The organism is Aquitalea aquatica, from assembly GCF_013911085.1.
In the GTDB taxonomy this organism is placed as follows: Bacteria; Pseudomonadota; Gammaproteobacteria; order Burkholderiales; family Chromobacteriaceae; genus Aquitalea; species Aquitalea aquatica.
In genome coordinates this window covers 57,672-115,214 of sequence record NZ_JACERN010000017.1, presented here as the reverse complement: position 1 = coordinate 115,214, position 57,543 = coordinate 57,672, and the positions used below count along the sequence as shown (strand labels likewise).

Genomic DNA, 57,543 nt, shown 5'->3' with positions numbered 1-57,543 from the left:
GGACGTATTTGTTCAGTAGCCAGTCCAGCTCACGCTCACCCAAGGGTTCGCCGCGCTGGTGACGGTCGCGCAGGGTGCAGAAGTAGCGGTAACGGGCATCCGGGGTATCCGGTAGGCTCAGCACGTTGCTGGGCACGGGGGCCGGCTCGACATCGATTACCCGCAGACTCGGTGTTTCAGCTACCTGTGGCTGGCGTTTAGCACGGGCAAGTGCTGCAGCCTCTGCCAGTTGCTCACGGGTTCCGCTGATCAGTCCGGGGATAACGATTTCCTGTGTGGCCTCAATGGCCAGTTGGCCACGACGCTCGGCCTGGACTTCTTCCATATGCACTTGCAGACGGTTTACACGGCCTGCAGCACGACGGTCCCTAGCCTGTTCAATCACGGAAACTGGGAAGTAACTGCGTACATTGGCATTCCATTCGGCTGTGCAAATTAGCCTGCCATCGTCCGCATAAACCCAGATCTGGCTGGCGTCGTTAACGTCGTAGCCAATGCGTAGGCGCTCTCCGTGAAACTCCTCCAGCTCACGGCTGAAGTAGCGATTACCAAAAACCGAGATTTCACAGCGGCTGATCGTGCGCTCTACCTGTGGGCGGAACAGGTAAGCCTCTTCACCTGGCTGCAGGCAGGTCGGCTCCCAGCCCATGGCTACAAACTCAGCCAGTTTCATGTCTGGGCTGATGCCGTTCAGACTGCTATGTGGCCGGGCGTTGTAGTCGGCAATGCGTTGGTTGATGAATTCGATGAATTGCGGCCAGCTGATCAGGTTCACGCTGCCACCATCCTTGATCGCCTTACGGGTCAGCTTGAACTGGCTCAGTTTGGCCTCTCGGTCCATGTCGGTTCCGACATAGCTCTGCAGTTCACGTGCAGCACGCACAAACACTGACTTGTGCAGCCGCTCAACAGCCCCCTTGGCCTGCGAGTTGTAAGGGCGGGCGAATTTCATTTCAGCACCCAGCCGCCCCATAATCCCGGTCGACTCATTGCGTAGCATGTCGTTTTTGTAGCCGGAGCCATTGTCGACATAGAAGATCGCCATCACGCCCTCACGGGTAACCGCATGGGTAATGGCATCCAGTACGGCAAGACCCGACTCGGCCAGGCCGACACTCCAGCCAATGATGCGGCGGGTAGCAACGTCGATGATGGCGGTGATTTCCGGGCGGAATGGTCTGCCATGCATCGGGTGCTGCACCTCAGCGTCGAAGGTGTGACCATCAGCGGTCCATACGTCATTCGGCTGCAGCTGGGAAATATCGCGACGGACAAAGGGCTTGATGTTCTTCATCTCACGCGGCCCCATACGGCCGACTTCCCGCGATACCGCACCGAGTTTTCCGATGAAGCGGCGTACCTGGTGAATCGATGGCAGCATTTCCGGGCTATTAGTCCAATCCCGTGCAAACTGCTCATAGGCATGGGACACGCTTGGCTTAGATGGCAGCTGCCAGTAAGTCAGGAAGGACTTAGCCCAGGCAGGGATTTCCAACACGGTGCTGACCGCAGTTTTCGGAGCAAGCTGCCCTTGTTTTTCCAGGGCGCGCCAGCCCTTGATGCTGCGCACCGAGGGATACGGGCTATCACCCTTACGGCCACGGCCATCATGGGCGGCGCGTAGCATCCGTTCCAGGTGCGGGTCCAGTGTCCCGGCCTTGGCCTGGGTCAGCATGGTATGAATGGCAGCTTCACGGCTGACACCGCAACCAGCCATCAGGCGATCAATGGCAACCAGAACACCCTTGCGGGCACCTTCAACCGTCTGTTGACGGCTAGTCAAAGCCAGTTCGAGCTGTGCGGCCTTCATTGGCAAGGTAGGCACAGATACCGCAGGCGCTGAAATCATTGATGTGACAAGGCGATCCTTGATAGCGCGGGCAGCTATCTCGGGCAGGCTAGAAAGTGCGTATTCATAGCCACCGCCACGGCCCTGGCGCTTTTTTGACTCCCATTGCTCAGCCTTGGCCCGGATACCAATCCCTTGGATTGTTCCTGGCATGCTGGGCAGTTTCATTTCTGCCAGCTCTGCAGCACTGTAGTGAGTTTTGAGTTCGGCTTGGGCCATGCTTAGTCCCCAAACAATTCAAGTTCCGGCTGGCCTGTTTTGATGACGTTCTCGCGGTGGTATGCCACCTGCGAGAGAACTTCATTCAATACGCCAAGGGTTTCCGACAGTTCAGACTTCCCCCGGTAAAACTGCTCCAGAAGCATCACGGCCTTACCGAAATTGGCTTGCATTTCTCCCAGGTCGCCAGCTTTGGCCTTTTTCCCGCTTGGAATGCTGACGACCAGCTTTCCGCAGGCAATGGCGAGGTACTCAATGACATTGGCGGAGCCGCAGAGCACAGCAAACTGGAGCAGGCGACCTGCAGGCATCTCACAGTCGGATACCCAGCGGGCATAGGTAGAGCGGTTTGTTCCCATTAGCTCTTCCATCTGCTTACGCGGACGTCGATGCGCTTTGAGCGCATTTGCCTCATCAAGATCGAAAGCCTCGGCAAGGCTGGTTGGTCTGCGGGATTTCCCGCTGTGGTTTCTCATGGCGTGACTCCTTGCTCAGAGAATCTGTGTTGTGGCCATTTGGTCAGCTCACCCCTACCATTCACTCAACAACAACAGCCGAGCGGGATGCCGCTTGGGTATTTGCAGATGAAGGGGGAACGGATGGGAAAACTGGCTTAAAATGGCGCTTAGCGTAGCGGCTTGGCCAGATGGTCTCCGGCGTAACGCCAATAGCAGCAGCGATGATTCCTTCTGCTTTTGGCCACGATCTATCCAAGGCATTATTCAATGCACTAGGGCTCAAACCAGCCCCGATAGACAACTTGCGAAGAGACCATCCAGCCTTACGAACGGCCGCCACAATATCCGCCCGGTGCCAATCCTCGGCGGGTTTTTTTTGGGTTGCGGATGTGCTCATTTCTTAATCTCTTGCGGTGATTAGGTGAGCACATGATACCTGAAAATGAATACTTAACAACCGTTTTCAACTTGTTTTCAGGTTTAAGTGTGTGTGAAATCAAACACTGACCAAGAAAGCTATTAATTTTCAGGCGCTTGCAATGAACTCTAAAACAGGTACTGATGGTCAGATGTTGCTTTCAGGTTCACTAGATCAACCTGAAAGTAACCGGTCCGCTCTTGGGAGCCGAATTAGAGAGGCTAGAGAGGCTATGGGAGTGCCCAGGATTGAGGCTGCCAATGTCGTTGGTGTCTCACTATCAACATTCCAGGCATGGGAGGCAGGCGAGAGAGAGCCCGATGCGACAAAGATCTCGATCTATGCCAAAAAATATGGTCTTGCGGCTGATTGGTTGCTGTTTGGTGAAGGAGAAATGCGCAAAGGGTCTACTGATAAGGTGGCATCTTCATCAGACTCTCAATGCCAATGCTGCGATACGTTGGGAAATCCCGTGGATCTGGACGAATTTGTCTTCATCCCTCGCTACAATCTCAAGGCTGCAGCAGGGCATGGCGCGGCGGTAGCTGGTGAAAAGCCCATCTTCTCCATGTCTTTCCGGCGCTACTGGATAGATAACTTCCTGCGAATTGACCCCAAGGACCTATCAGTCCTATCGGTAAAGGGTGATTCAATGGAGGGTGTTCTGAATGACAGGGATGTCATCCTGGTGAATCACGCAGACACATCGCCAACAACTGGGCTGTATGTGCTGCGCATTGAGGGGGACTTGCTTGTTAAGCGGGTGCAGAAGCTACCAGGTGGGAAGCTGGAGATCATGAGTGCCAACGAGGCATACAGGCCCTTTGAGATTGATCCTGCGAATCCTGGCGGCGATTTTGCAGTTGTTGGCCGCGTAGTCTGGTTTGGCCGTCAACTCTGACGCCTGACGTCAGTGCAAATAACTTGCTAAAAGTGCCATTTCTGGCCTTGCGCGTGTAACTCTTTCGCAAAATTTAAACAGCGGGTGCCTTGGGGCGGTTGATTGGCTGAAACGCTTGCCTGGCGCGGCTGATCCCGCTTCATCCCATCTGGTCCCGCTGGTTCCTCCCTGTGCAATTAACCTCAGCACACCACACTATTTCTGGTGGGAATCAGGCAACTATGGCCTGGGGTCTGCCCCTGAGATACCGCTGACTTGGATCGTCCTGCGCATGAACAACAAGAGCACTGGTCCATCAAAGGGTCAGTGCTCTTGTTGTTTATGACATTAAAAGTTGGCCACGTCCGAGTTTCGGCCATTACTGACATTCGACCTCACACAAGGCAATGACTGCTTAAAGCGGTCTGAAAAGGGTTAATCATTTTCGGAGCAAGCCTTGCTAAAGCGATCGCCCAGGTCGGCACGGATGGTGTGGGTGTCGTAGATGATGACCAGCTTTTCAATCAGGCCGTCAACAGTGAAGTCAAACACGTCCACGCAATCAAAGCTGACGGTGCTGTGGTCTTTCAGCACCCAGTCATACCGAAAATAGGCGGTGGCACGGCGGCTGCCCTGGCTGCTGTGGAAGATGTCCAGCAGGGTGATCTTGCTATTGCCCGAGGCATCGGCCAGCTTGCGATAAAACGACGCAGGACTGACCCAGCCCAACAGGGGCGAATAAATGGTGGCCTGTGGCGCAAACAGCGCGACCACCTCATCCACATTGCTCTGTTCAAGTGCGTGCAGGTAGTCTGTCAGACTGGCTGCGAACTGCGCCGTATCGATACCGGACATTGCTGTATTCCTTGTTTGGTGTGAGCCACCACCCTTAGCCATTTGCCCATGAGCCGAATATCGACAAATTCTGAAGCCGGATATGCAGCGGATGCATACTCGCTTGGCGATCTGACCAAACGCCTGCCATCCATCATGGGATTGCAGGCGTTTATCGCCGTCGCCCAGTTGGGCAGCCTGTCGCGCGCAGCCACCCAGCTGCACCGTACCCAAGGCGCGGTCAGCCGCTAGATCCAGCAACTGGAACAGTACTATCTGCTTGCCTTGTTTCGGCGCAGCGCCACCAGCATGTACTTGAGTCCGGAAGGCGAACCGCTCCAACAGGTTGCCCGGTGCGTATTGGCCGAGCTGTCCGCTTTTTCACGCTTGGCCAGCCCGCAGCAGCAAGTGATTCGCCTGCGCCTGCCATCCACGCTGGCACTGCGCTGGTTCCTGCCTCGGCTGGACAGCCTGCAACAGTTGCTGCCCGGCATTCGCATCGACATCAGCACCTCCATCAGCGATACCCCCGATTTCACCGGCGCAGAGCTGGACGCCATGCTGGTGCGTGGCGATGGCCAATGGCATGGCCTGCATGCAGAACGGCTGTTTGCCGAGCACCTTACCCCGATGTGTCGCCCGGATATGGCGCTGGAGTTGCACACCCCGGCTGATATGCAGCACCACTGCCTGATTCATGCCGATACCAGCCAGCAGGCGTGGCAAGGCTGGTGGCAGCAATATGGCAGCGGAGAAATGACCGCGCGCCATGTGGTGTTTGATTCGCTGGAGTCAGCTACTGGTGCGGCGGTGCTGGGCTACGGCATTGCGCTGGGAGACCCGCGCCTGGCGCACGATCGGCTGGCCAGCGGCGAGTTGGTGATGCCGTTTAGAGATTTGACCACCTGCGCGCTTGCCTACTTTCTGGTGATGCCCGAGCCCAGCCGCAACAGCCCCAAACTGCGCGAGCTGACTGCGGCCTTGCTTACCCTGGCATAGGGTGCGGCTACCGCAGCTTATCCACCGCTGCTATTCGCCAGCGGGAGTGGCCGGTCCTGAATCACATTCTTCATGACCAGGGTTGAGGTCAGCCGCTGCACACTGGGCAGGGACGATAGCTGCTGATCATAAAGCTGCTGGAAGGCTGGCAGGTCTCGCGTAATGACGTGTAGCAGGTAGTCAGGATCGCCAAACAGGCGTTGCGCCTGAGTCACCTGTGGCAGGTCCAGCAGGGAAGCCTCGAACGCAGCAACCGCCCGCTGATTACCTTCCTTGAGCGTGACAAATACCAGGGCCGAAAAATGCAGGCCCAGCATGTCCGGGTCAAGGTGCGCATGATAGCCCTTGATCGCGCCGGACTCTTCCAGTGCTCTTACCCGACGGTGGCAGGGGGACACGCTCAGGCCAACGCGCTCTGCCAGTTCTGTGACAGATAAACTGCCATCAGCCTGTAGCTCTGCAAGAATCTTGCGGTCTATCTTGTCCATGAGGAAAAATTTTCCAAAAATTCCGGTTTTTACACAAAAACCAGGGAGCACATTCTAACCTCGACCACCTAGTATTTCTATCTCCAAGACAAGGCCGGTTTTTGCCTGCATTCGTTGCCAGTCAAGACCGCTACTGCATCAAGAGGAGTGTGAAATGCCAATGCTGTTTCCCGCATATCCGCAGCAGGACCTGCCCTGTATAGGCGGTGCTTATTCTTTCCGGGAGGAATGGTCATGAGTTTTGCCATGTTGGCGGCCTTCTGGGGCGTATCCATCCTGTTTGTCATTACGCCGGGAGCCGACTGGGCTTATGCCATTTCTGCTGGCATGCGCGGTAAGGTTGTCGTGCCGGCGGTCAGCGGGCTGATTGTGGGCCATCTGATCGCTACGCTGCTGGTGGCTGCTGGTGTCGCCGCGCTGCTTGCCCGGCAGCCATTTGCGCTTACTCTGCTCACGGTGCTGGGTGCCGCTTATCTGTTATGGCTGGGTATCGGCATGCTGCGTCATCCTGCAAGTGCGCATGCGGGGGAGGCTATGCTATCTCGCTCTGCGTTGCATTGGACGCTGAAAGGCATTTGCGTCAGCGGCCTCAATCCAAAGGTATTCTTGCTGTTTCTGGCCCTACTGCCGCAGTTCACCAACCCTGCCGCATCTTGGTCTGTTCCGGTGCAGATCATTATGCTCGGGCTGGTACACATATTCAGTTGTAGCGTGGTTTATCTGCTGGTCGGTTTCAGTGCCCAGAAGGTGCTGCGGACGCAGGCCGGTGCAGCCAGGGTGGTGAGTCGCCTATCCGGCATCGCCATGATGGTGATTGCCGCGCTATTGCTCTACGAACAAATCTTGCGTTGAAACTTTCCTGCGTCGGGACCCGCTCACCGTCCATTGCCTGTCTGCCCGTAAGGCTGCCAGCAGGCGGGTATGCGAGCTGAATCAACCCCCGGCAACCTGACACATCCTCCACCTTTTCAAGATCGCACACATGTCACCTACCGACACACACACGGCAACACCACCTTACGGTGCAGGGGCTATCGGCCTGCTACCAGGCCGCAAGCCCATCACGACCCTGCGCCTGTCCCAGATGCGTGAGCAGGGAGAAAAAATCGCCATCCTGACCGCTTATGACGCTACTTTTGCAGCAGTTGCCGATGCTGCCGGCGTGGACTGTCTGATGGTGGGCGACTCGCTGGGTATGGTGTGCCAGGGGAGAAGCTCCACGGTTGGCGTATCCCTTGAGAGCATGCTGTATCACACCCAGTGTGTTACTCAAGGCCTGCTGCGTACCGAGGGACGGGCACTGATCATTGCCGACCTTCCCTTTGGCACTTATCAGCAGTCAAAAGATCGGGCGATTGAATCGGCCATTCAGCTGATGCAAGCCGGCGCCCAGATGGTGAAGCTGGAGGGCGGTGGCTGGACAACGGAAATCGTGGCTTTTCTGGTAGAGCGGGGGATTCCGGTTTGCGCCCACCTTGGGCTGACACCGCAAACCGTTTCGGCGCTGGGGGGCTATCGGGTACAGGGCCGGCAGGCCGCTGCGGCGGACAAAATGCGCGCGGAAGCCAGCGCACTGGACGATGCTGGTGCCAGTATGATGGTGCTGGAAATGGTGCCGGCCGAACTGGCCAGCCGCATTACCCAGGCGATGCACGCCTGCGCCACCATCGGTATCGGTGCTGGCAGCGGTACGGCCGGGCAGGTGCTGGTGATGCATGACATGTTGGGACTGAATCTGGGCCGCATGGCCAGATTTGTCCGCAACTTCATGCACGATGCCGGTGATGTACAGGGAGCTTTTGCGGCCTATGTCCGTGCGGTCAAGGACGGGGTGTTTCCCGATAAAACGCTGCACGCCTGGTAATGGTCAGTCCGCTTGCTGTGCGATTGCGCGGCCAAGTGCCGGGCATTAGCGATGCCAAGCCGATTTGAAGTCAAACCAGCCCAGCGCGTTGAGTTTCAAATCCTGCATGCCATCGCTGACTTGCAGACGCAGCCAGTTGTGGAACAGTGGCAGCAACGTGTGGCGGCTGAGAATGTGCGCGCTGAGCGTGCGTGCATCCAGCTGGCCGCTGCGCCATGCCCGATGCAAATCTGCGGTGGCGGGGTGGTGGTCGGCAAAGGCGGCATTGCGTAACAGTGGCGTACCTAACAGCCATGCTGGAATCGCGTAATCGATATCACTGGTGAAGTTGACCGAGCCCAGGTAAATATCGAAGCCGCCACTGCCTTGTTGCCAGTCGGCAAAGGGAATGCTGTGGCAGGAAAGGTGGATTTGCACCGCCGCCAGGCAGTTTTGAATCGCCTGGGCAATAGCCGGATAGTCAGGTTGTTCTGCCGGGTAGCCCAGACGGAGCGATAGCGTGTCAGGCGCAGGCGTACCCGCTGGCTCACGCTGCTGGAGCAGGTGAAACCATTGTGGCAGCAGGCTGCTGGCCACCGTCCAGTATTGCCGCACCGCGAGTGGAATGTGCTGGATCAACAACAGCGGGGAGAGCAGCTGGAATAGCTGCTGGCGCAAGATGGTGCTGCGCATGGACGCCGCGCGCGCATCCAGCAGGACAAAATAGCAGCCTTGCTCGGCTTCCATGGCATGGGCTTGCTCGGCACTTGCCATGGGGGAAACCTGCACCTCAAGCCCGGCTGAGGCTTGCTGGGCTGACTGTGGCTTCTCACCCAGCTCGGGCAACATCCAGATATCAATTTCATCCAGCAAGGCGCGGTAACCAAAGTAGTCATCAAAAGCCTGCAGGCTCAGGTGAAGGGTGTCGTTGGCCAGCACTTTGTAGGGGCCGCAGCCTACCGGGTGCGAGGCAAAATCGGGATCATGCGCATGGCCGGATGGCAAGAGCAATGCCGCACTGTCTGCCAGCAAGGCAGGAAGCCGCTCATCCGGCTCACTCAGCCTGATGCTGATGCAGCGTGGGGTAAGTGCCTGCACGGTGTGAATATGCGCAAACAAGGGCTGCTGTTGAAGTCGCAGCAGGCTGTGAATGACATCTTCGACGCTTAACAGGCGGCCATCGTGCCAGCGCACGCCGGGCCGCAGATGAAAGTGCCATTCCAGTGGGCTGTGCTGATACCAATGGTGTGCCACATCCGGTTCGACTTCCCCTTTTTCCTCATTCATGGCGGTCAGCCCGCTATAAATCTGCCGTACCAGATGGCGCTCGGAGCGGCGCAGTGCCGTGCCGGGATACAGGCTGGGCAATGCGCGGTAATAGGGGATGCTCAGCACCTGACGGTTGTTTCGCCAATGTTGGCCGAGCTGCCGCAGCAGGATGGTAGCCAGTGCCTGCCGGTCATGGCCCAGCACATCCAGTGCCTGCGCCACTTTTCCCTGTTCCAGCAACAAGACCGCGCTGTCTTTTTGCAGACTCTCGGGCTTGCAGCAAAAGCGCAGCCGCGAGCGCCCGCCGCGCCCAACCTGGGCCTGCCACTCCAGCCAGCCTTGCTGTTGCATGCTGTTCAGCACATTGCGCATATGCCTGCGGGTGCAGCAGGCAATATCAGCCAATTGCTGTAGCCGGGTATCCACCTCTTGCCCGGAAAAGTGCTGATAAAGCCTGTGGTACTGCTGGGTAAGCCGTTTTGGGTGCATAAAAGGGGAAGTTTTCAGATGAATTTCAGCAATTTAATCATGCCTGTTTTTGCGCAAAGATACAGCATCTTCACGCCGCGGAAGCGCTCCCATGAAAACAGCAGACATACTGGCTTATTACGCAGCTTACTTATCCCGGACAATGCCCGATAACCGAGGCAAGGTCCGCTGGGCCTTGCAGCAGCTGGAGGAGTTCCTGCCACCGGTGTCCGCGCAGCAGGACACCGCGACCACTGACAAAGCTAAGCGCGATTAGTCCGCGCCAGACTTGTCCTGCATCAGAGAGTGCGGCCTGCGCTGCAATGCCACCTCCTGTTGGGTATGCGGTGCTGGCTGGTCGGTAAATGCCTTGCGGTACTGCAGCGGCGTCATGTGCTTGAGGCTGCGGAACTGGCGATTGAAATTGGCGATATTCGGATAGCCAGATTGCAGGGCAATGCTGGCAATGGGTAGGCGGGTATCCACCAGCAACTGACAGGCATGGGCAATGCGGCTACGCATCAGATAGCGGCTGACGCTTTCCCCCAGATGCTGCAGGAAATAGCGATGCAATGAGCGCGGCGACAAACTACCTGCCTCGGCCAGCTGCGCGATGCTTAATGACTGGGCAAATTGCGCATCGATCATGGCCAGTATGCGGTTGATGCGCTCTGGCTGATGCCCAGACGGCCTGCCCATGGTTTGAAAAGCGGTGGGTGAAGCCAGCGGCGTACTTGCTTCGTCGGCTAACAAACACAGAATATCCAGCGCTGCCATCAGCCTGCTTCTTGCTTGTGCAGACAGTAATCCATCCAGTCGCTGCTGCATTAGCGCTGCTGTAGCAGGACCAAACGACAGACCACAACCGGCATGCCGCATCAGCCGCAGTAGCGGGGCGTATTCTGGGCAACAACTGGCCAACCTTCTGGCCCAGTCACCATCAAACCACAGCACCACGGCGACCTGATCCTGATCGGGCGCAATCGAGGTATTGGACGACCAGCTATGTGGCAGGTCCGGCGGCAGTAACACCAGGTCGTTGTCGCCATAGTCAGTGATTGAATCGCCGATATAGCGCTTGCCGGTGCTGTTCATGGTCAGCGTCAACTCGTACTCCGGGTGGTGATGCCACTCGAAGGGGATATGTTGCAGACGACGGTGATAAACCCGGAGTGAACACCCTTCGTCCAGGGTGACATGCTCGAATGTAGCTTTCATGGCAGATCAGGAAAATAACTTGGCTGAATCGTATCACAAATGAAAAACAGCCTGTTTTATGCTGGCCTCTCCACCCAAAGGAGACAACAAGATGCATACCTTGCACATCGAGGACTTACCCGGTGCCATCCGTGCGGCCAAGCAGCAGTTGCGCGCAGCCCTGCCGACTTACCGTGAAGTATTCCGGGAAGTAGAAGCAGACATCCGGCGTCAGGTCGCCATCTTGCAGGAAGAGAAGAAGCGCGGGCTGTCGGTCATTCCGGAAATCAACTACGCCGACATCGCAGCGGACAAGGTCGATCCAGGTCTTATCCGTGCCATCAAGACGCGTGGTGCCTGTGTAATACGAGGAGTATTTGCTGCAGAAGAAGCAGAAGAGTGGGATAGGCAAATCGGCCATTACCTGGCAGAAAACCATCTGGATGAGCGGCTGAAATACCGTGCAGAAGACAAGTACTTTGGTGAGCTGGTATCCAGCAAACCACAGATTTATGGTGTTTATTGGTCGAAGCCACAGCTTGAGGCCAGACAATCCGCAGCACTGACCCGGGCCCGCGTGTTCCTGAACCGCCTGTGGCTGAATGAAAGCGAGGGCCAGCGTCACTTCGACCCGGAGCACGTCCCCAGCTATGCCGACCGCTTGCGGCGACGTCCGCCAGGTTCGGCCTCGCTGGGCCTGTCTGCGCATTGTGATGGCGGCTCGGTGGAGCGCTGGCTGGATGAGAATTTCCGCAAAGTGTATCGCCATGTATTTAGTGGCAATTGGCAGGACTACGACCCCTTTGATGGCGCTTATCGTACCGCGGTGCGTGAGATCCCCTCACCGGCGGTCTGCTCGATGTTTCGCACATTTCAGGGCTGGACTGCGCTGACGCCGCAAGGCCCCGGTGATGGCACCTTGCAACTGATGCCGATTGCCAATGTGATGGCCTATATCCTGTTGCGCGCTTTGCAGGATGATGTGCCAGAGGATGATTTGTGCGGAGCCTTGCCCGGCCGCGCACTTTCCATCAAACCGGAGTGGCATCAGGCGCTGGAGGGTGCGCTGTCATCCATTCCGGCCATGCAGCCGGGCGACACTGTGTTCTGGCATAGCGACGTTATTCATGCGGTGGAAGACGAACACCATGGCAGTCACTGGAGCAACGTCATGTATATTGCCGCCATTCCCGCATGTGCCAAGAACGATGCTTATCTGGCGCGGCAACTGCCCGCATTTCTCGAGGGGCGCAGCCCGCCGGATTTCCCGGCGGATCATTTTGAGGTGGATTTCATCGACAGAGGCAGTGCAGCCTGCCTGACTGAATTGGGAGAGCGCCAGCTGGGCATTCTGTAGCAATGACTTTTGTCTCCTTGTACAAGCCGCCTTATGGCGGCTTTTTTTTGATCTTCGGGCAATTCTTCCCCTCCTGGTTTTGGAGGCTCAGCACCAGTACGGCAGATGCAGCAGGTATCGCGGGCCCGACGCAATAACGGCTGCTCCCGCATGGGAAGCAGCCGGAAACTATCAGGTCTGCAACAAGAAAACCCGTGCTGCCGGGTAGTATGGCTGATGGCTAGAATGCAGTGCCAAGGCCGATACCTAGCACGCGCACGCTAGAGCCATCGGCCAGTACAACGGTGTCGCTGGCATTGGTACTGGTGACGACTGGGCTGAAGCCAAGGTTGACGTTTTGGGCCGCGCCATTGTGAATGACTGTGTAGTAACTGAAGAGGCTGGTTTTTCTGGACAGGGCATAGCTGGCACCCACCATCCATTGATGCGCCTTGAAGTCATCTGCCTGATCCAGCGTGGTGTGATGCAAGGCACCCAGCTCGTTCCATGAGGCCTTGAGTGCGAATCGCTCGCTGACTGCCTGACTGATGGCAATAGTCCAGGCTGTTTGTCGCATGGTACTGCTGTCACTGGCTGCGTCATATTTGCCCTGTTCAATACCCCCGCCCAGCAGCGTACCCGTACTGAACTGCCAGGCCGCAATCAACTTGTAGTAGTCAATCGATTTTCCCGGGGCGGTGCTGGGCGAGCCATAGGCCCCACCGGCATAGCCGGCCACATCGTTTTGATGATCCCAGCCCAACCCCAGTTTGAATGGCCCGTTACTGTACTTGACCGCCAGGTCCAACCGGGTTTTGTTACTGCCGCTGATTCGCGTTTCATCCACGCCATAGGATGCAGCAATCTGCACGGGGCCAAGCAAAGGCGAAGTATAGTGAACGGAGTTTTTCAGTCGGGTCTCTCCTCGGCTGAAAATCTGGTAGTAACCAGGCCCGGTCCCCCAGGTATCCGCCGCGGTATTCCCCATTACATCGATGCCAAAATCACTGACACTGCCCACCAGGGTTTTGTAGGCGGTATCGTTATAGCCTGCAATCAGCCGTCCCCAGTCCCGGTTCTCCAGCCCGACAAAGGAATTGCGGCTGGCCAGGGTGGCTGTCTGCCCCCAGTCATTGGTCCCACCCTGCGTTATATCCCGCAAACTGGATTCAACTTGCCAGATGGCTTTGGTGCCATTGCCCAGGTCTTCGAATCCCTTGAACCCAATTCGGGAGTTGGCATCGGACAAACGGGTGTAACGCGGCTTGCTGCTGCTACCGCCAGTGGCGCTGGCCGAATCGATGGCGACACCGATATAACCATAAATTGAAACGTTCTCGCTGGTGTTTTCTGCATGTACTGCTGCAGCACAGACCGACAGCGCGGCCACTGCAAGCAGGCGGGTATGGCTGAACATCATGTATTCCTTGGAGGAGTGGTGAATTGAGGTCGGGCTATCTGGAGCAATGTTTGGTCGGGTTGATCCAGCAAGCGGCTACGGTATAGCGCAATGTCTTCGATGCTGAGCACCGGTAGCTGGTAGCACTGTGCATAGGCGTCAATGGCACTCCCGGTCAGCATGCTGCCGTCCTCGCACATCAGTTCGCAGATCACCGCTGCCGGGGGCAGGCCCGCCAGCAAGCACAGATCAACGCTGCCCTCGGTATGGCCGCGACGGACCAATACGCCGCCTGGGTCGGCAATCAGCGGAAATACATGGCCAGGGCGAACCAGATCGCCGGGGCTGGCGTGTTCGGCCAGGATTGCCCTGATGGTGTGGACCCTGTCTGCAGCACTGACACCGGTGCTGATGCCGTAGCGGGCATCCACACTGACGGTAAAGGCTGTTCCTTCCTTGCTCTGGTTCTGCGCCACCATGTGCGGTAGCTGCATGGCGTCCGCCAGCGCCTGGGTCAGGGAGAGGCAGACAATACCGCTGCCATCGTGAATCATTCTGGCCATCCAGGTCGTGTTCACCATGCAGGCGGACATGACCAGATCCGCTTCATTTTCCCTATCCGTGTCGTCAGTCAGGACGACAGGCAATCCACGCCGTAATGCATTGATGGCTGCCAATATTCTTGCTTTCAGATCTTGCACAATACCAACCCCGCAAGTAATTCAGGAATGACTGTTTAAAAATGGATAACCTTGCTCGACAAGATCCATCAGCTCTTTCATGTGTGACGTAGTGGTCAATTTCACAATCGATGGAAAGAATATCTGTGGCGCCGGGAAAATTTCCATGGCTTTGGCGTGGTGCAGTTTTTCGGTTTTTATTTCAGAAGATGGTAGCAAGGCTGCACCTTGTAAGCCTGACTCCAGCCACTCCAGTAATAGACCTGGTTGAGAAACATGCATGGCAATATGCGGTTCTACTCCGCCTTTTCGCATATGGTCCTGCAGAAATTCGAAAGTCCCGGCTCCATTAGCTCTGCGCAACATAAGTAATGGGTAGTTGCTTAGCTCTGATAGATGTATCTCGCTTTTTTCAGGATCGGACAATAAATTCTTGCTGATGACGGCCTGCACTTTGATCGGGGCAAAGGTGATGCAATCAAAACCATCATTTTTAGCAGGTTTCTGGATCAGTGCGATATCGATCAAGCCATTATTCAATAACACTTCCAGATGGCTGGAGTCGGAGACGGTTACGCCAATTTCCACGTCGGGATGACACCGCTTTATCTCCATAATCAATGGCGAGAAATAAGACTGGAACAAATGTGACAGCCCTATTCGTAGCAGCTTTGTTTCCTGCTTGGATAAGGCAATGGTTTCCATCACCGTATCGGAAACACTTCGCAATATTTCACTCGCCCGTTTGTAAAGATGAAACCCTGCTACCGTTGGTTCGATGCGTCTTCCATTACGGAAAAATAAAGGTACGCCAACCTCGTCTTCCAGTTCGTGCAGCCTTTTACTTAATGGTGGCTGTGCCATATTTAATATGCGTGCGGCATGTGTAATATTTCCTTGCTCAACTACGGTGCAAAAATAGCGTAAGCGTTTTAGATCCATGTCATTCTCCTTCGGCGCATTCTGGTTTTTTAGACTGCTTAAAATATTGATTTAAGTCAAATTGCAATGTAATCGATTACACCATTTTGGTATGGTTTTCCACACCAAAACGGTATTTTTTTGCTGGGCCAGAAATCTTTATATTCGTCGCGGTGAATTCAACTAACCGACGTAATGAAAGGTAAATCATGCATTGCAAATCCGATCATCCCGTACACGACCTGCGCTCTGCGCTGGCACTGCTGCAATCCCTGCCCGGTGAGTTTGTCAGTACTGATACTGAGGTAGACCCGGAAGCCGAACTGTCTGGCGTATATCGCTACGTTGGTGCCGGTGGTACCTGCATGCGCCCTACCCGCAAAGGCGGGCCGGTCATGATGTTCAACAAAGTGAAGGGCTTCCCGGACTTCAAGGTGGTGATTGGCCTGGTTGGTTCGCGCAAGCGTGTCGGCCATTTGTTGGGCTGCGCGCCTGAGCGGCTGGGACATTTGCTGAAGGATGCCGTGCAGCATCCGCAGGCCCCGGTTGAGGTGGGTCCGGACAAGGCCCAATGTCAGGAGGTGGTCCACTATGCCAGCGACCCGTCCTTTGACCTGCGCACCCTGCTGCCGGCACCGACCAATACCGAAGAAGATGCCGGCCCCTACATCACCATGGGCATGTGCTACGCATCGGACCCGGAAACCGGCGAATCCGACATCACCATCCACCGCCTGTGCGTGCAAAGCCGGGATGAGCTATCGATGTGGCTGACACCTGGCCGCCATATCGACGCCTTCCGCCAGAAGGCTGAAGCTGCAGGCAAACCGCTGCCCATTTCCATCAGCATTGGCGTGGACCCGGCCATCGAGATTGCCGCCTGCTTCGAACCGCCGACCACCCCGTTGGGTTTTGATGAACTGAACGTGGCGGGTGCCATTCGTGGTCGCCCGGTTGAGTTATCACGCTGCCTGACCATTCCGGCACGCGCCATTGCCCATGCCGAGGTGGTGATTGAAGGTGAACTGCTGCCCAATGTGCGGGTGCGTGAAGACCAGAACACGGATACCGGCAAAGCCATGCCGGAGTTTCCGGGCTATACCGGCGAATCAAAAGATGCGCTGCCGGTGATCAAGGTGAAGGCCATTACCCACCGGCGCAATCCCATCCTGCAAACCACCGTGGGCCCGGGCGAGGAGCACGTCAATCTGGCCGGCATTCCTACCGAGGCCAGCATTCTCGATATGGTGGATCGCGCCATGCCGGGCAAATTGCTGAATGTATTTGCTCACTCGTCTGGTGGCGGCAAGTTTCTGGCCGTGCTGCAGTTCAAAAAATCCGGGCCCGCGGATGAAGGGCGCCAGCGTCAGGCCGCCTTGCTGGCATTCTCGGCCTTCCCGGAGCTGAAGCATGTGATTCTGGTTGATGAAGATGTCGACATCTTCGATACCGACGATGTGCTGTGGGCCATGCAAACCCGCTATCAGGGTGATGTCAGCACGGTCTTCATACCGGGCGTACGTTGCCATCCGCTGGATCCTTCGCAGATTCCGGCATTCAGTCCCAGCATCCGTCAGGCGGGCACTTCGTGCAAAACCATCTTCGACTGCACGGTGCCCTTCGATCTGAAATCGCACTTTGAGCGTTCCAGATTCAAAGAGGTTGATGTTAAGCGCTTTCTGCCTGATTTCGAATAAGGGGTAAATCATGAGTACACGGCGCATTATCGTCGGCATCAGTGGAGCGACCGGTTTCCAGTATGGCTACAAGGCTTTGCAATTGCTGCAGGCCATGGATGTCGAGGTCCATCTGGTGATTTCACGCGGGGCGGAAATGACCCGAACGTTGGAAACCGACTACCAGAAAGAAGAAGTCTTGAGTATGGCCGACGTGGTTCACCCGCTGGCTAATCTGGGAGCTTCGATCGCCAGCGGTTCGTTCAAGACGCTGGGGATGCTGATTGCGCCGTGTTCCATGCGAACACTTGCCTCTGTCGCACATGCCATGACGGACAATCTGCTGACCCGTGCCGCTGATGTCGTGTTGAAAGACCGACGCCGGCTGGTATTGATGGCCAGGGAAACGCCGTTGAATCTGGCTCACTTGGACAATATGCGCAAAGTCACCGAAATGGGAGGCATCATTTTCCCGCCGGTTCCTGCCCTGTATCAGCGACCACAGTCGCTGGACGATGTCATTACCCACAGCGTGGGTCGGGCATTGGATCTGTTCGATCTGGAGGTCAAAAGCCTGCCCAGATGGGGGGAGCCTGCATTCGGTCACTCTGCGAGCAGCCCGGCCAGCCATGAGCAGGCCTGGGCAACACAAAACTAGAGGTATACAGCCATGTTGATCGGACCCTATGTAAACGGATCAGTTGTCACCATTGGTGGCATCGTGGGGGCTTTTCTGGGAAGCCGACTCCCGGAGCGTTTGCGCAATGCATTGCCGCAGACATTCGGCCTGGCCTCGATGGGGCTGGGGGCCATGCTGATCGTGAAGGTGAAATTCATGCCTGCGGTGGTACTGGCCATGGTGCTGGGGGCGGTTATCGGGGAGATGCTGGGGGTTGAGCGCGGGCTTGGCAAAATGGCGGGAGCCACCCGTGGCTTTATCGATAAGGTGATACCGCCACGCCAGGGCTTGTCCCAAGAGGAGTTCATGGACAAGTTCGTAGCCATCCTGGTGCTGTTTTGTGCCAGTGGTACCGGCATTTTCGGGGCGATGCACGAAGGCATGACGGGCGACCCGTCCATCCTGTACATCAAGACCATTCTTGACCTGTTTACCTCGGCCATCTTCGCCACATCGCTTGGCTATGCCGTGGCAACCATTGCCGTGCCGCAAATCATGATTCAACTGGCGCTGGCAACGCTGGCAACGCTGATCATGCCACTGACCACGGCCAGCATGATGGCGGACTTCTCGGCAGCTGGCGGCTTGATCATGCTGGCGACCGGCCTGCGGATCTGCGGCATCAAGATGTTTCCCGTGGCCAATATGCTACCGGCCCTGCTGCTGGTGATGCCATTCTCCTTCCTGTGGGCCAGTTATATTGCCTGATCGTGCAAGCAACAACCGCACTCGCCATGGCTGGAGAGTGCGGTTGTTCATACCCGGAGAACATGATGCTACCTGACAAGATTCAGGAATTTCTGGTTCAGAACCATGTTGTCAGTCTGGCGATAAAGGATGATGAGGGGCTGTGGGCCGCAAGCTGCTTTTATGCACTGGATACGGAGCAAGCGAGATTGATTGTCCTGACCAGTCAAACCACACGGCATGGCCAGCAAATGCTGATCCAGCCCAAGCTGGCCGGCACAGTGGCACAGCAGCCGCAGCATTTGCGGGAGATCCGTGGCCTGCAATTCACTGCACATGCCGAGCTGCTGGATGGTATTCCCCGGCAGGATGCTTTGGGCATTTACACCCGTCGCCATCCTTTGGCCATGCTTAAACGTACCGATGTCTGGGCAATCCGGTTGGATGGGGTCAAGTACACAGACAACCACTATGTATTCGCCCAGAAAATGTGCTGGGAACGACCGTCTGCTGAATGAGCTCCACTTCAGTCACCCATCGGCAATGACGAGCAGCTGCGGTGCATAGGTCAATCCAAAGTGACATATATCCTAGATATGTGCATGAAAATGCCCCAGCAGGTGCTGGGGCAAGGGCGCTCAAGGCTACAGAAACGCTAGTTCAGTTGCTCAGAAACGATAGCCCAGGCGCACCATCGCTTCTGTAAACGAAGGCTTGCCATTCGAGAGATTCGCGGACTCACGGCTCAGACTGACATACTGCACTTCAGCACCCAATTCAACAGCACGAGTAAGTGCATAACTCACGCCAATACCATAACCAACGCCCTGATGGTTACTCGTCCCATTGCCGACATCCGTATCGTGGATGTCCGCTTTAGCGGAGTGATAAGCTAGTTTGCCGTACACCAATAGATCCGGCTGTACCAGATAGCCTGGAGTAACAAACAGAGACCAATGCTCTTTCAGCTTCACATTCACCGTTTGTTGGCCACCGTCGGTGTAGTTCACCGCACCAAATTTGCGATCATTCAAATCATAGCTCGCACCCAGACCAATAACCCAGTTGTTGCCGGCCGCAATGCCGTAATTGAATTGCAAGTCGGAAGCCAAATCGGTTTTTGAACTGGATTGACCGTTCAGGAAACCACCATACTCAACCTTGTTACTCGACGTACCCAGACCAAGGCTGAGGGAGGCACCTGTAAAGTTACCTTCTGCAGCAAAGGCTGTTGACATGCAACACAACGCGACAGCAGACAAACAAAAATTAGCAAACTTCATCTTGGCATCTCAAAATAAGCACAGTTAAAAAATTACCAATGTATACGTCATTGGCGTCTCTCGGCTACCTGAAAGAGTATGACCGTGCCTGTAGTACAGCTTCCTGACTGGCTACTACCGACTGATAGCTTTCGACCTACTCCCTCAGGGATTGTTGCCTCATCCCTTGTCAATCAAGCTGCTCAGTACCGCGAGATGTTCATGGCTGATATGTAACCTGCCATCTTGCTCTTTTTGTGCGCAGTACTATCTACTATTTTTACAAACCGTGAAGTGGTAAAAAATTTAACAGCTTTTATGAATTTTTTAACTTAGTAGAACTACTCAGAGCGAATGAATATTGATTGCTATCAAGAAATGGGAGTCGTTGGCTATCAACAGTTGTTGACGGGGAAATATCCAACTACTTGTGGCGGGTGGGATTATTGTCGTCAATATGAAGTCTGATCGCGTAAATCAAGTAAAAATCGGCATATTTAGAATATTGGCACGTTGTCCAGTAAGGCTCACGGACTATCATTGGGAAATGGGGCGGTTTGGTTTGAATAATCAAGCATCCATATGAGCGCTGATAAGATCTTCGATAAAGGCAGTCAGTACATCACCATGGCGGTTCAGTTTGCGGGTCACCATGTGGAAAGGTACTTCGTAGAAGAATTCCTTAGCATCCAATGGTTTGAGCAGGCCTTGTTCCACGTGTGGGCGGGCAAAGTGTTCGGGTAAAAAGCCCAAGTGATGGCCGGATAGAATGAATACTGCCACCGCTTCCATATTGTCCGCCTGGGCGGTAATGCAGCTGGGGGGGAGCTGCAGTCGGGCTTCCGGTAGCGGGTAGCTACGCCATGCCCATTCATGCTGGATTGCTTGCTCCCGTGTTGTGTGGCCTGCATTGTCAAATAGAGGGTGCCCGGCTGCGCAGTAGGCAATCTGCCGCTCAACAAACAGCTGAGTGTAGCTAAGGCTGGGCACCCGGTGCCAGAAATAACCCACTGCGACATCAATCTCCCCGCTCAGCAATTTTTCTTCTAACTCGCCTGGTGCCCGCACCGAAATGGCGAAGCGCACCGCCTGGCTGCGCGTTTTGAAGCGGGCAATCGCCTCGCTGATACGGGCATTGTGGCTGGTGGGTGTATGTCCTATCAGCCCCAGGTTCAGTGTACCCACCAACTGACGTCCCATATTGCGTGCCTGCTCACCAATATCATCCACGGTATCCAGTAACTGACGTGCCAGGACCACCATGCGTTCGCCACGTGCCGTGAGCCTGAAGCCACTGCGGCCACGCTCGCACAGGCGGTAGCCCAGCCGGGTTTCCAGCGTGGAGAGCTGGGCGCTAATGGTGGATTGCCCCACATTAAGCATGCTCTGCGCCGGGGTGACGCCACCGGCCTCTACCACTGACAGAAACACCCGCAACAGGCGTAAGTCCAGGTCACTGATGGTTCGCAACATGGTTGCACCTTTCTGGTGAATACGCGCCATTCCATGCACGGCTTAATACATCGCTGTGCACCAATGTAAACATGGCGTTTTCGCTGTTTAATAAAAAATTCCAGCTCGCATACTAGCGAAAAAAGCCGATCCTGGCATTTCGGTCACTTTCGATGTAGAGGGAGTTGTGTAATGGAGTTTGCTTTTAATCAGCCGCAAGGCGGAAATGACATGCCGCGCTTTGGCGGCATCGCCAGCATGATGCGCTTGCCGCAGCAAGAGGACACATCCGGGCTGGATGCCTGTTTTGTTGGTGTGCCGTTTGACTTGGGCACGTCTAACCGCACTGGCACCCGTTTTGGCCCGCGGCAGATCCGCGCCGAATCGGTGCTGTTGCGTCCCTACAATATGGCTACGCGTGCCGCACCGTTTGATTCACTGCAAATTGCCGACATTGGTGATGTCGCCAGTAACCCCTTCAACATCCACGATTCTATCCAGCGTATCGAAGCGGCATATCAGCAGATTGTGGCCAATGGCTGCCGGCCAATTACCCTGGGGGGCGATCACACCATTGCGTTGCCGATTCTGCGCGCCATGCATGCCAAATACGGCAAGGTGGGCGTAGTGCATGTAGATGCCCATGCCGATGTCAACGACACCATGTTCGGCGAAAAAATTGCCCACGGCACGCCGTTTCGCCGCGCGGTGGAAGAGGGGCTGCTGGATTGTCAGCGCGTGATCCAGATTGGCCTGCGTGGCACCGGCTATGCTGCCGAGGACTTTGACTGGTGCCGCCAGCAAGGTTTTCGTGTGGTGCAGGCAGAGGAATGCTGGGGCAAGTCGCTGGTGGGTTTGATGCAGCAGGTGCGGGAGATGATGGGCGACCGCCCGGTTTACCTTAGCTTTGACATTGACGGCATCGACCCGGCCTTTGCTCCGGGCACCGGCACGCCGGAAATCGCCGGCCTTACCGTGCCGCAGGCACTGGAGATCATCCGTGGCCTGCGTGGTGTCAATCTGGTGGGCGCTGATCTGGTGGAGGTTTCTCCACCTTATGACCCGTTCGGCACCACCGCCTTGCTGGGTGCGAACCTTGCTTTTGAAATGCTGTGCGTGCTGCCTGGTGTGCAGTATCGCGACTGATGCAGGAGAGCACCTTGTCTACAGATCAAGCCATTTTGCAGGCGGCCAGCGCACTGGTTGATGCCTTTGGTCGTCACGACGTGTCGGCTTACTTTGCTGCGTTTGCTGAAGATGCCAGCTTTCTGTTTCATAACCACCCGGTGCGTCTGGAAAACCGTGCTGCTTATCAGGCTCTGTGGCAAACCTGGGAGGCAGAGGCGGGCTTTCGCGTACTGGCATGTCAGTCATCGGACCATCATGTGCAATGGCTGGGCACGCTGGCGCTGTTTACGCACCGGGTAAGAACTACCGTGCAGCTGGAAGGCGTGACACAGCAACTGCAAGAGCGCGAAAGCATCCTCTTCCGCCAGGATGTTGCTGGCGGCTGGCTGGCTGTGCACGAGCACCTGTCGCCGCTGCCGGAGGGTTGTGCATGAGCAAATCCGAGATGCAGTCAGTACGTGGAGTCCATATCAATGGGCAATGGCTGGATGGAATGGGCAGCCCGTTGTCGCTGATTGATCCTGTCAGTGGCCAACCGTATGCGACGGTATCGACTGCCGACGTGACCATGCTGGACGACGCTGTTCGTGCTGCCAGCGCGGCCTTGCCAGGCTGGCGCAGTACACCGGCTGCAGCGCGTGGCAGGCTGCTGGAGAGGATGGCCCGTCTGATCGAGGCTGCAGGCTCACCGCTGGTACAACTGCAGATGCAGTGCAGCGGCAAGCCGCAAGCTGAAGCGGAACTTGATGTGGCTGATGTGGTGGCCACCTTTGATTACTATGCCACCTGCTGCATGCAGCAGGCGCTATTTTCCCAGGAAGTGCAGCTGCCAGACCCGGCCTTTGCCGCCAGTGTGCAACTGCTGCCGGTTGGCGTGGTTGGCCTGATCGTGCCGTGGAATTTCCCCATGGTGACCAGCAGCTGGAAGCTGGCTCCGGCACTGGCAGCGGGTTGCACCGTGGTACTGAAACCATCGGAACTGACGCCGCTGGCGGAAATTTCCCTGCTCAAGCTGTTGCAAGAAGCGGGTCTGCCGGAGGGGGTGGTGAACCTGGTATGTGGTGGCGGTGAAACCGGTGCGGCATTGGCAGGACATCCTGGCATTGCCAAATTGTCTTTCACTGGCAGTAACAAAACCGGCCAGGCGGTGATGCATAGCGCAGCCGATCGCATGGCGCGGGTGAGTCTGGAGTTGGGTGGCAAGTCGGCATTGGTCGTGCTGGATGATGCTGACCTGCCACAGGCGGTGGCGCTGGCGGTAGCCGGGGCCTATTTCAATGCCGGGCAGATGTGCTCTGCCACTTCTCGCATTCTGGTGCAGCAATCCTTGTACCCGGCATTTTTGGATGCCATGCAGCAGGCGGTAAGGGCCATTCAAGTCGGCGGGCCTGACGACGCCAGTACCGGAATGGGGCCACTGATCAGCCACGCCCAGCAACAGCGTGTTGTGGGTTTCATTCACCGTGGTGTGGCTGAGGGTGGGCGACTGCTGTGTGACGGACGCCTGCAGGCAGAAAGCCGACCGGGTTGCTTTGTCGGCCCTACCTTGTTTATCGATTTACCTGGCGACAGCCTGCTGTGGCGTGAAGAAATATTTGGTCCGGTGGCCTGCATCCGCAGCTTCCGTGACGATGCCGAAGCCATCCGGCTGACCAATGACAGTGATTATGGTCTGGTAGCCACGGTGGTCGGGAGTGATGCCGCCCGCAGTCGGCAACTGGCCGAACAGCTTGATGTGGGTATGGTCTGGCTGGGTACGCCTCAGCTCATCTTTCCGCAAACCGCCTGGGGTGGCTTCAAGCGTAGCGGTATCGGCCGCGAGTTGGGCCCGTGGGGGCTGCGTTCTTTCCAGGAGGTAAGACACATCGTTTGCAACAGCGCTACCTGAGGTGGCAAACCAGCTGGCCGACACCTGCATCCATAAGCGGGGCGGCCCTTTCAGTCTGCATGGAGAAATCAGATGAAACAAACAGCAAGCAGCCCGCTGCCGCTTGGCGGTATCGAGGTGCGCTCAATCGACTATGTGCCGGAAAACGAGCGCCACGGCAAAGTGCGGGATCAGGGGCCATTCTGGTTCCTGGGGAATTTTCAGTTTTTCACCATCGCGATCGGTTTTATCGGCCCCAGCATGGGGCTGTCGCTGGGCTATACCGCGCTGGGCGGCATCATCGGCATTTTGTTTGGCACCTTGTTCATGGCCTTTCATGCTTCGCAAGGGGCTGAAATGGGTTTGCCGCAAATGATTCAGTCACGTGCTCAGTTTGGCTATCGCGGTGTGGCACTGGTGCTGATCGGTACCCTGTTCACCTTTGTCGGCTTCAATGTGGTGGATGTGGTGCTGATGGCCAGCGGCCTGCATGGCATCTTCGGCTGGAGTGAGGTCAGTATCACGGTGGTGACTTCTTTGATCGGCATGTTGCTGGCGATTTATGGCCACGACTGGTTGCACCGGGTGTTCAAATGGATTTTCTACCTGAGCCTGCCGCTGTACATCATTCTGACCATTGCCATCCTGCTGGGCGCAGCCGGTGGCAAGGTGCCCACTAGCAATGGGTTTACCTGGGTGGCCTTTGCCGCGCAGATCGCTGCCAGCGCCAGCTACAACATCACCTACGCGCCCTATGTGTCGGACTATTCACGCTATCTGCCACGCCATACCCCCGCCCGCTCCATCATTGCGGCGGTGTTCTGTGGTGCAGCTTCATCGGCCATCTGGCTGATCATTCTGGGTGCCTGGCTGGCTACCCGGTTGGGGGCATCGGATGGCCTGGTCGCCTTGTACACTTCAGGTAACGCGATATTCCAGGGCTTTGGTGCACTGATTGCGCTGTCGTCGATTGCCGCCATGGTGGCCACCATGGGCCTGAATGCCTATAGCGGCATGTTGACGGTGCTGACCGCGCTGGACTCGCTGCGCAAGCTGCAACCTACACGCCGTTTGCGTGTGGTGGTGATCGTGGCGCTGACCCTGCTGTGGGGCGGCATTGCACTGGCCACCAGCGTCAACGCCATCAGCATGCTGTTTGCCGCGCTGACTATCATGCTTTACCTGCTGGTGCCTTGGACAGCAGTGAATCTGGTGGACTACTTCCTGGTTCGTCGTGGTCGCTATGCCATCACCCATCTGTTCACGCCCAATGGCATTTACGGTAGTTGGGGCTGGAACGGACTGATTGCCTACACCATTGGCTTTGTTGCCACCATTCCCTTCTTTGTGTTGCCGGACGTGTATACCGGGCCTGTCGCACGCTTGATTGGCGGTGTGGATATCGGCTGGCTGGTAGGCTTGCTGGTGTCGGCCATCAGTTATGCACTGCTGATGCGCTGGCAGGATGCCAGCCGGGAAGAAGATGCCATCCAATCCAGTGAATGGGCGTTGGGCCATGTTCCGCTCAGTCCGGCAGCTGTGCATCACAGCGAGGCGGTGGCTGTACGTACATGATGAAGCGGGCTCTTGCTTAGTCGGTATGGGCGATGGCAAGGGGGCTGCTTGTTGAACGGGGCAGCCCACCAACAGCGCAAGAATGGCTAGCGACGTTCGGGCGATTCACCTCGCAGTGTGCCGTGCGAACAGACCCTAGCAAACGGCCGCTGTGCAGTCGGATCCCGTTGAAATGCACAATGGCTGAAATTGCCATGGTGCCAATCTTCACCATGAAAGCGATGGTTTCTGCTGGTGGCCAGTTATGGCCACCGCTGCCACTATACCTGCACGGATGGCACCGACTTCATACAGCGCAAGGCAAACAGCGAACGGCTGTGGCGAATTCCGGAAATCCGGTAGAGTTTTTCCCGTAGAAAGCGCTCATAACCAGCCGTGCCATCCACGGCTACTTTGATCAGATAGTCATATTCACCAGACACCAGATGGGCTTCCAGTACCTCTGGCAAGGCCGCCAGCTCTTCTCCAAAGCGGGCAAGCGTATTTTCCTCGTGCGCATTGAGCGTGATTTCAATCAGCACGGTATCCCGCAGTCCCAGCTTTTGCTGGTTGATCAGTGCCACATACCCCTGGATATAGCCATCCTCCTCTAGCTGCCGCGTATGGTTCCAACAGGCTGATGCGGACAGGCCTACGCGCTCAGCCAGTTCAGAATTGGACAGCCTGGCATTCCTTTGCAGCTCTTGCAGAATCTTTCTATCCTGCGGGCATAATTCTGTTTTATTTTCCGACATAACATTTCCTGAAAAATATTCTTCACCAAATTTGGCTAAGTAAAAAATAATTAACCGAAATCTCCGTGGGTAGCAAGCAATTGAAAAGCCTCTTCTCGCTTGGCCGGCATACATTAAGTCACATCAAGAAGTCATAGCGCAGAGCCTTTACAGACCGCCCGCCACCCGCAGGCTTGCCACCGGTCAACACCATTTGTCCGGGCTGAAAATGCTCTCAGGCCCCTTACCGAGCGGCTGGATCAACATGGACAGTATCGATATCAAGTGATGTGACTACCGCCTGGGCCTGTCATCAAAAGCCACGCTCCCTAGCATTGGCCTTGGCGGTATTTTTTATCAGCTTGTTTTGTCATTTTGGTTTTTATAGTCAAAAAATAGCATGATCATGAATTTATATCATTGATTGATGAGTATATCTGATGCTTTGTTGCTGTATTGGTACGGTGCAGGAAAAAGCAGTCTCCAGTAGTCCAAACTTGTAAAAAGAGGTCTCTTATTTCTCTTTTAACCAGTTAAACCTGCCAATGCATAGGGATTAACCATCTCCAACTGACACGGACGTATCGAAATGTCCTGACTTTGTACGGTTTCATGGCGTCGGCCTTGTGGGTCGGCAAATTTTTAACTTCATTTTAAGCAATTTGTTTTAATACCTTAAATACAATGTGCAATATTGTCGTTGCAGAAGCAGGACCGACACAGGGGGTGTCATGCCTTGTTCCGGATGTCAGGTGCATATGGGATGTCGAAAAATTGGAGAGGAGATCGGTGTGATTACAGTGTTGACGATATTTGGCACGCGGCCAGAGGCAATCAAGATGATCCCGATTGTGCAAGCATTACAAAGCTGCCCTGGCGTGGTGTCTCAGGTATGTGTGACCGGACAGCACCGGGAGATGCTGGATCAAGTGCTTAGCTTGTTTGATGTAAAGCCGGATCATGATTTGCAACTGATGCACAAGGCACAGGGCCTGGCACCGCTCACTGCTTTGCTCCTTCTGGAAATAGATCAGGTCCTGGCACAGGTGCAGCCCGACGTGGTGCTGGTGCATGGCGATACGGCTACTACCCTGGGGGCGAGCCTGGCTGCTTTTTACCGCAAGATTCCGGTGGGGCATGTTGAGGCAGGCTTGCGTACTGGCGACCTGTCTTCGCCCTGGCCGGAGGAGATGAATCGCCGTGTGGTAGATACCTTGTCATCGTGGTATTTCGCACCGACAGAGGAGTCCTGTGGCAACTTGCGGCGGGAAGGGGTGGATTCTGCCCGCATTTTCATCACGGGCAACAGTGTGGTGGATACCTTGCTGCTGACGGTGGACAAGCTGCAGCAGCCACATCTGCAGGCGAAGATGCGCGACCGCTTTGCGTTTTTACGCTCCGGGTCGAGGATGATCCTGATCACAGGCCACCGGCGCGAGAGCTTTGGCGAGAAGTTTGAAAACTTTTGCCATGCGCTGCTTGTGCTGGCGAAACGCTACCCCGACGTGGACTTTGTCTACCCGGTCCATCTGAATCCCAATGTGCGCGAGCCGGTATATGCCTTGCTGTCCAGGGTGGCCAATATTCACCTGATTGATCCCCAAGAGTATCTGCCATTCGTCTATCTGATGGTGCGCTCCTATCTGATCATTACCGACTCGGGCGGTATACAGGAGGAAGCACCGGCCTTGGGCAAGCCGGTACTGGTCACCCGCGATACCACGGAGCGGCCAGAGGCCCTGGCAGCAGGTACGGCGCGACTGGTGGGGACAGAAACCGAAAGCATCGTGGCGTCAGCCAGCGAGTTGCTGGATGACGAGGCGGCCTATCTCAAGATGTCGCAGGCACATAACCCCTACGGCGATGGACATGCCAGCCGCCGCATTGCCGCCATTGTGTCTTCCTTGCCGTCCTTGCATGGGTGCGCCCAGGTGCAGGAAGCGACCGTTGCGACGGTAGCAGGGACATGAGCATGCGCCGATGTATCCAGATTTGCATAGTTCTGCTGTGCTGTTTCTCTTTGGCTAAGTCTGGCCTGGCCATGGCAAACGCAAGCGAAATGCAGGCACGGCAGCCGGGGGCGCATGCCGATATCGTCAACAAGGCTGCGTTGGCGGCCTTGCCACGAGATACCCCGCCGGCACAGGGTGCCAGCGCGCCCTCCGTACATGTGAAAGGCGCGGAGGATAACCAAGACTTACGCCGCACGCAGCAATTGATCAAGGAGCAGATCGAAGAGGCACGCTTGCGTACGGTCGGCAAGGAGGATGACCCGCTGTTGCTGCGTCAGGGGCCGCCATCTGGCGTCTGGGTATTACGGGTGCTGACGCTGATGCTTTACGGCATCGTGCTGTTGATCATGATTTATGCAGTGCGGCACATGGTGTTTACGCTGAATCGCCTGTTCGGTCATCAGCGCCATCCTTATCTTGATATCGAGACCGCCGAGTGGCCGGCGGTGACGGTTTTCATCGCCGCACATAACGAAGAGGCGGTGATTGCGGATGCCATGGAGGCACTGCTGGATAGCGATTATCCGGCCGGCCGCATGATCATCATGCCTGTCAACGACCGCTCAACCGATGGTACCCGCGACATCATCGATCGCATTGCATCCAGTCGGCCGGATGTGATTCGCCCCTTTCACCGGACAGAAGGCAAGCCGGGTAAAGCGGCAGCCTTGAAAGATGCCACTGCGTTGATCGACACCGAGTTATTCATCGTATTCGACGCTGACTATGTGCCGGGACGCGGGTTGATCAAGCAACTAGTGGCACCGTTTTTCGATCCGGAAGTCGGGGCAGTAATGGGCCGCGTGGTGCCCTTGAACCCCGGAGCCAACCTGCTGACCAGAATGCTGGACATGGAGCGGGCAGGTGGCTACCAGGTTGACCAGCAAGCCAGGATGAACATGAAGCTGGTGCCGCAATACGGGGGCACTGTCGGCGGCATCCGCGTGACCGCGCTGAACAGCGTGGGTGGCTGGCACGACGATGTGCTCGCCGAGGATACCGATCTGACCTATCGCTTGCTGATTGGCGGCTGGTTAACGGCCTATACCAATCGTTCGGAATGCTATGAGGAAGTACCGGAGAGTTGGCCGGTACGCATACGGCAATTGATGCGCTGGACACGTGGCCATAACCAGGCGCTGGCACGTCATGTGGGACGGCTGCTGACGACCAAGGGCATACCGCAACGCGAAAAAGTGGATGGGTTGCTGCTGCTGGGCACCTATGCCATGTCGCCATTGCTCATGCTGGGTTGGGCCGTGACGCTGGTGCTGTTCTTCTTCGACAGCATGCTGCCATCGCCAGGCATCCTGTTGGTGATGGCCTTGGTGTGCTACAGCGCGATGGGCAACTTTGCTGCCTTTTTTGAAATAGGCGTGGCCTGCTATCTGGATGGCAGCGGTAGACGGCTGCGTATTCTGCCCTTTGCCATCTTTGGCTTTCTGGTCAGCCTGGTGACGATTGCCAGAGCAACGCTGGCGCAATCCTTGCTGGAGCCTTTCCAGAAAAACAAAGCCTTGCACTGGGATAAGACCAAGCGTTACCGGGGGCAGGCCGCATGAGCACACTATTTTATGTACTGGGCGTGCTATTGCTGCTTTTGGCCCCTTTGCTGCCTGGCCTGCTGGAGCTGTATCAAAAGACAGATATCGCCGCCCTGGGCATTGATCGTTTGCACACGGGCAACGCCAATGTTTTCGCCGCGAATTACCGCAGTCGCGTGACTGCACTGGACTCCGACCTCGCCAGCAAGGACTGGAACGCTCGCTTCACCGAATTGCAAAGCGAAATACGGCCCACCGTTACCGAGGAAATCCTTGCGCAGGGGAGTTTGCGTATTCCGGCCGGCTTCAATTGCCTGCAGGAAGTGTATTGCCATGGCGATGTTTCAACGGGAATGGGCGTGGTCCTGCGCAGTGTTCTGGCTGATGGTGACTTGAACCTTGGTGAGGATAGTTCCATCTTGCGCTGGGCCGGCGCACCGCGCATCAACGTGGCTGCAGGGGGCGCTTTGTTTGGCCGTGTGGTGGCCGAGCAAATGTTATGCATCGACGGTCCAGTCAGTTTTCAGCGTATCCAGGCCCCCACCATCCTGCTTGGTCGGGAAGGGCAGATGGCAGCACGGCCTTCTTCCGCTCCCGCGCAAGGGCAGGAGGTGGATATCTGCAGCTTGCCCAATATCCTTTTCTATAACGCAGCGATGCGACGGGTGGTGGTTGCCGGCGACTTCACGTTGCCGGAGCACAGCCTGTTGCGCGGCAATCTTGTGGTGCGCGGGCACTTGCACATAGGCGATGGCTGCTACATCGACGGCAGTATCAAGGCCGCTGGCATGGTGTACCTGGGGAGCAAGGTGACAATAACCGGCTCCGTCATTTCTGATCAGTCTGTGGTCTGCCAGGGCGATTGTCGTATTGCTGGCCCCATCGTGGCCGACCGGCAGCTTTCCATTGCCGCCGGTTCTGTGCTGGGCAAGCCCGATGCGCCAAGCAGCCTGTCAGCCCAATTCGTCATGCTAAAGCTGCCGCTGGTGGTACATGGAACGGTCTGGGCGCGCACGCGCGGAAAGGTACTCAGCTTATGAAACGCGTGTGCTTGTTGCTGGCGATGTGGGCCACGGCCTGCCTGGCCGATGGTGAACTCCACCTGCCCGAATATCAGCTTGAGGATGGAGCCATCCTGTTACAGAAGGGGGGAAAGCATGTCGACCCCTATTTTGCGATGAAGGCGCTGCTGACGGCGGGCGAGTTGGGATTGTCCACGGATACCGTTACCGATGCGTGGGTCGCCTGGCTCCTGCCCCGACAGGAAGGCAATGGCAGCTTTCCACGCTTTGAGCGACTGGCCAACGGTGGCTGGCGGCGCTCAGCGGCCGCCGATGCCGATGACTCCACGCTGGCTCTATGGATTTCCTTGTTATCCCGACGCTATGCCGCGCAGGCCATGCCGGCTTCCTTGCGCTCTTCGCTGGAACGTGCCCGTAAAGCGCTCTGGCGATTGCGCCGGGTAGACGGTGGGGTTTACGAATACGCGACAGGCTCCCGCCTGGCTTACCTGATGGATAACGCTGAAGTCTACACAGCCTTGCGTGACGACTGCACTTACTCCGGATACGGCTGTCAGCGGATGCTGCAACTGGAAAAGGCCCTGACACGCACATTCTGGGATGCGGGCAAGCGACGCTGGCGTGTGGCGTCGCGTCATGAACCGCCACTGGCTTTTTACCCGGATGCGGCTGCACAGCAGTTTCCGCACATGGCAGGGCTGCCAGCGCCTGCAGGTCAGGCTTCCTTTGATGACTGGTTAGCGAGGGAAGGGCATTCCTGGCTGTTGCAAGACAAGAACACGCTGGATTTTCCGTGGGGCGTGTTGGTGTTGGCCGCGCCGCAAGAGCGGCGTAGCGATGTGGCCCAGATCTGGCTGCAGCATGCGACACCCGCACGCCATACCACCCGTTGGAACATATTGGAAGAAGCGGTTTTTCAGGGACTGACACAAGGTTTGGACCTGCCAGAACAAAAAGGAAGCGAGTCATGAGCAGATTTCGATCTTGGCCACGTTGGGTATGGTGGTTATTGCTATTGGGCCTGTCACTGGTTGCGATAGCAGTTTGGCACCTGAAACAACAAAAAGAAGAGCAACCTCCGAGCGCATTCATTGCGCTGCTGTTACCGGATCAACAGGCCAGTCACAAATACGTATTGGCCTGGCAGGACGCAGCCAGTGAAGCCGGCGTCTCGATGCTTCAGATCACCGCCAGCCAACTGGTCGCGATGGATGCGGCCCAGCGTGCCCGCTTGCGCGGGATTGTGCTGCCTGACAGCATTCATCGCAGCATCAGTGCCGCCCTGGCTGGGGTACTGGAGGAGTACGTTCAGGATGGCGGAGCATTATGGATCAACTACGACGCCGCCACCGAAAATGCCGGAGGCCGTTTTCTGGATAAGCCTGCGCTGGCAAGGCTGGTGGGGGTGGACTATCTGCTTTACCAGGAAATGGGCAAGGCGATGGTGCGTAGCGACCTGATGCTGATGCCAGCCGCCGCCGTACAGGCGCTGGGCATTGCGCCTGGGCGTTTTCAACCCTACGCGGGTAGTACAGAGCCACTGCTGCAGGCGGCTACCTATGGCTATGACGAGGCGGTTTTCAGCTACCTGGTCACGCGAGGCAAGTTCCCCGGGCAGGTGCTCGCCAAGAGCAAGGATGGGTCCCTGATTGCGGGGCTGCGTCATTACGGACGCGGCCAAGTGTTGTTCGTCAACTTGCCGGTCACCTTTTTGCGTGTGCGTACGGATGGCTTGTGGCTGCAGTCCTATCTTAATTTTTTCAATCGACACGTGCTGCACCTGCCGCAGCTGGCCTCGGTGCCGGATGGCATCGGCGGCCTGGTAATGAACTGGCACGTGGATGCAGAAAATGCGATTCCTTATCTGGGCATGCTGGAAGATTTGGGTTTTCTGAAGCAGGGGCCTTACTCGGTCCACTTTACTTCTGGTCCCGACAACAATAGCCCGGGTGATCATCTGGGGATGGATGTCGCCCACAACACCACCGTACAAGGCTGGATACGTCGGTTGCATCAGCTGGGCTATGAGGTGGGTGCGCATGGCGGTTGGGCGCACAATTATTTCGCCTTCAACATCAACGAGAATAACGGTGCGCAGTGGACGTCCTACCTCGACAATAACAAACAGGATCTTGAGCAAGTCATCAATCAGCCATTGACCGAATATTCGGCCCCCAACGGCCACCATCCGGAGTGGGTAACCACTTGGCTGCGCCATAACGGTGTGCTGGCGTATTACTTTGTGGGCAATTCGTCGATGGGGCCCACGCGCGCTTATATCGATCCGGCCGACATGCATGGCCGTCCATGGGCCTTTCCGGTGTCTGCCAATGGCGATGTCGCCTCGTTTGAAGAGGCCGTGCTGAACAAATTTTCCGATGCACAGATGAGCACCTGGCTTGAAGCCATGACCCGCTTCGCGACCCAGCAGCACGAAGTCCGGCTGGTCTACTTCCACCCGCCGGGGGTCTACTTTTATCAAAAAGCGGCGACGCAATGGCTGGAACAAACCCGCCAGCTGAGCGAACAAGGCGTGTTTCGTTGGTACACCATGACACAGTTGGCGCGCTTTCTGTCGCAACGCGAGCAAACCGCCTGGCAGATAGCGCCGGCCGCAGGCAAGAAGGCCTCTTGGGTCAGTATCGACGCCCGCAACCCGACATCTCTGGAGCGACAAAGTTGGCTCTTGCCCAAGACTGCGGCACGGCCGGTGTTGCTGATTGGCGCGGCCAATATCGAGGCACTGCCTGACGCCTGGCGCGTGACTGCCAAAGCGGGAAAGAACCTGCGGTTTGAATATTTGCAGCCGGGTAGCGCGGCGGAAGGGGACGCGAATGATTGAGCAAAAAAAAGTGGCATGTTTGATGATTTGTCTGCTATTGCAGGCCGGTAGGGCATGGGCGGTCGACGAAGAAGCATCCGCCCCGGCTGAGGAGGCTGAGGCGATGGAGGCCCCGGCGGAAGCTGCTGCCGACTCGGCATACTCCCAGGCTCGCAGCATAGAGCTGGGCACTACCCGCTCGCATTTGAGCGAGGGTAATCCAAGCTGGAATGGCGTGTATGTTTCCGGAGTGTGGCAAAGCAATGCCAGTAATGTTTTTGACTGGATCGCCGAACAGGACAGCCGCTTTGGCGAGCATGGTGTCGCGCTGAATGGCGGCTGGAACCACGATTTCAATCCAGACTGGTTCGGCCGGTTGGAGCTGGGGCGCAGCAGCAGTGGCACTTTCTGGCCTGGCACACACTATGGTGTAGCACTCAATCGAAAACTGCTCCAGGAGCGTAACCTGGTGGCCACCTTTGGCCTTGCCTACAACGACAATCGCCAAGATTATAGCGACCGCATCCTGACGCTGGGCCTGGTTTATTACTTTGATGCACCCTGGGTGATCGAGGGTGGCGTGCATCGTACGATCAGCTATCCCGGCGGTGTGGCATCGATGCAAGGTTATGGTGCGATTACCTACGGGCGCAACGCTTGGCGTCTGGTGACATTTGCCATCAATGCCGGCGGCGAAGGCTATATGCCAATCGGTAACAATCAACCCCGGCAGCTGTTTGATAGCCAGCTATACCAACTGAGCTGGCGCGAGTGGGTAGGCAAGCATTGGGGGCTGCATGCCGGCGTGGAGTTTTACCATAGCCCTTACTACCAACGCAGTGGGCTGACCACGGCCGTGTTCTGGGATCTGCCATGAATACGCAGCAACGTCTGGATTTACTGAAGTCCATGCGCTACACCGGTCATGGCGGCGGCCTCATCAGGATGCACCGCGCCATGCGCATCGAGCACTTCAGCCGTATGCGCTGGGCCTGGATTATCGGCTTGCCATTGCTGTGCAATCTGGTGACGCTCAAGCTATTGCCCAGCATCACCGGCCTATGGTTTGAGTTGACGCGCTGGAGTATTGCGGTGACCGGGGGGATGGCGGATGTGTCCGCCTTGCGGGTGCAGGAAGGATGGACGCGGCCCATGGCACTGCCTTGGCTGGAGCTGTCTTCTTCTACGCCATCGTTTTGGCAGTGTTGGGGCAATGCGCTGGCCGCCTTGCTCTTGCTACTGCTGTCTTTTGTCATTAGCCAGGAGCGCATGCCCGCACGTTATTTACTGCGGCTGCTTGCCATCATCCAGGGTTGTTCTTGCCTATATTTCTGTGTGATGCCAGCGGCGTTCAGTCATTCGCTATCCGACTATCACCACTCCTGCCTGGAGTTTGTACTGGCCCTGTTGTTGCTGGTGCCATGGATACACGCGCTCACCTTTTACATTCTCGACAAGCCCATTTGGCACAAGCTGCTGCTGACCCTGCTTTCAATGGGATATCTCTGTGTGGAAGCGCCGCTGCATTATTTTGCCGCAGCGCTGGCGCTGCACTTTGGCTCACTATTATTCATGCCATTGATTTTCATTCTGGGGAGCCTGATGGTGGAGGTGATGATGTTGATCGCGCTATATGGCTGGGTAATGAGCTGGGATACAGCCTCTGCTGATTTATTTCGTAGGCCCTCACCAAGGGGGCCGCATGTCGATACCAATTAGTCCGATAAAGTTCGTCAGTCCATGCTGTTATTGGCCGCGAACCGTCTATGTGGCTTCGGATGAGCTTATCGGGCTGGAGCGGTCTCGAAATGGCCCTCCATGTCGTTGTGAGCCATTGCCGCACAGAAAGGGGCGGCGATGGCCAGAGTGTTTGGCACCGTGCTTGAGTCATTGTCATGTAAGCAAGGCAAGTAGGGGAATGCGGTGGAGCTGATTTCAAATACAAGCAGAATCAGAGTGCCATCTCCAGCCGAACAGGCGATGTTAGTGAAGCTGTTTGCAAGCCACTCACTATCCTGGATTCCACTTGTTGATTTGCGTAATACGCTGCGAATTTATGGAGTGAGCTTTGCCAATAGCACGGAAAGCATAGATCCTGAGATGCCTGCATTGGCGCTCCTTGCCTTGAACGAGATTCGGCGCAGGTTTCCTTGTTCCTTGTAATATGGCGTGAAATGAAACGCTATACCCCAAACGTGCCACGCTGGCCGAATCTGCGGAGCAACAAGCCGAAATTAGACGCCTCAAGGCAAAACGGAAACGGGGGCCGAGGAGTGCGACATCCTAACAATGCCGCCGCATAGTTTGCCAGGGAGTCCGGGTAAGGTATGCCTTCATCCAGGCCCACGCGCAGCTATTTGCTGATGGTCAATCAACAGCAAGACGGCATCGTTTCCGGTTAATCGTTTGTAGGTCGTGATTATTCCCTCTTGCTAGTTTGCGGTGGAATACCGTGGATCGCCCCAGAACATCACAACTTTGGCGGAGCCATGCTCTGCTTTTAAGCGTACTTCTCGGGGGTGTTTGCTTGCCGGGTAGACAGGAAGCCCTTGGCCATCGAGAAAGAAGGCTTCACCGTCAATGCTGATCTCCCCAAAAATAGGCATTGCAAACATATTCACGCCGGCGGGGACTGGGATAGCCAGCTCCGCACCTTCTTCCAGCGAGATGTCCAGCAAAGTCACATTGCTTGGTGGTTTCAACGGGGACGCCACCCCAGACAGCGATCCCAGTGCTACACGAATCTTGCCACCCGGCATCCGAAGCATCGGGGTGTCTTCTGGCTCCAGACTGAGCGTAGAAGGTGCTATCTGTTCAAGTTCTGGTAGCAGACTCACAAAGATCTGCAAGGAGTGGACGGTTTTGCCTTCTTCCGCGGGGTCTTCCTGGTGGATGATCCCGTTGCCAGCTGTTGCCCAATGCAGCCCACCAGGGCGAATGAGATTGTGGGTTCCCAGCGAGTCCCGGTTGTCGATACCGGTCTCCGAATCCATAAAGACATAGGACACAGCACAGAATCCGGCATGCCGATGCGGCGGGAAGGTCGGTGCGCTCATCCAGGCGTGGTCAACGCCAAGGAAAGGAGCTAGCACGTTGTTTTCAGCGCGCAGGGTATAGGCCCTGAAATGACTTCCATGATTCATCCGCTGCAGAGGAACAATAACTGGCATAGCGGTTTCCGTTTACCGCGTGGCGTTAAGTGCCGGATAGTCGGTAAAGCCCTTTTCGGTGCCGCCAAAGTAGGTGTTACGGTCTGCCTCATTAAACGGTGCGTTGGCTTCCAGCCTGGTCATGAAGTCCGGGTTTGCCAGAATCATTTGCCCGTAAGACTCCAGATCCGCCAGTCCGGCAGCGACATCATTTCCGATTTGCTCGCGCGGCTTGCCTGGGCGGTTCAGAATCAGGCTCTGCTTCCAGAGGATGCGGATGTCTTGCAGCAAATCTTCATTGCCAAGGTGCATCAGGTGCAGATAGGCCAGGCCCAGCTTGTTCAGTTCGGCAACCAGGTAACGGTAAAGCGCAGCGCCGTTTTCACCCTCTTCGATGCCCCACATGTTCATCCCCGGAGATAGGCGGATGGCCGTGCGGTCAGCGCCGATTTCTTCAGCGATGGCAGCCGCCACTTCGATGGCAAAGCGGGCACGGTTTTCAATCGATCCACCATATTCATCGCTACGGGTATTGGCACTGGGTGCCAGGAACTGGTGAATGAGGTAGGCGTTCGCACCATGAATTTCCACCCCATCGGCACCCGCTTCAATAGCGCGGCGTGCTGCAACACGGAAGTCCTGGATGGTCTGCTGCACTTCTACAGTACTGAGTGCATGGGGAACCGGCGCATCTTGCATCCCGGTTGGCGTAAACATTTGTGCTCCAGGCGCGATAGCCGAAGGCGCAACGCCTTGCCGATGATGCGGCGTATTGTCGGGATGAGACATCCGGCCGGCATGCATCAACTGAATGAACAAGCGGCTGCCTTTGGCATGTACTGCATCGGAGACTTGTTTCCAGCCGGCAACGTGCGCATCGGTATAGATGCCTGGTGTCATCAGATAGCCCTGGCCATCATCGGAAGGTTGGGTCCCTTCGGCAATGATCAGGCCTACCTCGGCGCGTTGCGCATAATACTCGGCAGCCAGTTTGCCCGGGGTGCCATCAAATTCAGCCCGGCTGCGCGTCATCGGTGCCATGGCAAAACGGTTTTTCAGGGTGTAACGACCCACTGTGGTCGAAGTGAAGATCTGTTTCATGTGGAAATCCTTGGTCATCGAGTGAAGTGTGTTGCTGGAGAGAGGAGACGCAGATTGCGCTGTTACATACACACCAGTTCTCGCCAGCAGATGTTCTGAAGCGGCGATGAACTGGCGGATGTGCTGTGCATCCAGGCCGGGAGAGGGAAGAATGGCTTGCGCTTTACGGTTGAAGAATGAGCCGCTGTACCGCTCGAGATCCGGGCTGAGCAACAGTGGCAGCATCTTCTGTGCGTATTGCTCTGGCGTCGGCGTTAGCAAACCAATCAGTGTTTCCGTAATGCGCGATTTCAGGCTGCCTTGCCCCAGGAAGTTATTACGGATGCCGGTTTTGATCAGGCCAGGATTGAGACCGAAGAAAGTCAGGTGCGGGTAGCGTCTGGCACCATCGAGTACCAGCATTTCATTGCCGGCTACGGTGTTCATGTGGGCAGCCATCGCGCTGTAGGACTGCTCGGCATTCAGGTCGGCATGCTCGCCTTTTTGGCCACTGCCGGGATAGCCCATGAGGAAAACACGTGGTTTCAATGCCGCTTGTTTGCGCAGGGTGCCAAGACGCGGAGCAAGCTGCTGCAGGATCAGCAGACGATTCAAATAACTGACAGCCAGGTCACGTTCGATACCTTCGGCCGTTTCTTGTCGCTGTGGCGCTGCAAAAATGCCGGTGGTGAAAACAAGCATGTCGAGGTTTTCCGCAGGTAACAAAGCGGCAACCCGTTGTGCTTCTTTCATCAGGCTCAGATCCGCCGGGATGAAGTGAATATTGACGCTGTCGCTGTCGCGGAAGGTTTGTCCCACAACCGTAACCCTTGCCCCTGCAGCCGCCAGTGCACGGCTTAGCGCTCTTCCCAGCCCACCCGTGCCGCCGATGACGGCAACTTGTTTGCCCTTCAGCGCTCCTGCGGCTACGGGCTTTGGTCGCCAAGTAACGTTCTCATTCAACTTCATCTGACTTCCCTCACATTTCTGATGGAAGTCATCATCGTCCTGTTTTAACTCGGGATAAATATGGTATTTTGGAAATGATTGATCCAAAAATGAGGCAATAAGGTGGAGTTTCTCAATGACATGGCCTTGTTCGTCGAGGTGGTAAAGGCCAAGGGATTTCGCGGTGCAGCAGAAGCCAGCGGCGTGCCCAACTCAACCCTGTCCCGGCGGATCAGTGCACTGGAAAAAGCGATTGGCTTAAGGCTGCTGCACCGGACAACACGGAAAGTCGAGCTGACAGAAGCGGGACAGATTTACTACGAGCGCTGTCGGCGCATTGTGGAAGAGGCCCGGATTGCCCATGAGCAACTGGGCGAGATGCTGGCGCAACCGAGTGGGGTATTGCGGGCATCGCTGCCGGTGGACTTTTCGGTCACCTACCTGGCACCGCTGATTGCAGAGTTTGCACGACGTTACCCGGGGCTGACGTTTGATTTCGACCTGACGCCCCGGCGTTCAGATCTGGTCAGCGAACCGTTTGATGTGGCGATACGCATGGGGGAGCCAGAAAACTCCCAGCTCATCGCACGCCCACTGGCATCACTGCGTGCACAGCTGTATGCATCACCGGCTTATCTGGCACGCAGCGGAGAGCCTGAAAGTCCGGCGGATCTGTCGAATCACGAGTGCCTGAGCATGCTCAAGTCTGGCGCAGGTACTTGGACCTTAAACCGTGATGGCGATATGCAAACGGTCAGCGTGGGAGGGCGCTTTTCCCTCAACAGCGTCGGCATGATCCGCCGCCTTGCCACGCTGGACATGGGGATTATCTTGATGCCGGAGGCCATCGTGACCGACGATGTTTCATCAGGAAAGTTACGTCGCATCTTGCCCGACTGGTATGGCGCACCGCTCCCGGTCTATGCCATCACGGAAACCCGGCTGATTCCCGCCAAGACGCAACGGTTCATTGAGTTCTTGCGCGAGCGGCTGGGCTCATTGTAAGGACGGATCCGGTCTGTCATGTAAAGCAGACCTTGCATTCCAACATGCAGAACGACCGATATGGCCGAACTGCCGCAGCATCGCTTAGGACTGCGGCAGTTCGGCCAAACCAAGCATGGCCGCTTTACTTCACAAAGCGGCCGAAAATCTGCCTGGTGAGCTGGCTGGTGTTTACCGCGCATGGGCCATCTGCTCAGTGTGAATACTGCAGGTCACTCACTTTCTCCTGCCAGGTAACAACACTACCTGCTGCTTGCTCTTGCACAGCAATATGGCTCATCGCCGTGCTCGGTGCCGCACCGTGCCAGTGTTTGATGCCTGGGGGAATATTCACCACGTCGCCGGGACGAATTTCCTGCACCGGCCCCCCCCATTGCTGCACACGGCCACAGCCCGCTGTCACAATCAGCTTTTGTCCCAACGGGTGGGTGTGCCAGTCGGTACGCGCTCCCGGTTCAAACGTAACCAGTGCGCCGGATGCGGCAGCGGGTGGAATCGGTGCAAATAGAGGATCTACGCGCACTGTTCCAGTAAACCAGTCGGCGGGGCCTTGATAGGAAGCTTGGGATCCGGCCCGTGCTACGGTGACGGTTTCAGCGGAATTCAATTGTTCAGTCATGTCATTTCCTTGATTGATGTCGATATCAGGTGGGGCGATGTGCTTCGTACAGCCACTTCACCATGGCCGGGTCTCTATGGTCGAAGAAGGCAGAGCTGCCCGTATCCAGTGCGGCGATACTGGCCATGTCTGTTTCACTCAATTCAAAATCATTGATGGCAAAGTTCTCTGCCATGCGCTCGGGACGCACGGATTTGGGAATGGCCACCACACCGCGTTGTAACAGCCAGCGCAATACCACCTGGGCCACCGAGCGGCCGTGACGGGTGGCGATGTCTTGTAACGGCGCATTGCCGAACAGATTGTTGCGGCCCTCGGCAAATGGTCCCCACGATTCGATCTGTATGCCCAAGCCCTGCAGGAACTCGGCAGTGGCGATTTGCTGGCAGAAGGGGTGGGTTTCGAGCTGGTTGACCGCCGGAACAATCTTGTTGCGCATTACCAGATCCATCACCCGGTCGGGATGGAAATTACTCACCCCGATGGCACGGATCCGGCCAGCCCGGTGCAAGTCTTCCATGGCGCGCCAAGAGCCATGCACATCGCCATACGGCTGGTGAATCAGATACAGATCCAGATAGTCCAGTTGCAGGCGTTTCATGGAGCGCTCAAAAGCCTGCATGGTTTGTTCGTAGCCGGTGTCATGCAGCCATAGCTTGGTGGTGATGAATAGCTGCTCACGCGGAATATTGCTTGCGGTAATCGCAAGCCCGACCGCTGCTTCATTACCGTAGGAGGCCGCCGTATCAATCAGCCGGTAACCGGTTTGCAGTGCGGCTGCCACACCGCGCTCACACTCGGCAAGATCGGCCATCTGATACACCCCGAAGCCCTGCAAGGGCATCTGGATGCCGTTGTTCAATGTGACTGTTTTCATCGTGTCTTTCCTGTCGGAATGCGTGGACCATCTGCTACCGACATGGCCAAAAGCCGCATGGCGGAGTCGATGGTGTTGTGACTCTTTCTGGTTTCATGCCGCCAAATCAACGTCCTACTCGCGCTTGCAAGTGTGGAGGGTAGCGGTGGCCTTCAATCTGGATACCGCTGAGCACAGCCTCGATGTCGGCAAGATCCGTCGCAGAGAGCTCCAGCGATGCCGCGCCCAGGTTTTCTTCCAGACGATGCAATTTGGTCGTTCCGGGAATGGGAACAATCCATGGTTGGCGTGCCAGCAGCCAGGCCAGCGCAATCTGTGCGCGTGTTGCGCCTTTGGCGCTGGCCATGTCGCCGAGAATATCGACCAGGCCTTGATTGGCCTTGCGTGCAGCTTCGGCAAAGCGTGGCACGACATTGCGAAAGTCACTGCTATCGAACTGGGTGGAGGCATTGATTGCGCCGGTCAGGAAGCCTTTGCCCAGCGGGCTGAACGGAACCAGGCCAATACCAAGCTCTTCCAGTAGTGGCAGTAATTCGGCTTCGGGCTCACGCCACCACATCGAGTACTCGCTTTGCAGTGCAGTAACCGGCAATACCGCATGCGCACGACGAATGGACTCCACGCCAGCCTCGGACATACCAAAGAAGCGGACCTTTCCCGCCGCAATCAGGTCTTTAACCGCGCCGGCCACATCCTCGACAGGTACTGTCGGGTCGACCCGATGTTGGTAGAACAAGTCGATCACCTCGGTTTTAAGGCGCTTGAGCGAAGCCTCGGCCACCGCGCGGATATTTTCCGGTCGACTATCCAGGCCTTCAGCCACATTTCCGTTACGGAAACCGAATTTGGTGGCAATCACGACCTTGCTGCGAAATGGCGCCAGTGCTTCGCCCAGCAGCTCTTCATTGCTGCCGGGCCCATAGGCTTCGGCGGTATCAAAAAAGGTGACACCCAGTTCGTAAGCCCTGCGAATTAAAGCCACAGCTGTTGAACGATCCGTGGCCGGACCATAGCCATAGCTCAGTCCCATGCAGCCGAATCCCAAGGCTGAGACTTCAAGTTCGCTCTTTCCCAGCTTGCGCATTTTCATCGCTGTACCTTTCATTGGATGGTGGATGGATTTGAAGGCAGCTGTTTAAGCCGGCCGCTTTTCAGTTGTTTCGTATGGGCCTGCGTTGCTGCGACGAGATGGACCCGAAGTTCAGAAAGCGCACGGCCAACAACAAGCTGGCAGCCAGGAACGCGGCTGCCACGTCCAGTGCATAACCGGTATGCAGAGCCATCTCAGCACTGCTGTAGGCTGTTTTGCCACCACCCGCGTAGACGACAACCAGAATGGCAAGACCCAGTGTGGCACCCACTTGGTGGGCAACATTCAGCACACCGGAGGCGACGCCGGCATTGTGTGGCTCCACCCCGGCCACCCCGGCCACGGTAAGTGGCGCCAGTACCCAGCCTTGTCCGAAACCCACTAGCAGCATCGGCCCCAGGACACCTGCAACATAAGACGCCTGATCAGCCGCCAGGCCTTGCCACAACACACCGGCCACACACATGGCCAGCCCGCTCAGCAGAATGCGACGCTGCCCGATACGGCGGGCTACGGCCGGCACCGACAACGAGGTGGCCAGTTGCGGAATGGTGACCGGTACAAACGCCAGTCCGGCCAGCATCGGTGAGAAACCGAGTACCCGTTGCAGGTATTGCGCGGTGAAAAACCAGAAACCGGCCATGCCGCACAGAAACAACAAGCGTGCAGCGTATGCGGCGTTACGTTCCCGGTTGGTCAGCAGGGCAAGGGGTAACAAGGGTTGAATGGCACCTGACTCGATACGCAGAAAACCGGCCAGCAAAATCAGCCCGGCCAGCAGGCTGCTCCAGGTTTGTACTGCGCCCCAGCCGGATTCGGCCGCCTCGACAATACCGAATACCAAGGCAAACATGCCTAGCGTGGAGGTCAGTGCACCGGCCATGTCAAAACGCCCGGATTGCCGTGGTGTTTCGTGGATGTAGCGCATGCTGCCGGCAATCAGGGCGGCACCTATCGGCAGGTTGATGAAGAAACCTGCTCGCCAGGAAATCAGGTCGGCCAGCAAGCCTCCCGCCACCAGTCCCACGGTGGCACCGATGCCTGCTGCTGCGGCATACAGCGACAGTGCACGGGTTCGTTCATGGCCCTCTTCAAAATGGGTGGATATCAATGCCAGGGTCGAGGGGGCCAATACCGCAGCACCAAGCCCCTGGACCGCCCTAAAGGTAATCATCCACGCGGGTGTCATGGCTGCACCGATAGCCAGCGAGGCCACGGTAAAGATGGTCAAACCGGTGATGAACATCTGTCGTCGGCCAAGAATGTCGCCGGCTCTTGCCCCCAGCAGCAAGAAGCCGCCAAAGGTCAGGGTGTAGGCGTTCTGGATCCACGACAGTCCGGCCGGGCTAAAGCCAAGCGCCGCCTGAATGCGTGGCAAGCCGGTCAGGACAATGGAAATATCAATCACCAGCATCAGGTAGCTGACCATGATGATGGTCAGCACCATGCTACGGTTCACTGCCGTTGAGGCCTGGGTCATGCTGTGCTCACCCCCAGGCTTTGACCGATTTCCATCCCCGGCGTAATGGCCAGCCGGGTGATCAGGCTGGAAAGGCTGTCGAGTGATACCGCGTGACCAATAAACGGCTGCCCCTTTCTGGTCAGCTGGTAGTTTTCGGTCTTGTCGCGATTGAACCAGCCCGGCCGCAATAGGGTGTAGTCAAGGTCAGAGGCTTCAATCAGTGCGGCCGAGTCGCGATAGGGGTCCAGTACGCTGCGATAGCGTTCACCCGGCACTTCGCCGTAGATTCCCATGGAGCTGATAAAGATCAGGCGTCGCAGCCCGGACACTTTCATGCTGTCAATCACCTTGCCTGCCTGTGCGGCCATGTCTCCCGCCAGATTGGCATACACCAGGTCTTGGTTGCGCATGGCCATCTGCAAGGTGGCGGAATCCAGCACATCTCCTTCGACAATCGTTACCCGCGACGGGTCCGGATTAGCCAGGCGGTGTGCACGGCGCAAATACAGCGTCAGCTGGACATCCGGGTGTGCCAGCAGATAGGGCAAGGTATGCCGCGCAAGCTGGCCGTTTGCCCCCAGTATCAGAATTCGGGTCATTGCAATCGTTTCATTTTTCATCCTGTAGATGCCATACAAGGGCAGCGCACAGGAAGCGCCTCGACCTGCGTGTCACCATGGCAGTGACCGACGCTGGCAAGGCTCAGCAACATAAATAGATGGACGGCTACCGGTTATTGACCATGTCGTTGACTGGCAACCAGACCGTGGCAGTTACTCAGGCGTAGCCAGGACGTTGGTTTTCATGGCCACGATGACACCACCACCAATCAGCAATCACTACCAGTGACGAAGGCCGCATCAGACTCCTGCAGGAGGGATGCGGCGACTGCCATTTCCTCTGGTGGCGCCATGCGCGTCACAGGATTTGAATTACAGAGCCAGGCTCAAGATTTCGACCACGACATCATGGGTATAGATTTCTGCAATACCGAACCACTTGGCATTGCCCAGCACTACTTCGGTAATGGTTGGCAAGTCAGCCTTGGTGATGCCGAGTTGTGACAGGCGAGTGGGGGTGCCGATCTTGTCAAACCAGCTTTCCAGAGCCGCAATGCCTTGCTCTGCGGTTTCAAGTGCAAATACCTGTTGAGCAAAGCGCTGGAACTGCTGCGGATTCTTGCCCTGATACCATTTCATCCACGCCGGCATGATCACCGACAGGCCTGCACCATGCGGCACGTTAAACAGTGCGGACAAGGCGTGTTCGATCATGTGGTTGGGATAGCTGAAGCCTGCCGTACCGGCATAAATCAGGCCGTTGAGAGCCTGCGTGGCGGCCCAGGCGAACTCGGCACGGGCCGGGTAATCGGTCGGCTTGTCCAACAGGGTTTCCGTGGTGTCGATCACGGTTTTAACCAGGGCCTCCACCATGCGTGACTGAAGCACCGGCTGCGTGGTGGCGGTGAAATAGCCTTCAATGCAATGGGCGATGATGTCGGCGGCGGAGTACACCAGATAGTCGCGCGAAACGGTTTGCATCAATGCCGGGTTGACGATGGAAACGCGCGGAAAGGTATGCACCGACTGGATCGCGAATTTTTCTTTAGTGGCCTCGTTGGTGACGACTGCACCACTGTTCATTTCGCTGCCGGTTGCCGCCAGTGTCAGAATGGAAAACACCGGCAATGCGGCATCAATGGCAGCCTTGCCGATGAACAGATCCCATACATCGCCAGCGTAAGCCACCCCGGCGGCAATGGCCTTGCTGCTATCCAGTACCGACCCACCACCAACGCTCAGCACGGCACCGACCTGATGACCACGTGCCAGTGCAATGCCCTCGCGCACCTTGCTCAGCAAGGGGTTGCTGACAATGCCGCCGAATTCGACAAATTCGATGCCGTGTGCAGCCAGGCTCTGGCTGACGGTCTGGAACAGGCCATCGCGCTTGATGCGGTCACTACCAAAACAGAGCAGTACTTTGCTGATGCCATGTTCAGCCAGGTGCTGGCCGATCAGCTGTTCTTTGCCGGTACCGAAATCAATTTTGGTGGGATTGAAGAAAGTAAAGTTGTCCATGCGTATTCTCGTTGCCATCTCGGCGCTTGAAGTTGATGGACGTGACTTTAATCCTCAGTGGAACATCAAACTAGCGTGTTATTATTTGAATGATCTACAACTTTATGATGTTAATTCATCGGCAAAGCTGAGCCATGTCCATTAACGAGCTTCGTTCCATTACCACATTCGTACGGACGGTCGAGTACGGCAGCCTCAGCAAGGCTGCTGCTGCACAACAGATCTCGCCACAGGCAGCCAGCAAGGCACTGGGGCAACTGGAACAGTTTCTGGGTGTGCGGCTATTCCACCGCACCACCCGCAGCATGTCGCTGACCGAAGAGGGGCAGCGCTTTCTGGAGGCGGTACAACCATCGCTGATTGGATTCCAGCAAGCGCTGTCAGCCGTAAAGCAAACCAAGGATGAGCTGGCGGGACCACTGCGGATTGTCGGCCCGCGTACCGTTTTGCAATCGGTCATCGGCCCGGTGATGGACGAATACTGTCGGCTCTACCCCGAAGTACAACTGGACGTGCAACTGGATGACCGCATTGGCAACTGGGTGGAGGATCGTATTGATGTCGGCTTCCGATTGGGTAATTCGCCACAGGAAGGGCTGGTGGCACGTCGCCTGTTTCCCATGCAGTTGATTATCTGCGCCGCCCCCAGCTACCTGCGCAAGCATGGCATCCCGCTCAGTCTTTACGATTTAGGGGCGCATCGTTGCAGTGCCTTTCGCCGGGCCAGCGATGGCCGCGTGGTGCCCTGGCGTGTGCGGGTCGGTGAGCGCATGCAGGATCAGCCGGTCAATCCGGCCTTCTGCACCAATGACGAAGCCATGGAGTTGCGCGCCGTCCTGGCTGGTGAGGTCATTGGCCAACTGGCAGGCCCGACAGCGGCCCCACTGATACGCAGTGGTCGGCTGATTCCCATTTTGCTGGAAAACATGGCAGACCATTACAGCCTGTTTGTGTATTACGGCAGTCGTGCGGCACAGCCGGCAAGAGTCCGGCGGTTTATTGATTTGGCGGTGGACCGGCTGACTGACGGTAAAGACTTTGTACTGTCCGAAGCCGAACTGCAAAGCGCAAGTGACGCGCTACCGCTAGCCTAGCGTCATTTAATGACGGGTAATTTCATTGGGCGAACGCTTAACACCGCCAGCCCTGATGGCGACTTTGCCCGATTCTTCGCCAACCGGGCTGACGCTGCGCCTTTGGCGCGGCGACGTATGTGAAAACAGCCCTGGAATGGTGCCGCCTGCGGCACCGCGCCAAGGGTTGCGCCATGACTCGGTGTCTCCGAAGGCTTTCGCTTTTTCCCCTGCGACTCAATGACCCAGTGGGAGCAAGCTAGCTCGCTTGCATTACACAGATACCGGATCGCCATGTTTGGCAAGGACAGCAGTATTCGGCATCGGCAGCTCACCACCGCCGGTGCGGTATTTGCATGACCGGAATTGATCTGGTGGATGGATGCAGCATACTTCAGCAGCAGGCAGGCAAGCGCATGATGGTAACTGTCCCCGACCTGGTCGACCACCCCGGTCAGGATGGATGAACCCAAGTCGGGCAACTGGCGGTGGCGGACATGCAGGGCAGGGGCGTAATACCGCAACAAATGAAACCGCCCGGTCTTTCACAGGAAAGAGACCGGGCGGGCTGCTAGCATTGACGGGTTTTGTCAGTGCTTGAGCATCACATGACGCACGCAGCTGTAGTCTTCCAGCGCGTACATGGACATGTCTTTGCCGTAGCCGGAACGCTTCATGCCGCCATGCGGCATTTCGTTCACCAGCATGAAGTGGGTATTCACCCATGTGCAGCCATATTGCAATTGCGCACTCAGCTGCATGGCGCGCCCCACATCGGCAGTCCATACCGAGCTGGCCAGGCCGTAATCCGAATCATTGGCCCACTGAATGACCTGATCGGCATCGTCGAACGGGGTAATGGACACCACCGGGCCAAACACCTCGCGCTGCACGATTTCATCCTGTTGCTGCGCACCGGCAATCACCGTGGGCTGGTAGAAAAAGCCCGGCCCCTCACCCAGCTTGCCACCGGTCAGCACCTCGACATGGGACAGTTGCTGGGCGCGCTCGACAAAGCTGGCTACGCGATTGCGCTGGCGTTCGGAAATCAGCGGCCCCATTTCCACGCCATCCAGGTGTTGATGGCCCACTTTGATGGTGCTAACCGCGCTGGCCAGATCGGCGGCAAAACGTTCGTATACCCCTTTTTGCACATACAGGCGGCAGGCCGCAGTGCAGTCCTGGCCGGCGTTGTAATAACCAAAAGCACGGATGCCCTCTACGGCAGAAGCCAGATCGGCATCGTCAAAAATGATCACCGGCGCCTTGCCGCCCAGCTCCAGATGGGTACGCTTGACCGAGCGTGAGGCGGTTTCCAGTACACGCTGACCAGTGGAGACATCACCCGTAATGGAAATCATGCGGACCTGCGGCTGGGAAATCAGCGGGCTGCCCACGGTTTCGCCACGGCCCAACACCAGATTGAACACCCCGGCCGGAAACAGCCCTGCCATCAGCTCGGCCAGCTTCAGCGTGGACAGCGGCGTCTGTTCCGATGGCTTGAGCACCACGGTATTGCCGGCCGCCAGCGCCGGGGCAATTTTCCAGGCGGCCATCATCAGCGGGTAGTTCCACGGTGCAATCGATGCCACCACGCCCAGCGGGTCGCGGCGAATCATGCTGGTATGTCCTGGCAGATATTCACCGGCCAGCATGCCCGTCTGGGCACGCACCGCACCGGCAAAGAAGCGGAACACATCCACCACAGCGGGGATTTCATCATTCAGTGCCAGATGATAGGGCTTGCCACAGTTGAGCGACTCGAGCCGGGCGAATTCCGGCCCGCGCGCCTCGATGGCATCTGCCAGTTGCAACAGGCGTTCGGAACGCTCACGCGGGCTGGTGCGCGCCCAGGCCGGGAAGGCTGCCTGAGCCGCCGCCACCGCTGCCTGCACCTGCTCCAGTGATGCTTCCTTGATATGCACAATCAGCTCGCCAGTGGCCGGGTTGAGAATGCCCTCCTGCTCGCCCTCTCCCGTCACGAATTCGCCGTTGATCAGCATCTTGCATTGCAGAGTCTTGTCCATGCTTGTTCCTCGTCTTATTTGCCGCTACCGGCAATGTCTTCCGTGCCACGGGTCAGGGTATAGGCAGCCAGAATGGGCAGTGCTGTCATCAGCATCACGCACAGGGCCACCACATTGGTAATGGGTACATCGCGCGGGCGGCTCAGCTGGTTCAGCATCCAGATGGGCAGCGTCACTTCATTGCCCGCGGTAAACGTGGTGACAATGATTTCGTCAAAACTCAGGGCAAAGGCCAGCATGCCCCCGGCCAGCAGCGCGGTAGCGATTTGCGGCAGGATGACGTAGCGGAAGCTTTGCCACATATTGGCACCCAGGTCCTGCGAGGCCTCCAGCAGGCTGGTGCTGATACGGCGAAAGCGGGCAATCACGTTGTTGTACACCACCACCACGCAGAAAGTGGCGTGGCCGATGGCGATGGTCCAGAAGCCGGGTGTGATGTCCGCCAACCGGAATGCCGACAGCAAGGCAATACCGGTAATGATGCCGGGCAGCGCAATCGGCAGGATCAACATCATGGTGATGGCGTCCTTGCCCAGAAAGTCGCGTCGATACAGCGCGGCTGCTGCCAGGGTACCCAGCAGCAGTGCCAGCACCGTGGCCAGCGCGGCCAGCCGCAATGACAGACCAATGGCGGCCATCACGTCATCGCGAGCAAAGGCAGCGGCAAACCAGCCCAGGGTGAAGCCCTGGGGCGGAAAGCTGTAACCGGAGCTTTCCGCGTTGAAGGCATACAGCACGATGACGGCAATGGGCAGAAACAAAAAGCCGATACCACCAAAGGCAAGCAGACGCAGCCACCAGGACGCGCGGTCGGATTGATCAGAGTGCATCGAACGCTCCCAGTTTGCGGGCACCCAGCAGGTACAGGCCGATAATGCATACCGGCACCACGGTAAAGGCGGCGGCCAGCGGCATATTGCCGATGGAACCCTGCATGGTGTACACCATGGAGCCGATGAACAGCCCGGAAGGGCCGATCAGCTGCGGAATGATGTAGTCGCCCAGAGTCAGCGAGAAGGTAAAAATAGAACCGGCTACTACCCCCGGAAAGGCCAGCGGCAGGATGACGTGGCGGAAGGTTTGCGCACCACTGGCTCCCAGGTCGCTGCTGGCCTGCAACAGATTGGCGGGTACCCGCTCCAGAGCGGCCTGAATCGGCAGAATCATGAAGGGCAGCCAGATATAGGTGAATACGGTAAAGCGCCCCAGATTGGACGTGGTCAGCGAATTCCCCCCGATCAGCGGCAGTGTCATCAGCCAGTCGACAATCCCCTGCAGGCCCAGCGTCTGGTAGGCCCAGTACACAATGCCCCCCTTGGCCAGCAGTACGGTCCAGGCATACACCTTGACGATATAGCTGGCCCACATCGGCAACATCACCGCCACATAGAAAAAGCCCTTCTGCCAGCCACGGGCATAGCGCACCATGTAATAGGCCAGCGGGAACGCCATCACGGCAGAGGCCAGTGACACCAGGGTGGCCATGCTGAGCGTGCGCAGCACCACGTCCAGATTGGCCGGCGACAGCAGCTGGCGGTAATTGTCCAGCGTCAGTTCGCGGCTGACCGACATGGTGAAGTCATCAAAGGTCAACACGCTCTGTGCCAGCAAGGTACACAGCGAACCCAGATACACCAGCATGAACCACAGCAGCGGCAGTGCCAGCAGCAAGGCCAGTTGCAGGCCGGGGTGGCGATACAGCGCCCCTCCCAGCCGCAGCAAGATGCCCGGACGTGTTGCGGTAGTCTGCCCTTCAGGCAGTGAAACAGTCATCATGTCATCTCCTTAGCCGGCCAGCGCATGCATGGCCTGTGCCGGCAGCCAGACCGTAATTGCCTGACCGGGAGTCAACACCTGGCGAGCGGCTGCATCGTCATTGGGCAACACCATGCTGATGATGCGTTCCGGGCCGGCTTCCAGCTCGTAGCGGCTGACCGCCCCCAGGTACTGCACGTCGAGCAGCCGGGTGGGCAAGCGGATGCCATCGCCATCCTGGCCTTCCTGCACCGGGCGTATACGCTCCGGGCGCACGGCAAAGGCCTGCTGCTGGCCAGTCAGGCTGGCGGCCCATGCGGCATCGAAAACATTCGACGTCCCGACAAAATCCGCCACAAAGGCGGTAGCCGGCTGGGTATAGAGCACCTGCGGGGCGGCAATCTGCTCGATGCGGCCCTTGTTGAACACCGCCACCCGGTCCGACATCGATAGCGCCTCGCCCTGATCGTGGGTGACATAAATAAAGGTAATGCCCAGCTTGCGCTGCAGCGCCTTCAGTTCGGTCTGCATCTGCTCGCGTAGCTTCAGGTCCAATGCGCCTAGCGGTTCGTCCAGCAACAGCACCCGCGGCTGCAGAATCAATGCGCGCGCCAGCGCTACCCGCTGGCGTTGGCCACCGGACAAGGCGGACGGACGGCGGCTGCCGTACTGGCCCAGTTTCACCATGTCCAGCATGGCTTCGGCACGGCGGTGGCGCTCGGCCCGTGCCACGCCCTTGATCATCAAGCCGTAGGCCACATTGTCCAGCACGCTCATGTGCGGAAACAGCGCGTAGTCCTGGAACACGGTATTCACGTCGCGCAGATTGGGCGGCAGGCCGGCGGCTTCGCGGCCAAAAATCTGGATGGAACCACTGCTGGGCTGCTCGAAACCGGCAATCAGCCGCAAGCTGGTGGTTTTGCCTGAGCCAGACGGCCCCAGCATGGAAAAAAACTCGCCTTCAGCAATGGCAAGGTCGATCTGGTCTACCGCACGCACAGCATCGTAATGGCGGCTAACCTGTTGGAAACGGACGGCAAGGGTCATGACTCAAACTCCCTGCTGCCCATCGGCACTGCGCCGACAGGCAGCGTGTTCTGCATGCGGTCAGCGACCGCCCATGATGGCAATGTAATCGGCAGTCCAGCGGCTATACGGCACGCAGCTGCCCTGGCCACACTTGGCCACAGGCGTACGCCAGAAGCGGATCTGGGCAAAGCGGTCAAAACCGTTGCTCTGGCAGAAATTGCTGCCGCCTGGGGCCTTGGTCTGGCAGGCTTCGGCCACCACCGGGTTAGAGCCGAACCATTCGGCCAGACCAGACTGCAGCTTTTTATTGAGCGACCACTCCATCCACTTGTAGGCGCATACCGGGTGCTGAGCCTGGGCATGCAGCATGGTGGTATCGGCCCAGCCAGTGGCCCCTTCTTGCGGAATGGTGCCGGCCACCGGGAATTTCTCTGCCTGCAGGGTGTTGATGGTGTAACCCCAGGCACTGGATACGGCCACGCCTTCTTTCTTGAAGTCGTTCATCTGCACGGTGACATCATGCCAGTAGCGATGTGTCAGGCCTTTTTGCTGACGCAGCAGCTTCAGGACGGCGGCGTACTGGGCTTCATTCAGCTCATAGGGGTCCTTGATGCCCAGTTTGGGGTTCTTGTGCATCAGGTAGAGCGCGGCATCCGCAATGTAGATGGCACCATCGTAAGCCTGCACCCGGCCCTTGTTGGGCTTGCCATCGGGCAGATTGCCCGGCTCGAACAGTACCGACCAGCTGGTGGGCGCCTTGGTGAATACCTTGCTGTTGTACATCAGGAAGTTGGCCCCCCACTGGTAGGGTACGCCATAGGGTTTTCCAGCCACGGTAAACCAGTTACCGCTCTTCACTCGTGGATCCAGCGTGTTCCAGCTGGGAATCAGCGCCGGGTTGATTTCCTGCACCTTCTTGCCGTAGATCAGCCGCAGCGAAGCATCACCCGAGGCTGTCACCAGGTCGTAATTGGGTGAATTCATCAACGACACCATTTCGTCCGAGGTGGCCGCGGTTTTCACGCTCACCTGGCAGCCGGTGGACTTTTCGAAACCGGTCACCCAGTCGTAATTCTTGTCGCTCTGCCCGCGCTCGATATAGCCGGGCCAGGCAATGATATTGAGTTTGCCTTCCGGCTTGCCCAATGTGGCCAATGGTGCGGCCAGCACGGCAGGGGCAATCAGGCTGGAACTGACCAGGACGGCGGTCAGGCGAATCAGGCTGCTTTGCATCACGTTTCTCCTTCTCCAAGGACTGCGCATTGTGCGTCTGGGAATGTGTGAGCCGATTCTAGGCAGCACACGGTAGAGCCCCTAGCCAGTCCGACCAATGACAGTGATTGGGAAAACAGATAGCAGTGCTTTGGTGCAGGAAAAAAAGAATAAGATTGGCCGAAGGCTGGACTGCAAGCGCTTGCCTGGCGCAAGACGACAGCATGAAACGCACCAAGCCATCTCAATAAGTGATGGCTTGTGGATAATTATCGAAAATACAGATATCAGGAAAAGGTTTGTTTATGACTGCGGCTGTACTCTCTGGCCAGCGCAAGGAAGTTGTGAGTGTTGTCAGAAACCCGCATACCGCGCCGCCACACCACGCCCACTTCCAGCGTCGGGGTTTCTTCCTGCAAGGGCAATACCTCCAGCCGATCGCCTTCCAGTGACCAAGGGCGGTAGAGCACATCCGGCATGATGGCCAGGCCAGCTCCGGTGGCCACCAGGCTACGCATGGCCTCTACCGAGGCCGTGCGCACTGCCAGTTGTGGCTTGCGGCCAATCTGTCGCCACAAGGCGGTGGCCACATCTTCCAGCTCATCCAGTTTCAGGGCTACCAGCGGCTGTTCGGCCAGGTCAGCCAGGGTGACTGCGCCACCATCCAGCAGACGGTGGCCAGCCGGTAGCCATAAACGATAACTGGATTGCTGCAATACCTCGGTGTGTAGCGCCTGACGGTTCTGCACATTGGAGACGATCAATACCGCCGCATCCAGCTCGCCATTGACCAGCAGGTGTTCGATATAGTCGCGCTGGTCTTCCACCACTCGCACTTCCACCTGTGGGAAAGTGCTGCGAAAACGCTCCAGCAGATAAGGCAGGAAATAACCGCACACTAGGCTGGTGACGCCGATATTGAGCTGGCCGGTCACCGCATCCGGTCGCATCGACAGCGCTTCGCGCGCATGCCGGACCGATGCCAGGATCTGGTGAGCATGGCGCAGAAACTGATAACCAGCATGGGTCAGGCTCATGCCACGGGCGTGTCGTGTAAACAGCTGGACACCCAGGTCAACCTCCAGCGCACGGATGGCTTCGGTAACCACCGATTGCGATACATTCAGGTCCTGTACCGCGCGTGAAATCGACTGCATCTCGGCCACAGCAACAAAATAGCGCACATTTTTCAGCGTGATCGACACTTACAACCTCTTCATCATGCTGTTGTTATGGCGCGATTGTGCCCGAGACCCGTTGCTGCGAACAGCCTCATGCTACTGCCGTCCTGCTCACGCAGGTGCCAAGGTGCATTTCATCCAGAGTAGCCCGTTCAGTACTGATGACGGACAAGCCCTCTTCAATACCCATCGCCTGATCCCTGACATCTGCGAGTGCGAGGCGCATTCCCCAGCGGGTTTTACGAAACCGGCGACTTGGCCAAATCAGCTGCGAACGTCACGGGCTTGCGAGATGGCCGGGGCTTTCAGACAGTCATTTCCATGCTTGCCGAATGCAGCTACCCCATAGTGGCTGGATGGCGAGCCACTGGAGGCGTACCGCAAACCCTTTGGCGGCGCCGATTGTTTTGCCTTGCCCGGGGTGGCTGCTGTGAATGTCTCGGTGCTGCCTTGTTGCAAACAGGGTGTTGATGCCGCCAGGCCATCTGGCTGGAACAGAGTTTGCTATAAGGAATCGACCAAGGTTGTCTTTTGCCCCTGCCTAAGCTGCAGGGGCTTTCTTTTGTCTGCCGGCCAGCCGGCGGTAGAGCGTGCGCTCGGTCAGTTGCAGTGCCGAGGCCAATTGCTGGCGGCTCAGCCCACTCTGTTCGACGGCCCATTGCAGGTACTGGCTTTCCAGTTGCTCCAGCGGCAGCAGGCCGCAGTGGAAGTGTGGCATGGCCGCCGCGGGGGCTGGCGTGCTGCACCATTCATCGGCGCAAAGGTTGTCCAGCGTGATGACATCGCCGTCGCTGAGCAGGCTGGCGCGCTCCAGCAGATTGCGCAGCTCGCGGATATTGCCGTTGAATGGCTGTTGCAACAGCCATTGCAGCGCTGCGGCCTCCAGTTGCAACCTGCGCCCGGGGGCGACCCGTTCCAGCAGCGAGGCCGCCAGCAGCGGAATGTCTTCGCGCCGTTCGCGCAGGGGAGGGAGGCGAATGGGAAACACGGCTAGCCGGTAGTAGAGATCGGCGCGGAAGCTGCCAGCCTCGACCATGGCTGCCAGATTGCGGTGAGTCGCTGCAATCAGCCGAAAGCTGGCGGGAATACTGTTGATACCCCCCACACGGCGAAAGCTGCCGGACTCCAGTAAGCGTAATAGCTTGACCTGCTGTGACAGCGGCAGGTCGCCAATCTCATCCAGAAACAGCGTGCCGCCATGGGCGGCTTCCACCAGGCCCTGCTTGCGCTGGTTGGCCCCGGTAAACGCCCCTTTCTCATAGCCGAACAGCTCGCTTTCCAGCAGGGTTTCACTCAGGCTGGCGCAATCCACCGCAATAAACGGCCGTTGCGCGGCACCGCCGCTGTCGTGGATGGCACGTGCCAATCCTTCCTTGCCGGTGCCGGATTCGCCGATCAGCAGCACGGCGGCGCGCGAAGGGGCGGCTCTTTGCGCCAGCAATAGCATGCGGCGAAAAACCGCACTGCGTCCCACCATCTTGTCGGCCGCCGCCTGGCTGCTGGCCAGCTGCAGCGGCTTCATCTTTTCAATGAACAGGTGGCGATGGCCGCTGATATCCGCCAGCGGCATCAGCTCCACATCCACATGCTCGTCGCCATGCGCCGTGCGGTGAATGTGCAGCACCCGTTCCGGCTGGCCGCTGGCCAGCGTCATCCGCAGCGGGCAGGACTCGCCTTCTTCATCGCAAGGGCGTTGATAGCCGTGTGATACCTCGTAGCAGTGGCGGCCCAGCGCTTCGGCCCCGTAGGCAGCGCGGTAGGCCTGGTTGGCATGCAGGATTTCAAAGTGCTCGGTAATGACAATGCGCGGTTCGCTCAGCTCGTCCAGCATGCGGCTGATGGTGTCCAGGCTGGCTTCATTCGACAGGGGTGACATAGTGCGATTGCTGACATGTCAAAAATGACATGATAGCCGGAAAACAGCCACAAATCCCCTTGAATCAAGGCCCGGCAGGCTGGCATGGCATTTGCAAACAGCATGGTCAAACGCGGTGGCCCACCCTACCTGTCCCGGCTGTGCGGGCGGTCACAAGCGTTGTCGTACTGCCAACCGAGAGCCTGCAATGAAAAAACCACCACGCAAGCTGGGCCGTGAACTGGCCTGGATCATCGGCATCAAGATCGTGCTGTTGCTGATCATCTGGAAAGCCTTGGTCGCGCCCTACCGCGTCCATGTCGATGCCGCCGCCATGGCCGACGGCATGCGGGAGGCGGGGATGGCCAGCCAACACCTGGAGAAAAACAATGTTAGATAACGTCGTCGATTTATCACGACTGCAGTTCGCCGTGACGGCGCTTTACCACTTCCTGTTCGTGCCGCTGACCATCGGCATGGTGTGGATGCTGGTGATCATGGAGTCGGTATGGCTGATGACCGGCAAGCAGGTCTATCAGGACATGACCCGCTTCTGGGGCAAGCTGTTCGGCATCAATTTCGCGCTGGGGGTGACCACCGGCATCACCATGGAATTCCAGTTCGGTACCAACTGGGCCTATTACTCGCACTATGTGGGGGACATCTTTGGCACGCCGCTGGCCATCGAGGGGCTGATGGCCTTTTTCCTGGAATCCACCATGATCGGCCTGTTCTTTTTTGGCTGGGAGCGGCTGTCGCGCAAGCAGCACTTGCTGGTGACCATCTTGATGGCCATCGGCACCAATCTGTCGGCGCTGTGGATATTGATTGCCAATGGCTGGATGCAGAACCCGGTGGGTGCGGAGTTCAGCTACCAGACCATGCGCATGGAAATGACCGACTTTGCCGCGCTGCTGCTTAACCCGGATGCCCAGGCCAAGTTCGTGCACACGGTGAGCGCGGGTTATGTCACCGGGGCGATGTTTGTGCTGTCGATTTCCAGCTGGTATCTGCTGCGCGGGCGCAATGTGGAATTCGCCCGCAAGAGCTTCCGTATTGCCGCAGCCTTCGGTTTTGCCAGTATCTGCTCGGTGATCGTGCTGGGCGACGAGTCCGGCTACACCGTGGGCGAGGCGCAGCAGACCAAGTTGGCCGCCATTGAGGCCATGTGGCATACCGAGCCGGCACCGGCCTCGTTCAATCTGCTGGCCTGGCCCAATGAAACACGCATGGAGAACGACTGGCAGCTCAGCATTCCCTGGGTGATGGGGCTGATTGGCACCCGTTCGCTCAGCAAGGAAATCCCCGGCATTCACGAAATCATGGCGCAGAACCGACTGCGCATTCAGTCCGGCATGCTGGCGGTACAGGCGCTGGAAACCGTGCGGCGTGAACGCGGCAATA

53 protein-coding genes and 1 pseudogene (2 of these 54 running past the window's edge) are annotated in these 57,543 nt (G+C 57.2%); 26 read left to right on the top strand and 28 right to left on the bottom strand.

Annotated features, from left to right (window positions below; all coding sequences use genetic code 11):
- From H2Z84_RS04950 to H2Z84_RS04940, 3 genes are all read right to left on the bottom strand, one after another.
- Positions 1-2,002, bottom strand: partial view of a Mu transposase C-terminal domain-containing protein gene (locus H2Z84_RS04950; RefSeq protein WP_181834985.1) — the 5' portion only. It extends 35 nt beyond the left edge of the window; the window shows 2,002 of its 2,037 coding nt (coding positions 1-2,002); it begins with the start codon at positions 2,000-2,002; the stop codon falls past the left edge of the window.
- Positions 2,003-2,070: 68 nt separating this feature from the next.
- Positions 2,071-2,544, bottom strand: coding sequence for a hypothetical protein (locus tag H2Z84_RS04945; RefSeq protein WP_181834984.1), 474 nt, complete (start codon positions 2,542-2,544; stop codon positions 2,071-2,073).
- 61 nt (positions 2,545-2,605) lie between these two features.
- A complete protein-coding gene (locus H2Z84_RS04940) occupies positions 2,606-2,923 on the bottom strand; it encodes a helix-turn-helix domain-containing protein (protein WP_181834983.1) in 318 nt (105 codons plus the stop codon).
- 142 nt (positions 2,924-3,065) lie between these two features.
- Here H2Z84_RS04940 and H2Z84_RS04935 point away from each other — a divergent pair, with 142 nt between their 5' ends.
- Entirely contained in the window at positions 3,066-3,845 is a 780-nt protein-coding gene (locus tag H2Z84_RS04935) for an XRE family transcriptional regulator (protein WP_258869295.1), read from the top strand.
- A gap of 414 nt (positions 3,846-4,259) precedes the next feature.
- Here the strand turns inward: H2Z84_RS04935 and H2Z84_RS04930 are convergent, their stop codons facing one another.
- Entirely contained in the window at positions 4,260-4,679 is a 420-nt protein-coding gene (locus H2Z84_RS04930) for a nuclear transport factor 2 family protein (RefSeq protein WP_181834982.1), read from the bottom strand.
- A 135-nt stretch (positions 4,680-4,814) separates the two neighbouring features.
- Here H2Z84_RS04930 and H2Z84_RS04925 point away from each other — a divergent pair, with 135 nt between their 5' ends.
- Together H2Z84_RS04925 and H2Z84_RS04920 are read left to right on the top strand one after the other, a co-directional pair.
- Positions 4,815-4,910 (top strand): LysR family transcriptional regulator, encoded by a 96-nt coding sequence (locus H2Z84_RS04925; RefSeq protein ID WP_181834981.1) that lies wholly within the window; start codon positions 4,815-4,817, stop codon positions 4,908-4,910.
- A gap of 57 nt (positions 4,911-4,967) precedes the next feature.
- Positions 4,968-5,657: a LysR substrate-binding domain-containing protein gene (locus H2Z84_RS04920; protein WP_181834980.1), complete on the top strand. Its 690-nt coding sequence runs from the start codon at positions 4,968-4,970 to the stop codon at positions 5,655-5,657.
- A gap of 17 nt (positions 5,658-5,674) precedes the next feature.
- Here H2Z84_RS04920 and H2Z84_RS04915 read toward each other — a convergent pair whose 3' ends face one another.
- Entirely contained in the window at positions 5,675-6,145 is a 471-nt protein-coding gene (locus tag H2Z84_RS04915) for an Lrp/AsnC family transcriptional regulator (protein ID WP_181834979.1), read from the bottom strand.
- A gap of 234 nt (positions 6,146-6,379) precedes the next feature.
- Here H2Z84_RS04915 and H2Z84_RS04910 point away from each other — a divergent pair, with 234 nt between their 5' ends.
- Together H2Z84_RS04910 and panB are read left to right on the top strand one after the other, a co-directional pair.
- Positions 6,380-6,997, top strand: a complete 618-nt coding sequence (locus tag H2Z84_RS04910; RefSeq protein WP_181834978.1) for a LysE family translocator — start codon at positions 6,380-6,382, stop codon at positions 6,995-6,997.
- A 130-nt stretch (positions 6,998-7,127) separates the two neighbouring features.
- On the top strand, positions 7,128-8,009 hold the full coding sequence (gene panB, locus H2Z84_RS04905) for a 3-methyl-2-oxobutanoate hydroxymethyltransferase (protein WP_181834977.1): 882 nt from the start codon (positions 7,128-7,130) through the stop codon (positions 8,007-8,009).
- A gap of 45 nt (positions 8,010-8,054) precedes the next feature.
- Here the strand turns inward: panB and sgrR are convergent, their stop codons facing one another.
- Positions 8,055-9,746 (bottom strand): HTH-type transcriptional regulator SgrR, encoded by a 1,692-nt coding sequence (gene sgrR / locus H2Z84_RS04900; protein WP_181834976.1) that lies wholly within the window; start codon positions 9,744-9,746, stop codon positions 8,055-8,057.
- 252 nt (positions 9,747-9,998) lie between these two features.
- Entirely contained in the window at positions 9,999-10,943 is a 945-nt protein-coding gene (locus H2Z84_RS04895; protein ID WP_181834975.1) for a helix-turn-helix domain-containing protein, read from the bottom strand.
- Between the two features lie 91 nt (positions 10,944-11,034).
- Here H2Z84_RS04895 and H2Z84_RS04890 point away from each other — a divergent pair, with 91 nt between their 5' ends.
- Positions 11,035-12,279, top strand: a complete 1,245-nt coding sequence (locus tag H2Z84_RS04890; RefSeq protein ID WP_181834974.1) for a DUF1479 domain-containing protein — start codon at positions 11,035-11,037, stop codon at positions 12,277-12,279.
- Between the two features lie 220 nt (positions 12,280-12,499).
- On the opposite strand, the gene H2Z84_RS04885 is transcribed toward H2Z84_RS04890, so the two are convergent.
- From H2Z84_RS04885 to H2Z84_RS04875, 3 genes are read right to left on the bottom strand one after another with little or no spacing between them, the layout of a single operon-like run.
- Entirely contained in the window at positions 12,500-13,678 is a 1,179-nt protein-coding gene (locus H2Z84_RS04885) for a porin (protein WP_181834973.1), read from the bottom strand.
- Positions 13,675-14,358, bottom strand: coding sequence for a 3,4-dihydroxy-2-butanone-4-phosphate synthase (gene ribB / locus H2Z84_RS04880; protein WP_309545436.1), 684 nt, complete (start codon positions 14,356-14,358; stop codon positions 13,675-13,677). The genes H2Z84_RS04885 and ribB overlap by 4 nt, the downstream gene beginning before the upstream one ends.
- 21 nt (positions 14,359-14,379) lie before the next feature.
- Positions 14,380-15,279: a LysR family transcriptional regulator gene (locus H2Z84_RS04875; RefSeq protein ID WP_181834972.1), complete on the bottom strand. Its 900-nt coding sequence runs from the start codon at positions 15,277-15,279 to the stop codon at positions 14,380-14,382.
- Between the two features lie 188 nt (positions 15,280-15,467).
- Here H2Z84_RS04875 and H2Z84_RS04870 point away from each other — a divergent pair, with 188 nt between their 5' ends.
- From H2Z84_RS04870 to H2Z84_RS04855, 4 genes are all read left to right on the top strand, one after another.
- Positions 15,468-16,955 carry a UbiD family decarboxylase gene (locus H2Z84_RS04870; protein ID WP_181834971.1) on the top strand — a complete coding sequence of 496 codons (1,488 nt, stop codon included), beginning with the start codon at positions 15,468-15,470 and terminating at the stop codon, positions 16,953-16,955.
- A gap of 10 nt (positions 16,956-16,965) precedes the next feature.
- On the top strand, positions 16,966-17,592 hold the full coding sequence (locus tag H2Z84_RS04865; RefSeq protein WP_181834970.1) for a UbiX family flavin prenyltransferase: 627 nt from the start codon (positions 16,966-16,968) through the stop codon (positions 17,590-17,592).
- 12 nt (positions 17,593-17,604) lie between these two features.
- Complete coding sequence (locus H2Z84_RS04860; RefSeq protein ID WP_181834969.1) at positions 17,605-18,321, top strand: DUF554 domain-containing protein; 717 nt, start codon at positions 17,605-17,607, stop codon at positions 18,319-18,321.
- A 62-nt stretch (positions 18,322-18,383) separates the two neighbouring features.
- Positions 18,384-18,818 carry a PNPOx family protein gene (locus H2Z84_RS04855; protein ID WP_181834968.1) on the top strand — a complete coding sequence of 145 codons (435 nt, stop codon included), beginning with the start codon at positions 18,384-18,386 and terminating at the stop codon, positions 18,816-18,818.
- Positions 18,819-18,968: 150 nt separating this feature from the next.
- On the opposite strand, the gene H2Z84_RS04850 is transcribed toward H2Z84_RS04855, so the two are convergent.
- Together H2Z84_RS04850 and H2Z84_RS04845 are read right to left on the bottom strand one after the other, a co-directional pair.
- Positions 18,969-19,583: an outer membrane protein gene (locus H2Z84_RS04850; RefSeq protein ID WP_181834967.1), complete on the bottom strand. Its 615-nt coding sequence runs from the start codon at positions 19,581-19,583 to the stop codon at positions 18,969-18,971.
- A gap of 549 nt (positions 19,584-20,132) precedes the next feature.
- Complete coding sequence (locus H2Z84_RS04845; RefSeq protein ID WP_181834966.1) at positions 20,133-21,035, bottom strand: LysR family transcriptional regulator; 903 nt, start codon at positions 21,033-21,035, stop codon at positions 20,133-20,135.
- 171 nt (positions 21,036-21,206) lie between these two features.
- Between H2Z84_RS04845 and speB the strand changes: the two genes are divergently transcribed.
- The 4 genes from speB to H2Z84_RS04825 all read left to right on the top strand — a co-directional run bounded on the left by speB (position 21,207) and on the right by H2Z84_RS04825 (position 25,584).
- Positions 21,207-22,160 (top strand): agmatinase, encoded by a 954-nt coding sequence (gene speB, locus H2Z84_RS04840; RefSeq protein ID WP_181834965.1) that lies wholly within the window; start codon positions 21,207-21,209, stop codon positions 22,158-22,160.
- 14 nt (positions 22,161-22,174) lie between these two features.
- Entirely contained in the window at positions 22,175-22,576 is a 402-nt protein-coding gene (locus H2Z84_RS04835; protein ID WP_220272703.1) for a YybH family protein, read from the top strand.
- A complete protein-coding gene (locus H2Z84_RS04830) occupies positions 22,573-24,030 on the top strand; it encodes an aldehyde dehydrogenase family protein (RefSeq protein ID WP_220272702.1) in 1,458 nt (485 codons plus the stop codon). The genes H2Z84_RS04835 and H2Z84_RS04830 overlap by 4 nt, the downstream gene beginning before the upstream one ends.
- Before the next feature lie 72 nt (positions 24,031-24,102).
- Positions 24,103-25,584, top strand: coding sequence for a purine-cytosine permease family protein (locus H2Z84_RS04825; RefSeq protein WP_181834963.1), 1,482 nt, complete (start codon positions 24,103-24,105; stop codon positions 25,582-25,584).
- A 260-nt stretch (positions 25,585-25,844) separates the two neighbouring features.
- Here H2Z84_RS04825 and H2Z84_RS04820 read toward each other — a convergent pair whose 3' ends face one another.
- A complete protein-coding gene (locus H2Z84_RS04820) occupies positions 25,845-26,318 on the bottom strand; it encodes an Lrp/AsnC family transcriptional regulator (protein WP_181835066.1) in 474 nt (157 codons plus the stop codon).
- Positions 26,319-27,055: 737 nt separating this feature from the next.
- On the opposite strand from H2Z84_RS04820, the gene wecB reads away from it, so the two are divergent.
- From wecB to H2Z84_RS21590, 8 genes and pseudogenes are all read left to right on the top strand, one after another.
- Positions 27,056-28,267 (top strand): non-hydrolyzing UDP-N-acetylglucosamine 2-epimerase, encoded by a 1,212-nt coding sequence (gene wecB / locus H2Z84_RS04815; RefSeq protein WP_220272701.1) that lies wholly within the window; start codon positions 27,056-27,058, stop codon positions 28,265-28,267.
- Positions 28,268-28,338: 71 nt separating this feature from the next.
- On the top strand, positions 28,339-29,871 hold the full coding sequence (locus H2Z84_RS04810; RefSeq protein WP_220272700.1) for a glycosyltransferase family 2 protein: 1,533 nt from the start codon (positions 28,339-28,341) through the stop codon (positions 29,869-29,871).
- Positions 29,868-30,893, top strand: coding sequence for a bactofilin family protein (locus H2Z84_RS04805; RefSeq protein WP_181834961.1), 1,026 nt, complete (start codon positions 29,868-29,870; stop codon positions 30,891-30,893). The genes H2Z84_RS04810 and H2Z84_RS04805 overlap by 4 nt, the downstream gene beginning before the upstream one ends.
- 11 nt (positions 30,894-30,904) lie before the next feature.
- Positions 30,905-31,846: a hypothetical protein gene (locus tag H2Z84_RS04800; RefSeq protein ID WP_181834960.1), complete on the top strand. Its 942-nt coding sequence runs from the start codon at positions 30,905-30,907 to the stop codon at positions 31,844-31,846.
- 44 nt (positions 31,847-31,890) lie between these two features.
- Positions 31,891-33,717, top strand: coding sequence for a polysaccharide deacetylase family protein (locus H2Z84_RS04795; protein WP_220272699.1), 1,827 nt, complete (start codon positions 31,891-31,893; stop codon positions 33,715-33,717).
- Complete coding sequence (locus H2Z84_RS04790) at positions 33,710-34,573, top strand: YaiO family outer membrane beta-barrel protein (protein WP_181834958.1); 864 nt, start codon at positions 33,710-33,712, stop codon at positions 34,571-34,573. The genes H2Z84_RS04795 and H2Z84_RS04790 overlap by 8 nt, the downstream gene beginning before the upstream one ends.
- A complete protein-coding gene (locus H2Z84_RS04785) occupies positions 34,570-35,415 on the top strand; it encodes a hypothetical protein (RefSeq protein WP_181834957.1) in 846 nt (281 codons plus the stop codon). Before H2Z84_RS04790 ends, H2Z84_RS04785 begins: the two co-directional genes overlap by 4 nt.
- Positions 35,416-35,878: 463 nt before the next feature.
- Positions 35,879-36,055: pseudogene (locus H2Z84_RS21590) on the top strand (IS3 family transposase); the annotation flags it as partial.
- 73 nt (positions 36,056-36,128) lie between these two features.
- Here H2Z84_RS21590 and H2Z84_RS04780 read toward each other — a convergent pair.
- Positions 36,129-36,866 carry a pirin family protein gene (locus H2Z84_RS04780; RefSeq protein WP_181834956.1) on the bottom strand — a complete coding sequence of 246 codons (738 nt, stop codon included), beginning with the start codon at positions 36,864-36,866 and terminating at the stop codon, positions 36,129-36,131.
- A 12-nt stretch (positions 36,867-36,878) separates the two neighbouring features.
- The gene (locus tag H2Z84_RS21095; protein ID WP_220272698.1) at positions 36,879-38,894 is read right to left on the bottom strand and encodes an SDR family NAD(P)-dependent oxidoreductase; all 2,016 of its coding nucleotides are present in this window, start codon (positions 38,892-38,894) and stop codon (positions 36,879-36,881) included.
- A gap of 102 nt (positions 38,895-38,996) precedes the next feature.
- Here H2Z84_RS21095 and H2Z84_RS04765 point away from each other — a divergent pair, with 102 nt between their 5' ends.
- Positions 38,997-39,878 (top strand): LysR family transcriptional regulator, encoded by an 882-nt coding sequence (locus H2Z84_RS04765; protein ID WP_181834955.1) that lies wholly within the window; start codon positions 38,997-38,999, stop codon positions 39,876-39,878.
- A gap of 193 nt (positions 39,879-40,071) precedes the next feature.
- On the opposite strand, the gene H2Z84_RS04760 is transcribed toward H2Z84_RS04765, so the two are convergent.
- The 6 genes from H2Z84_RS04760 to H2Z84_RS04735 all read right to left on the bottom strand — a co-directional run bounded on the left by H2Z84_RS04760 (position 40,072) and on the right by H2Z84_RS04735 (position 46,007).
- Complete coding sequence (locus tag H2Z84_RS04760) at positions 40,072-40,497, bottom strand: (R)-mandelonitrile lyase (protein WP_181834954.1); 426 nt, start codon at positions 40,495-40,497, stop codon at positions 40,072-40,074.
- Positions 40,498-40,522: 25 nt separating this feature from the next.
- Positions 40,523-41,374 (bottom strand): aldo/keto reductase, encoded by an 852-nt coding sequence (locus tag H2Z84_RS04755; RefSeq protein WP_181834953.1) that lies wholly within the window; start codon positions 41,372-41,374, stop codon positions 40,523-40,525.
- A 106-nt stretch (positions 41,375-41,480) separates the two neighbouring features.
- Positions 41,481-42,464 (bottom strand): aldo/keto reductase, encoded by a 984-nt coding sequence (locus H2Z84_RS04750; RefSeq protein ID WP_181834952.1) that lies wholly within the window; start codon positions 42,462-42,464, stop codon positions 41,481-41,483.
- 61 nt (positions 42,465-42,525) lie between these two features.
- A complete protein-coding gene (locus H2Z84_RS04745; protein WP_181834951.1) occupies positions 42,526-43,944 on the bottom strand; it encodes an MFS transporter in 1,419 nt (472 codons plus the stop codon).
- A complete protein-coding gene (locus tag H2Z84_RS04740; protein ID WP_181834950.1) occupies positions 43,941-44,525 on the bottom strand; it encodes an NAD(P)H-binding protein in 585 nt (194 codons plus the stop codon). The genes H2Z84_RS04745 and H2Z84_RS04740 overlap by 4 nt, the downstream gene beginning before the upstream one ends.
- A 333-nt stretch (positions 44,526-44,858) precedes the next feature.
- Entirely contained in the window at positions 44,859-46,007 is a 1,149-nt protein-coding gene (locus H2Z84_RS04735) for an iron-containing alcohol dehydrogenase (protein ID WP_181834949.1), read from the bottom strand.
- A gap of 134 nt (positions 46,008-46,141) precedes the next feature.
- Here H2Z84_RS04735 and H2Z84_RS04730 point away from each other — a divergent pair, with 134 nt between their 5' ends.
- Positions 46,142-47,101, top strand: a complete 960-nt coding sequence (locus H2Z84_RS04730) for a LysR family transcriptional regulator (RefSeq protein WP_181834948.1) — start codon at positions 46,142-46,144, stop codon at positions 47,099-47,101.
- A 569-nt stretch (positions 47,102-47,670) separates the two neighbouring features.
- On the opposite strand, the gene H2Z84_RS04725 is transcribed toward H2Z84_RS04730, so the two are convergent.
- From H2Z84_RS04725 to H2Z84_RS04695, 7 genes are all read right to left on the bottom strand, one after another.
- On the bottom strand, positions 47,671-49,107 hold the full coding sequence (locus tag H2Z84_RS04725; protein ID WP_181834947.1) for a gamma-aminobutyraldehyde dehydrogenase: 1,437 nt from the start codon (positions 49,105-49,107) through the stop codon (positions 47,671-47,673).
- Between the two features lie 14 nt (positions 49,108-49,121).
- Positions 49,122-49,937, bottom strand: coding sequence for an ABC transporter permease (locus tag H2Z84_RS04720; protein ID WP_181834946.1), 816 nt, complete (start codon positions 49,935-49,937; stop codon positions 49,122-49,124).
- Positions 49,927-50,883: an ABC transporter permease gene (locus tag H2Z84_RS04715; protein ID WP_258869293.1), complete on the bottom strand. Its 957-nt coding sequence runs from the start codon at positions 50,881-50,883 to the stop codon at positions 49,927-49,929. Before H2Z84_RS04715 ends, H2Z84_RS04720 begins: the two co-directional genes overlap by 11 nt.
- A gap of 9 nt (positions 50,884-50,892) precedes the next feature.
- Entirely contained in the window at positions 50,893-51,909 is a 1,017-nt protein-coding gene (locus tag H2Z84_RS04710) for an ABC transporter ATP-binding protein (RefSeq protein WP_181834945.1), read from the bottom strand.
- Positions 51,910-51,969: 60 nt separating this feature from the next.
- Entirely contained in the window at positions 51,970-53,124 is a 1,155-nt protein-coding gene (locus H2Z84_RS04705; protein ID WP_181834944.1) for an ABC transporter substrate-binding protein, read from the bottom strand.
- 266 nt (positions 53,125-53,390) lie between these two features.
- Positions 53,391-54,308: a LysR family transcriptional regulator gene (locus H2Z84_RS04700; RefSeq protein WP_181834943.1), complete on the bottom strand. Its 918-nt coding sequence runs from the start codon at positions 54,306-54,308 to the stop codon at positions 53,391-53,393.
- A gap of 517 nt (positions 54,309-54,825) precedes the next feature.
- Entirely contained in the window at positions 54,826-56,160 is a 1,335-nt protein-coding gene (locus tag H2Z84_RS04695) for a sigma-54 interaction domain-containing protein (RefSeq protein ID WP_181834942.1), read from the bottom strand.
- A gap of 187 nt (positions 56,161-56,347) precedes the next feature.
- On the opposite strand from H2Z84_RS04695, the gene cydP reads away from it, so the two are divergent.
- Both cydP and H2Z84_RS04685 read left to right on the top strand, forming a co-directional pair.
- A complete protein-coding gene (gene cydP, locus H2Z84_RS04690) occupies positions 56,348-56,539 on the top strand; it encodes a cytochrome oxidase putative small subunit CydP (RefSeq protein WP_103525547.1) in 192 nt (63 codons plus the stop codon).
- On the top strand, positions 56,529-57,543 hold the 5' portion of the coding sequence (locus tag H2Z84_RS04685; RefSeq protein WP_181834941.1) for a cytochrome ubiquinol oxidase subunit I. Its footprint extends 536 nt past the window's final position; 1,015 of the gene's 1,551 nt are visible here — the first part of the coding sequence; the start codon lies at positions 56,529-56,531; its stop codon lies off the right edge, out of view. Before cydP ends, H2Z84_RS04685 begins: the two co-directional genes overlap by 11 nt.

Coding starts and splice junctions, on each gene's coding strand:
- H2Z84_RS04945 (WP_181834984.1), bottom strand. CDS start 2,544: ATGAGAAACCACAGCGGGAAATCCCGCAGACCAACCAGCCTTGCCGAG.
- H2Z84_RS04940 (WP_181834983.1), bottom strand. CDS start 2,923: ATGAGCACATCCGCAACCCAAAAAAAACCCGCCGAGGATTGGCACCGG.
- H2Z84_RS04935 (WP_258869295.1), top strand. CDS start 3,066: ATGAACTCTAAAACAGGTACTGATGGTCAGATGTTGCTTTCAGGTTCA.
- H2Z84_RS04930 (WP_181834982.1), bottom strand. CDS start 4,679: ATGTCCGGTATCGATACGGCGCAGTTCGCAGCCAGTCTGACAGACTAC.
- H2Z84_RS04925 (WP_181834981.1), top strand. CDS start 4,815: ATGGGATTGCAGGCGTTTATCGCCGTCGCCCAGTTGGGCAGCCTGTCG.
- H2Z84_RS04920 (WP_181834980.1), top strand. CDS start 4,968: ATGTACTTGAGTCCGGAAGGCGAACCGCTCCAACAGGTTGCCCGGTGC.
- H2Z84_RS04915 (WP_181834979.1), bottom strand. CDS start 6,145: ATGGACAAGATAGACCGCAAGATTCTTGCAGAGCTACAGGCTGATGGC.
- H2Z84_RS04910 (WP_181834978.1), top strand. CDS start 6,380: ATGAGTTTTGCCATGTTGGCGGCCTTCTGGGGCGTATCCATCCTGTTT.
- panB (WP_181834977.1), top strand. CDS start 7,128: ATGTCACCTACCGACACACACACGGCAACACCACCTTACGGTGCAGGG.
- sgrR (WP_181834976.1), bottom strand. CDS start 9,746: ATGCACCCAAAACGGCTTACCCAGCAGTACCACAGGCTTTATCAGCAC.
- H2Z84_RS04895 (WP_181834975.1), bottom strand. CDS start 10,943: ATGAAAGCTACATTCGAGCATGTCACCCTGGACGAAGGGTGTTCACTC.
- H2Z84_RS04890 (WP_181834974.1), top strand. CDS start 11,035: ATGCATACCTTGCACATCGAGGACTTACCCGGTGCCATCCGTGCGGCC.
- H2Z84_RS04885 (WP_181834973.1), bottom strand. CDS start 13,678: ATGATGTTCAGCCATACCCGCCTGCTTGCAGTGGCCGCGCTGTCGGTC.
- H2Z84_RS04875 (WP_181834972.1), bottom strand. CDS start 15,279: ATGGATCTAAAACGCTTACGCTATTTTTGCACCGTAGTTGAGCAAGGA.
- H2Z84_RS04870 (WP_181834971.1), top strand. CDS start 15,468: ATGCATTGCAAATCCGATCATCCCGTACACGACCTGCGCTCTGCGCTG.
- H2Z84_RS04865 (WP_181834970.1), top strand. CDS start 16,966: ATGAGTACACGGCGCATTATCGTCGGCATCAGTGGAGCGACCGGTTTC.
- H2Z84_RS04860 (WP_181834969.1), top strand. CDS start 17,605: ATGTTGATCGGACCCTATGTAAACGGATCAGTTGTCACCATTGGTGGC.
- H2Z84_RS04855 (WP_181834968.1), top strand. CDS start 18,384: ATGATGCTACCTGACAAGATTCAGGAATTTCTGGTTCAGAACCATGTT.
- H2Z84_RS04850 (WP_181834967.1), bottom strand. CDS start 19,583: ATGAAGTTTGCTAATTTTTGTTTGTCTGCTGTCGCGTTGTGTTGCATG.
- H2Z84_RS04845 (WP_181834966.1), bottom strand. CDS start 21,035: ATGTTGCGAACCATCAGTGACCTGGACTTACGCCTGTTGCGGGTGTTT.
- speB (WP_181834965.1), top strand. CDS start 21,207: ATGGAGTTTGCTTTTAATCAGCCGCAAGGCGGAAATGACATGCCGCGC.
- H2Z84_RS04830 (WP_220272702.1), top strand. CDS start 22,573: ATGAGCAAATCCGAGATGCAGTCAGTACGTGGAGTCCATATCAATGGG.
- H2Z84_RS04825 (WP_181834963.1), top strand. CDS start 24,103: ATGAAACAAACAGCAAGCAGCCCGCTGCCGCTTGGCGGTATCGAGGTG.
- H2Z84_RS04820 (WP_181835066.1), bottom strand. CDS start 26,318: ATGTCGGAAAATAAAACAGAATTATGCCCGCAGGATAGAAAGATTCTG.
- wecB (WP_220272701.1), top strand. CDS start 27,056: ATGGGATGTCGAAAAATTGGAGAGGAGATCGGTGTGATTACAGTGTTG.
- H2Z84_RS04810 (WP_220272700.1), top strand. CDS start 28,339: ATGGCAAACGCAAGCGAAATGCAGGCACGGCAGCCGGGGGCGCATGCC.
- H2Z84_RS04805 (WP_181834961.1), top strand. CDS start 29,868: ATGAGCACACTATTTTATGTACTGGGCGTGCTATTGCTGCTTTTGGCC.
- H2Z84_RS04790 (WP_181834958.1), top strand. CDS start 33,710: ATGATTGAGCAAAAAAAAGTGGCATGTTTGATGATTTGTCTGCTATTG.
- H2Z84_RS04785 (WP_181834957.1), top strand. CDS start 34,570: ATGAATACGCAGCAACGTCTGGATTTACTGAAGTCCATGCGCTACACC.
- H2Z84_RS04780 (WP_181834956.1), bottom strand. CDS start 36,866: ATGCCAGTTATTGTTCCTCTGCAGCGGATGAATCATGGAAGTCATTTC.
- H2Z84_RS21095 (WP_220272698.1), bottom strand. CDS start 38,894: ATGAAGTTGAATGAGAACGTTACTTGGCGACCAAAGCCCGTAGCCGCA.
- H2Z84_RS04760 (WP_181834954.1), bottom strand. CDS start 40,497: ATGACTGAACAATTGAATTCCGCTGAAACCGTCACCGTAGCACGGGCC.
- H2Z84_RS04755 (WP_181834953.1), bottom strand. CDS start 41,374: ATGAAAACAGTCACATTGAACAACGGCATCCAGATGCCCTTGCAGGGC.
- H2Z84_RS04750 (WP_181834952.1), bottom strand. CDS start 42,464: ATGAAAATGCGCAAGCTGGGAAAGAGCGAACTTGAAGTCTCAGCCTTG.
- H2Z84_RS04745 (WP_181834951.1), bottom strand. CDS start 43,944: ATGACCCAGGCCTCAACGGCAGTGAACCGTAGCATGGTGCTGACCATC.
- H2Z84_RS04740 (WP_181834950.1), bottom strand. CDS start 44,525: ATGACCCGAATTCTGATACTGGGGGCAAACGGCCAGCTTGCGCGGCAT.
- H2Z84_RS04735 (WP_181834949.1), bottom strand. CDS start 46,007: ATGGACAACTTTACTTTCTTCAATCCCACCAAAATTGATTTCGGTACC.
- H2Z84_RS04730 (WP_181834948.1), top strand. CDS start 46,142: ATGTCCATTAACGAGCTTCGTTCCATTACCACATTCGTACGGACGGTC.
- H2Z84_RS04725 (WP_181834947.1), bottom strand. CDS start 49,107: ATGGACAAGACTCTGCAATGCAAGATGCTGATCAACGGCGAATTCGTG.
- H2Z84_RS04720 (WP_181834946.1), bottom strand. CDS start 49,937: ATGCACTCTGATCAATCCGACCGCGCGTCCTGGTGGCTGCGTCTGCTT.
- H2Z84_RS04715 (WP_258869293.1), bottom strand. CDS start 50,883: ATGATGACTGTTTCACTGCCTGAAGGGCAGACTACCGCAACACGTCCG.
- H2Z84_RS04710 (WP_181834945.1), bottom strand. CDS start 51,909: ATGACCCTTGCCGTCCGTTTCCAACAGGTTAGCCGCCATTACGATGCT.
- H2Z84_RS04705 (WP_181834944.1), bottom strand. CDS start 53,124: ATGCAAAGCAGCCTGATTCGCCTGACCGCCGTCCTGGTCAGTTCCAGC.
- H2Z84_RS04695 (WP_181834942.1), bottom strand. CDS start 56,160: ATGTCACCCCTGTCGAATGAAGCCAGCCTGGACACCATCAGCCGCATG.
- cydP (WP_103525547.1), top strand. CDS start 56,348: ATGAAAAAACCACCACGCAAGCTGGGCCGTGAACTGGCCTGGATCATC.